Below are 57,338 nucleotides of genomic sequence, written 5' to 3' on the forward strand. Positions count from 1 at the left end.
CGCCGGTCCAGCGCGCAGTCTTCATTCTCGTCCAGGCGCGCGACCTTTGCGATGCCGAAGAGGTCGTCTCCGATCTCATGCACCGGCCGATCGCGCGCCAGGCAGCGGCGCCAATCCAGATCGAAAACGTCGGTCGTGTCGAACTGCAACGGGTTGGTTTTGCCGATCCGGATTCGCCCTCGCAGGGTTTCCACGGTCTCGACCTCACCCTTCAGCCCGGAGAGATGATCGCGCTCAGCGGCCCTTCGAAGCGCGCATCGACGGAGCTTCTGCGCATCATGGCCGGTCTTTCGCATCCTGCTGAAGGCAGTGTGAAGTTGAACGGGATACCGGCTGACCAATACCCGCTCGCGCAGCTTAACCGTGCTGTCGGCTATGTCGTCGGCAATCCTGTCCTCTTTGCGGGTACGATCAGGGACAACATCACGCGGTTCGGCGAGGTTGCGCTTGAGGAGGTGTGGAGCGTGGCCAACATGCTTGGCCTGCAAGGCTCTCTGAACGAGCTGCCGAGAGGTCTCGATACGCAGGTCACCGGCACGTCGAGCGAAAGTATTCCGACGAGCCTTTGTCAGCAGATATCAATTTTGCGCTCCATCGTACTTCGCCCGCGCATCCTTCTCCTGGACGATGTCGATCGCGGCCTGGATCGGCAAGGCTATGGCAATCTGCAGAGGTTTATCGCCACGATACGCGGACAGGCGACCATCGTGATCGTATCCGATGACCGCAATCTGATGGCTGGTGCCGAACGCCGCCTGATTATCACCCCAACCGGACTGCACGCGGATGACACCGCCGTTCAGCGCGGGCTGTCGACCTACAGGAGCCTCAAGCTGTGAATGTCGCCCTTGATATGCGCAGGCGTTTGCAAGCTGCCTTTGGCGATCTGCCGGTCGGGTCTCCCGTTGTGGCCGAAGGGGGGCATCTATCGGACCTCTCGTCCACGCCACCTGCCGATGAACCTCAGTCGTCGATGTCGAAAACTGCGGAGGTTTTCGTTCTGCAGGGTAGCTCGCCACGGGCCGCCGATCTCTTTTGCCGCCTTGTCCTCAGTTGCGGACAGCAGTTTCCGGTGAAGAGCCTGTTGAGTGCCATTCCCGCCGGTGGCCTGCGCGATGACACGGATACGATCATCGCAGCCATGGCCAATCTTGGCTTCTACGTCAGCGAGCACCGCTTCAATGCGGATCGCTGGATTCGTGCACGGCTACCTGTCCTCTTGACGGACCATCGTGGTCTGCTGCTCCTTGTGCCTGGCGGCGATGGAGAACCCTGTCTTGCACATGTGTTCGACGGCAAAAATTCCTCGGAAGTGAAAACAGATCTTGAGCAGTTGGAAGGCCAGGCCTGCTGGATCTTCCGCTTCGAAAGTGCGCAAAATCCTCTGTCTTCGGCAACCCGGACGCATACGACGTATAGCTGGGCGCGCGCGCTGCTAGACCGGTTTCCGCGAGTACCGCTCGTCATCCTGATGCTCAGTCTGGCGCTGGCGGTCACCGGAATTCTCTTCCCGCTTTCCATCGCGGTCTTCTTCGGCGAAGTCATCCGGCTATCAACCTTTCAGACAATGCCGCAACTGGTGGCCGGATTGCTGCTCCTGGCCGGCTTTGAAATGGTGTTCGTGCTGCAGCGGGCAAAGATTGCATCCTGGCTTGCCAGCCGTCTGGAGTTTCTGGTCAATACGTCATCCTTCGCGCAGATTCTCAGGCTGTCGCCGATGATCTCGGAAAGGGCGTCGCCGACCACCCAAGCGGCACGCCTACGCTCGTTTGAAAGCATTCGCGATTTCTGCAGCGGGCCAACCTTTTCAGCCCTGCTGGATCTGCCGATTGCGCTCCTGTCATTGATATTCGTCGGTTTTCTGTCGCTTTCGGCGCTTGGCATCCTTGTTGCCTCGATCATCCTCCTTCTGGTCGTTTTCGGACTGACATGGCGAAAGGCTGCGGTGTTGACGAGCATTGCTGCTGACGAAGCGACGGAGATGCAGAGGCTCGCCATCGAAACACTCGACAAGCTCGACGTCATTCGCAATGCGGGTATGCAGGACATCTGGTGTCAGCGCATAGACAGGATTGCTGATCGCGAGCAGAACGCGCAGATGCGGCTGCGCTTCGCGGGGCAGGTTGCCGATAGCATTGCCGCTGCCATCTACACCTTCTCGATCATCGCGGTCATGAGCATCAGCGCAACAGAAGTATGGGCCGGCAGCATCACGGGTCCATCGCTTCTGGCGCTCGTGATCATCAGTCTCAGGATCCTCTTGCCTTTCCAGACAATGTGCATGTCGGTGTTGCGCTTTGAGCAGATCCGTCGGAGCCTGGTGCAGATCAATGCGCTGATGGATTTGCCCACCGAGCGTCAGGCCGAACGGGAAAAAAACCGCCTGCAGCCGCTGACAGGACGGGTGAGCCTCGTCAATGTCGGCTTCAAGGCCGCCGATACCCGTCCGGTTTTTGTAGGGCTCGATCTGGAGGTCGAACCCGGGGAGGTCGTCGGCATCTATGGTGCCAATGGCACTGGAAAATCGACGATCTTCAAAATGATCCTGGGAATGGTCGATACCAGTCTTGGCGCCGTGCGTATCGATGGTGTCGATATAAGGCAATTGCCCCTGCATGAGCTGCGACGACGGGTTTCCTATGTGCCGCAGCAACCGAAGCTTTTTCCCGGCACGCTCAGGCAAAATCTGCTCACGGCCAATCCGCTGGCCAGCGATCAGCATTTGCGGCGCGTGCTCGAGACTGTCGGGCTTTTGTCGACCATTCAAGGGTTTCCCAATGGGCTCGATGAGCGCGTAACGATCAACGACGAGGAGCGCTATTCGGAGAGCTTCCGCTATCGTTTCGCCTTTGCCCGGGCGCTTCTGATCAACAGCAAGATCTTCCTTATCGACGAAATCTCGAACGCGCTCCTGGATGCGGAGGTCGGCCAGCTGCTCATGCGGCTTCTCAAGGATTTCAAAGGCAAGCGGACGGTCATCTTCATCTCGCATCGGTCCGATTTTCTGCAACAGGCAGACCGGGTGGTGGCGCTCCGCTATGGCAAGGTCCCCCTCGTCAACAAGCCACAATCAATTATGGAGCGAGCATCGTGAAAAGCGTGCGAGAAATCGTCAAGCTTCTGTCCTCCAGCATCCTGCCGCATTCGGGAGAGCTGTCGCAGACAATGGGCCAGCCCATCATGGTGCGCGAAACCGTGCCCCGGCGCTATGCGCGCATTGTTGGTCTGAGCGTCTCCACTGCAGTCTTCTGCGGGGTAGCCTGGACCACGGTTGCCCGGGTGAGCGAGGTCGCCGTCGCCACCGGTTCGCTGCTGCCGGTGGGTTTCGAGCAGTCCGTCCAGCATCTCGAAGGCGGGATCGTCCGGTCCATCGATGTGGAGGAAGGACAGATCGTCGAGGCAGGCCAAAGGATCATGACGCTCAAGGATGCCTCCACATTCGAGGATGGCGAGACGATGGAGCGGCAAAAGGGCGATCTGCTCGCGCAGCTGGAAACGCAAAAGGCGATGGCCGAAGACCGTCAGCCTGATTTTTCCTTCCTTCCGACCAGCTTCGTGGCGGAGCGCCAGAACAATCTCAATGCCTTCGAGGCAGAACGCGCCAATCTGAGCTCACAGCTCCAGGAAGTCGATCGACAGATCAGCCAGGCGCGATTGTCCTATGACGTGGCAAAGAGCGAGTTGGCCAATGCCGAGGCGGAACTTGACGATGCCGAATTCGAGCTCGATCGCTTCAATGCCCTCTTGAAGAAGGGGGTCGCAACAAAGCTGCAGGTGAGTGAGAGAAGCCGGATTGTTGGGCGGGCCCGCACAAACGTTGCAACCGCGGCAAGCCGGGAGGCCGCGGCGGCCGAAAGACTGGCAGAGGTCGAACAGCAGAAGGCAAGCGTGGTGGCGCGGGCAAGATCGACCAGCAACCAGCGGATCCTCGAGCTTGAGGGAGCGTTGACCGCACTTGAGGGAAATATCAGAAAGAAGGATGGTCGACGCGAGCGCCTGGATGTGCAGGCACCGATTGCGGGGATCGTGAAATACCTTGCGGTCCGCGGTCCGGGAGAGGTGGTCACGCCAGGGGAGCAGATTGCAATCATCGTTCCCACCACCGGTCCACTTGTCGCCCAGACAAGGGTTCCAGCAAGCCAGGTTGGATACCTGACGGAAGGCCAGAAGGCCAATGTCAAGCTCACGGCCTATGACTTCACGCGGTTCGGCTGGCTGACCGGGCAGGTCGCGTCCATATCGCCTTCCGCCTTCCAGGAAGAGGGCCGCGGTTCCTACTACATGGTCAAGCTGCGGCTTGATGGCAATCACCTGCCACGACTGCCCGATGCGCCGATCCTGCCCGGAATGGAACTCACCGCAGACATCATCACGGGCGACAAGACCGTCTTTCAATATCTGCTCACGCCGCTGCAACGCAGCTTCGGCACCGCATTTGGAGAGCGCTGATGCTTGCACGAGATCCCAATCATGTTTTAGCCGACAAGGCGGCGCAGCCCGCTTCGGCAGGTCGTGTTCTGATTGTCGATGACGACCGGATGGGCCTGACCGTTTTGTCGTCCATGGTCGAAGAGCTTGGCTATCGTGTCGAAACGGCGGTGAACGGCGCGGAAGCCTATGCCATGCTTCGCGAAGATCCCGGCCGGGCCGATCTTGTGGTGACGGACCGCATGATGCCGGTGATGGATGGACTGGCGCTGACGCGACGGCTAAAGCGCGACCCAGAGACCGCCGGGATCCCCGTCGTCATGCTGACGGGTGCGACGGAGACAAGCGACATTGCAGCCGGGCTGGAGGCGGGCGCTTTCTACTACCTCGTCAAGCCGGCAGCAGAAGAGTTGGTGACGTCGGTCCTGAACTCGGCCATGCAGGACGTCCGCCGTCGCGAAAGCTTCAATGCGCAGGTGGGCGCGCATCAGTCTGCGTTTGCAAATGTGCGCATCCTGCGCATGGTGCTGACGACGCCGCGGGAGGTGGAGCCCGTGTGCAGCCTGCTTGCCAGTGTTCATCCGCAGCCTGACAAGGTGGTGCAGGGAATTTTCGAACTCGTTCAGAATGCGATCGAGCACGGGCTGTTGCGTTTCGGCCTGCAAGAAAAGCAGCGGCTCGTCGGTCTTGGAAAGTGGCAGGACGCGCTTGCCGAACGATCGCTCGATCCGGCGTATCGCGGGGAGGTCGAGGCAACCATCGTGCGCAAGGATGAGGCGCTTGTCCTGACGGTCAAGGATCCTGGCCCCGGTTTCGCCTGGCGCAATCACCTTACGGTCGATCCCTCGCGCTCGTCAGCAGCATGTGGGCGTGGTGTGGCGCGCGCCAACACGCTGATTTTCGACAGGCTCGTCTACAACGAGGCCGGAAACGAGGCCACGGCCTTGATGCGGTTGCAGCAACGCGCAAAATGGTAGCTTCCTATGTCACGAACCGTCATCAACGTCGGCAACAAGCTTATCGTCATTAGCCTGATCCTTGGGCTGGCGATTTCCATGGTCACCTGGTTTCTGATCTCGGCATCACGGCAAAATAAGACGGATTTCGAGGTTGAGATCAACAATGTCGGCAAGAATGTCCAGCAGCAATTCGATGCCGTGGTGGTCAGGGTCAAGGATCTTGCTGGCTTTGTGTCCGCTGGAATGGAGGCTGATGTCGACACCAAGCTGCGACAGGCAAGCAGGGTGTCTAACAATCTGATCGAGCTTGGGTATTTCTATTCGGACGATCCTTCCAAATCGCGGGTTTACTACGCAAAGAATACCACGCTCGACTTTAACACCGCTGATTTTGGCCAGATTTTGGGGCGATTGAACGCGCAGCCGGGGTTGGTGATATCATTTGCCGCAGGCGGCAAGGGTGCCTTCAAGTCCATTGATCCCAACCACCTTGTCTTGATGCAGAGCTTGTACGCAAAAGACCCGCTCGGCTTGAAAACCAATAGGAGCAGGTTTCTGATCACCTACGCCGTGGTCGATCTCGATGGCATTCTCTACGATACGACCTTTGACCTGCGGAATTCCCGCTTTCTGGAAAGCCGCTTCCTTGTCGAAGGTCAGGCAAGACGAGTTAGGGCCCAGGGCGCTCCAGTCGATCAGGATTGGAATGGAGACCGTCGCCAGATCTCACTTGTCGTGACACGTAACCTGAGCCTGACGCTGGAATTCGTGCGAACGCTGGCTTCGAGTGTACACGTCGTCGTCTTCTCCTTTGGCATACTCATCCTCGCCAGTATCGCTGCGGGCCTGTTTTTCCTTTCGGAGAGCCGGCACAGGGACGCACGCCTTCAACTGAAGCTGGCGGCGGATGCGGAACGGCAGGCCAACTCGGCAAAATCGGACTTCCTCGCGACGATGAGTCATGAAATCCGAACTCCTCTGAACGGGGTTCTCGGCATGGCAGAACTCCTGACGCGGTCAGAGCTGACGCCGACCCAGCGTCGCTATGCCGAACAGATCAGACAGTCGGGGTCAATGCTGCTCGGAATTCTCAACGATGTCCTCGACATGTCCAAGCTTGAGAGCGGTAAGCTCGCTGTCGATTTGGTCCGGATGGACCTGCATGCGGTCATGCAGGAGACGGTGCGGTTCTTTGTCCCGAATGCCCAGGAGAAGGGGCTGAACCTCCTCCTCGACATCGAGCCCGACGTCCCCCGCGCCATCGAAATGGATCCGATGCGTTTCCGCCAGATATTGTCCAACCTCGTCTCGAACGCGATCAAGTTCACCGACCGCGGCGAGATCCTTGTCTCTGCAATGTTTAAACCTGGATCGGGCGCGGATGGTGAACTGACGGTCGCTGTCACCGACCAAGGCATCGGCATGACAGCGGATGAGCGGGCACGTCTGTTTACCCGATTCAATCAGGCCAATACCGGGACAACCCGCAAATATGGTGGCACGGGCCTGGGACTTGCGATCTGCAAACAGCTTTGCGAGACGCTCGGCGGGTCGATCGATGTGCAGAGCGAAATCAACCGCGGAAGCAGATTCACGTTCCGTCTGCCGATTGAGATCAGCAAGACCGCTGAAGTCACTGCCCGGCTTAGCTGCAGTGTTGCGCTCGTATGCGATTCTCCGATCGTCTCAGACATTGTTCGAAAGACCTTCAGGACGAAGGGGATCGACCTTGTCGTGTTTCCATACACGGATGATCTTGCAAGCCGCCTCGTCCTTGGCGATGCCTATGGCACGCCCTTTGGTCTCGTCATCTTCAATGAAGAGCGCGATATTCATGCTGCAAAGGATCTGTGGCAATCAATCGCCACCAAGATCATTCCCTCGGCCAAGTCCATCATCCTTGGTCACCAAGAGGCCAATCGCAGTTATCTCGCATTCGATGGCGCGGTGCCAAAGCCATTTCTGCCAAGCCAGTTGCTGGATCTTGCCGCCGAACTGCTGGAGGAGCGCCGCAGCCTACCTGTCGAACCTGCGGTCGAACAGGCCGAGAAAAAGGAGGCCAGGCTTCTGTTCCAGGACCGACGCCTGCTGCTCGTCGATGACAACCATGTCAATCTGCTGATCGCCGAGGAGTATCTGTCTCGCTATGGGTTCGCAATTTCCACTGCGACCAACGGCATAAAAGCGGTCAAGGCGGCGGAGGATGGCGACTTCGACATCATCTTCATGGACTGCCAGATGCCCGAGATGGATGGGTACGAAGCCACGGGGATCATTCGTCGCAAGATGGCCGACGGCACCATTCGTCGGGCACCGATTCTCGCTCTCACCGCAAATGCGCTCAAGGGCGACCGGGAGCGTTGCCTTGAGGCTGGCATGGACGATTTTCTATCCAAGCCTCTGCAGGACGCAGCCCTGATGGGCGTCTTCGACCGGTTGATCGAGATGCCGGAATTCGAATGGCTGGGACTGCCCATTCAAGATGCAGGAAAACCACGAGCGAATGCCGCGCCACAGATGGTCGAGCTGGCGTCTCCTGGACGCGCTCGACCCGAGGCCGGCGCGGCGCAAGTGGTGAAGGCGAGCACGGCTGCACAAGGTTCTGTTGATAGAAATTCCCTCCAATCCGGTGATCAGACAATGCCATCTACGCCCCACCAACCACCAGCCGGTGCGCCGGAGGCTTCTCCTGTCATCCGCAAGCAGGCACCGGCGACAACATCGACACCCGTGGCGATGCCTTCACCTGCCGCACAGGCTGGCGGTGTCCCGTCGCCGCGACCGGTCGACGCCGCTGCCGTTGCAAGCAGAGAGGCTGAGGCCAAGTCAGCGGCAACAGCCAGGGTTCCGCTCATGGATGTTGCCGAATTTGAGCGCACGCGATCGGCAATGAAGAAATTCGATCTGCTGCTATCGCTCTACCGCAATGACACCTCCGAATACCTCAAGGTGATCCGCCTGGAACTGGGGATGAACAACCTCCAGGAGGCTATCCTGCCGGCGCATACGATCAAGAGTGCCAGCCGCATGATTGGCGCTTCGGGTCTGTCTGCCCTGGCGGAAAACATGGAGAAGCGACTGCGGTTGGGACAGGGTACAAGTCCAGCAGAACTGCAGGCTCTTTCAGACAAGATGGACAAGGTGTTTGAAGCGACCCTGGCTGCGATCGACAGGCTGATGGAAAAGCAAATCCAGGCGGCAGCGGAATAGGTCTCAGCCGCCCGCCTTTGTCGGGGTTGCGATCTTGGCATGTGTTGCCAGTTTCGCTGCCGGCGCGGCGTTTGGGGATGGCGCCGGCGCGGGCAGTTCCACGGCCGATCCGCTGCCGATTGCCACGTGCAGGCGGATCGCCGCAATGGCATTGGCGCGCACGCTTTCGGCCAAGTCCAGCCGGGCCTCGCCAAGGGATCTTTCCGCCTCAAGGATATCGAGGATCAGGCCGGTGCCGCCGATATAGCTCTCACGCGCGAGGTCGCGCGCTGTGCCGTAGGAAGCCACCTTGCGACGATGGGCTTCCGTTTCCGCCTGGCCACGATTGAGGGCGACGAGCGCGTTCTCGACTTCCTCGACCGCGCGGAAGACCGTGTCTTTCCAGCGCAGATATTGGATGCGCGTTTCCGCCGTCTGGATGTCGACCTGCCGGCGCAAGCGCCCACCCTCGAATATCGGCGCCAGAAGCGAAGGGCCGAAGCCCCAGGATGTCGTGCTGGCAGTCAGGCCCGAGGCGATCAGCCGTGCAACATCGATCGTACCATTGAGGCTGAGCGCTGGATAAAGCTGAGATCTGGCTACATCTATCCGTGCCGCCGCCGCCGCGAGCAATCGCTCCTCGCGGCGGATATCCGGACGATTGCGCAAGAGATCTGCCGGGAAGCCGGTTTCGACACGATGGGTCAGGCGCGGCTGCTTGCTCTTGCCTTGCGTCAGTCGCGCGATTTCCACATTGGTGGTGCCGAGCAGTGTGGCAAGATGGTTGATGGCCTGCTGACGGTTGCGCTCATAGGGTGGGATTTGCGCCTTGGCATCGTCAACAAGCGCTTGCGCCTGCGCAGTATCAAGATTGCTGGCCGTTCCCGTTTCAAGCATATCTTCCGTCAGGCTTCTCGTCTTCTCGCTCGATGCGAGATTGGCCCTGCTGATGCTGATTGCCTGTTCGTTGAACCGGAGGTCGATATAGGTCGCCGCGAGGTCGGCGAGGAAGGCAAGGCGCACCAGTTCGACATCGGTAGCGGCAGCGGAGGTGTTGGCCAGGCTTTCACGACGCGCTGCCCGCCCGCCGCCGAAGAGGTCGACCAGCATGGAGAAGGTGGCGGAAGCACCGTAGCTTGACTGCGGCGCTCCCTGGCCGTCGACGCGATCAAGCGCGCGGCTTGCCGAGGCGCCCGCCTGGATCTGCGGGAGATAGGTCGATGTGGCCAGAACCTCACGGAGGCGCGCGATGTCCAGCCGATGACGCGCCTGCTGGATGGATACGTTTTCGACCATACCCCGCCGGATCAGCGCATCGAGGACCGGATCATCGAAGGCGCGCCACCAGACCAGCAGTGTGATATCCTCGCGCATGGGCTGCACGGATCCGGTCGTGAACCTGTCCGTCAGGTTGGTCGTTGGTCGCGGAGGGTTCCTCGTCTCGGCACAGGCAGCCAGAACGGCAGATATGGACAGAAGTGACGCCAAAAGCACGGGAGATTTCATGAGGCCGACACCGGTTGTTTTCTAACGGTTAACCATAAGGCCTCATGGTTTAGTAATTCTTAATTCAAGTCATGGCTGTAGTCGGGCAATTTCTCACGCGTGCGTCAGCTGGTCGCCCATGGGTCGCATGGATACGCTTTCGCTTACATAGCCGGTATCGATGACAAGCTGACCTCCGCGGGCGCGGGAGACGCAGGCGCAGATCCTCGGATCGTGCTGCCGTTCTTCTTCGGAAAAGAACACGTCGCGATGATCGAGCGGAGCGGTGGCGGAGACGATCTTGACCGCACAGAGCCCGCATTCGCCGCGGCGGCAATCATGGATCATCGGCACGCCAGCTTCTTCCAAAGCTTCCAGCATGGTCTGATCGGGTCGGACATCGACCGAAAGATCGAGGCCCTGCACTGAAACCGTGAAACTTTCCTCCGGGAACAGGCCGCTATCGCCAAAAACCTCGTATCGGAAGCGGCTGATGGGGCGACCAGACGCGATCCAGGCAGCCTTTGCGGCGTCCAGAAGAGCCAAGGGGCCGCAGACATACGCTTCCGTGTCCGAAGGGAGGTCGGCGAAGGCTTCTTGAAGATTGAGTGTCTGCCCCTCGTCCTGGGCAAAGGTTGCAAGCCTCTCTCCGAGCAGTGATTGCAGATCGGAGGCGAAGGCCATCGCGTCCCGCCGCCGGGCGGCGTAGAGGAGCTTGAGCGGGCGCCCCCTTGCTGCCAGGGCTTTCGCCATGCCGTAGATTGGCGTGATGCCGATGCCGCCGGCAATCAACAGGTAGTGCTCCGCCCGCCAGGAGAGTTCGAAGCGGTTCTCCGGTTCGGTCATTTCGGTTCTGTCTCCCACCTGAAGCTGCCAGATGAAAGCCGATCCGCCACGGCTGTTGGGATGCAGCTTGACGGCAATCGCAAGAGTGCCTGCTGCGCTCGGCACAACCGTATAGGTTCGAATGGCCGGAACTCCCTTGATCGATACCTTGATATTGGTGTGCGACCCGGGGTCGAAGGCGCCATGAAAGCCGTCCACCGCAAAAGTGATCTGTCTGATGTCCTCGGCGATCTCCTCTGCCGCGATCACCCGTGCCGGCCGCCAAATCTGTTGTGAGCGCATTTTTCCTCCTCCACCTTGCCCGGCCTTGTTGCTGGCGTCAGGCATGTCCCTGGCTCAGCTCGCCAGCATGGCCAGCGCCAGAACCCGATCCTTCAAATCCGGCTGCTCCTCCAGCACAAAGTGCAGATTCTGGCGGGCAAGCCGGGCGTGTTCGCGCGCAACTGCTTCCGCGCGCGCGCCCTCTCTGGCTTCAATCGCCTGCAGGATCGCCTTGTGCTGCGCCTGACCGATGATCAGGCTCTGGCGAAAGGCCATCGCCCCTGGTTCTGCCCCGACAAAGGCATTGGGACTTGCGAACGGTAGGCGGCATGCGCGTGCCAGTTCGTCCGCAATCACCCGGCTGCCGGACAGGTTTGCCAGACCCTGGTGAAATCCGTCGTTCAAAGCCGCATATCGCTCGAGATCGATCTCCCCGGGCGCCAGCGCCAGAGTGACGTCCAGATCTGCAACAATCGTCTGCAAGGCCATCATCGCATCCGCGGAATACCCTCGCTCGGCGGCAAGCCGTGCGGCTGTCCCTTCCAGGACGCCGCGCAACTCGATCGCGTCAAAGACATCCTCGCGGCTGAAGCGGCGGACCTGATACCCGCCGGAGGGGATGAGTGTCACCAGCCCCTCAAGCTCCAGTTTCTGCAGGGCACTGCGCAAGGGGGTGCGCGAGACGGAAAGGCGCGCCGACAGGGCGACTTCCGACAGGCGCTCGCCCGGTTCGATCGCGCCCTTCAGAACCAGATCTCGCAGTTCCGACAGTGCGCGTTCCGTCTGCTGACGACCGCCGCCATGTTCTGTTGCCATGAGCCTATTCCGCCGCAGCCGGAAGGCCGCGACCCGGCTTTTGCTCTGCCTCGATCATCTGATCGATCAGCCGACGGGCCCACATCGAGCCCGCATCAATGTTGAGGTTGTAGAATTTGTGATCGGGATTGGCGTCGATCGCCCGTTGCTGGGCTTCCAGCACCGCCTCGTCTTCGCGAAAGACGCCCGCCACCCCCTCGCGCAACTCGTGAGTGCGTGCCTGGTTCTTGAGGTCATAGTTGCGGGCAAAGGCCCAGAAATAGAGGCAGGTTTTGTCGGTTGCCGGTGTGATCGTGTTCAGCACATAGCCGTTGACGCCGCGCGATCGGTCTCCGGATTTGGCGCCGGTCCCGGCTTCGGCAACGCCGACATCAATGGAGATGGTGCAAGGCGCCTCGAAGCGAATGATCTGCCAACGGTCTACCTTGCCGGCCTTGCCATACTGTTTGCGCCAGAAGGGCGGGGGATCGATATCCTCCATCCAGCGGGTGATATAGGCGAAGCGATCGGAATGGGTGGCCTCGAACGGGGCTTCGGCCACGGCGCGATTGCCGATCGAGGAGCCGTGCACGAAGGTTTCGTGGGTCAGATCCATCAGATTGTCGACGACGAGACGATAGTCGCAGGCGACCTCGATTAGCTTGCCATCCGAAGCCCAGTCCGGATCGTCGTTCCAGTGCAGGTCCGGGATGAGGGCAGGGTCTGCGCGTGCCGGGTCGCCGGGCCAGATCCAGATGAGACGGTGTTTCTCGGCAATCGGATAGGACTTGACGCAGGCCGAAGGATTGATGGTGTCTTGTGACGGCATGTATACACATCGACCGGTGTCATCGAATTCCAGTCCGTGATAACCGCAGACGACATTGTCGCCCTCCAGACGTCCCAGGGACAGCGGAACAAGGCGGTGCCAGCAGGCATCTGCCAGCGCCACGGCCTGGCCGTTCTCCTTGCGGTAAAGCACGATCTGCTTGTTGCATATGGTGCGCGGCAAGAGGGCGCGCTTCAGCTCGACGTCATAAGCCGCCGCATACCAGGCATTCAGCGGAAAGGTCTGTGTAGTCATCATCTGTCCTCCTCAGATCAGAGGATTAGGGCAGCATGTATACAATCTGTCAAGCGATCAGGCAGCGGCACACCGATCCGCCGCCTGCTGCTTTCCTGGTCAAGGCTGCTGGGCGCCGGTCGTTGCCGTGTAAATCGCGTAGAGCGAGGTTGAGGCTGTAATGAACAGCCGGTTGCGGCGCGGGCCGCCGAAGGTCAGGTTCGAGACGGCCTGGGGCACGAGGATCTTGCCGAGAAGCCGACCATCGGGCGCAAAGCAATGCACACCGTCGGCAGCACTCGACCAGAGATTTCCATGGAGGTCGACGCGCATGCCATCGGGAATGCCCTTGTCGATTTCGGCAAACACCCGGCCGTTCTGAAGCCGTTTACCGTCAACCACGTCGAAGACGCGAATGTGGCGTGGTGCCTCCGGCGCATGACTTGCGCCGGAATCCGCGACGTAGAGCAAGGTTTCATCCGGCGAGAAGGCAAGACCATTCGGCTGCAGGAAGTCATCCACCATGACGTCAAGAGCGCCGGAGTCCGGGTCAAGACGATAGACGTTGCGGCTCGGTTGTTCCTGCTCGGATCTGTAGCCTTCATAGTCTGAGAGTATGCCGTAGGATGGATCGGTGAACCAGACCGAGCTATCGGAGCGCACGATGACGTCATTGGGCGAGTTCAGCCGTTTGCCGTTATAAGTGTCGGCCAAGACAGTGATCGTACCATCCACCTCGGTTCGGATGACCCGCCGTCCGCCGTGCTCGCAGGAGACCAGGCGCCCTTTCCGGTCGCGGGTGTTGCCGTTGATGAAATGTGATGGCGCACGGAAGACCGACACGCCACCGCCTTCGACCCAGCGCAGAACCCGCTGGTTGGGGATATCGCTGAAGAGCAGATGCTGCGCGTCGTCGAACCAGACCGGGCCTTCGGTCCAGCGGCATCCGGTGTGCAGTTCGTCGAGTTGGGCACTCGGAACAGTAAGGTCGCGAAAGCTGGGATCGCTGATCTTGTAAACGGGATTGTCCGACATGGTGCGTGTCCTGGTTCTTCTATCGTTTGCCGAGGGCGCGGGCGCCCGGCAGCATGATGACCGCGATGATGATGAGTCCGGTGAGGATCAGCCGGATGCCTGCGCCGAAGCCATAGGTGTTGAGCATCGAGACGACAAGGAACATGAAGAGCGAGGCGCCCCAGATGCCCGGCACATTGGAATTGCCGCCGGCAACCGCAGTGCCGCCGATCACGACGACAGCAATCGACATCAAGAGGTATTCGCTTCCCATGTTGAGTGCGGCACCGCCTGAGAAGCTGGCGAGCAGATAGCCGCAGATGGCAGCAAGGAGCGCGCAGAGCACGTAGGTGATGAGGCGCGTGCCGTCGACGGGGATACCCGCCATCCTCGCGGCCTGCAGGCTTTGCCCGATGGCGGAGATCCAGCGACCGTAAACCGTTCGATTGAGCACGAACCAGACCAGCAGGGACAGGATCAGGGCGACGATCGCGACGTTCGGCAGGCCCGCAGTCGACCCGGTGGTAAATTCCGCAAGCCCGCTCGGCGGCTTGATCCTGAGGCCGCGATTGGTCCAGATCGCCGTGGACTGGATGATGAAGCTCATCGACAGCGTCGCGATGATCGGCGGGATGCGCAAGAGCTTGATCAGGGCGTAGTTGCCAAGGCCGATTGCGATGCCAATGACGATGGCGACCAGAAACCCGATTGCGATCATGCCGTTCTCGACATTCATTACCTTGAGCGCCACGGTTCCCGCAAGTGTCATCGTGGCGGGGACCGAGAGGTCGATATTGCCGGGGCCAAGGGTGATGACCAGCATCTGGCCGAGGCCGACAAGAATGGAGAAGGCGGCGAAGGTGAATGCCGCCTGGGCGAGGCCGAGCGTGCTTGCGCCACCGGTAAAGACAACGGTGGTGATGAAGACGAGGGCGGCCGCGGCGAAGGACCAGATCCACGGTCTGCGCAGAAGGGATGTGCTCATTTCGACCTCCGGCCTTCGAAGCGGTTGAGCGCCAGGCGCAGCGTCAGCACGAGGATGAGGATGCCGCCCTGCGCGCCGATCTGCCAATCCGGCGAAATCCGCAGAAACGAAAGGAAGGAACCGGCAAGTGTCAGGGTCAGAGCACCGATTACGGCGCCGATTGGCGAAACGCGACCGCCGACGAATTCACCGCCGCCGAGGATGACGCCTGCGATCGACAGAAGCGTGTAGCGCAGGGCGATGTTGGCATCTGCCGAGGTTGTGAGCCCGACAAGCGCCATGCCGGAGAGCACGGCGAAGACGCCGGCGAGCGCATAGATGGCAGCCCTTGCGCGGATGATCGACCAGCCGGCACGCTCGACGGAGCGGGCATTGCCGCCAACGCCGCGCAGCACGACCCCGAAAGAAGAACGCATGATGACAAAATGGCTGATTGCGGCGATCAGGACGCTCGCGACGATTGCCATCGGCACAAGCGGCGGTTTGGAGGTCATTATGGCCCTGAGATATGCTGGCGCCTCGCCACCCGGAGCGGGCAGGATCAGCACGGCAAGTCCGCCCCAAACGAAGCTCATCCCGAGTGTCACGACAATGGACGGCAGGTCGCGGATGTGGATGAGGACGCCGATCACCGCGTATACCCCGATCGCACCGGCAAGGATCAGGAGACCCAGCAGCGGCGCGCTGTTCAAAAAGGTGGCTGTTACGCAGGCGACGAAGCTGACGAAGGTGCCCATCGATAGATCGAGATCGTTCACCGTCATGATCAGCATCTGCGCGATGGTGGCGAGCGCGATCGGCACCGCAAGATTGAACAGCAGGTTGAGGCCGGTATAGCTCATGGCGCGTGGCTGCAGATAAAAGACGGCTGCCAGCAGAGCGGTCAGGGACAGAACGGGGATTAGGAGGCGAAGCGTGTCTGCGGAAATATGCCTGCTCATGCCGCCTCCCTGAAGGATGCGGCCAGGATGTTTTCCTCGGTCACGGCATCGCCGGTCAATTCGGCGACGATGGCGCCGTTGTTGAACACATAGACACGGTCGCACAGGCAAACCTCGTCCATCTCCGTCGAGTACCAGACGAAGGTCCGGCCCGCTGTCGCCTCCTCGCGCAGGATGCCGTAGACCTCCTGCTTGGTGCCGAAGTCGACGCCGCGCATGGGATCGTCCATCAGGACAACCGGGGCGCGGCTGGCGAGGGCGCGGGCAAAGAGGACCTTTTGCTGGTTGCCGCCCGACAGTGAGAGAATGCCGTTGTCCATGTCGGGCGTGCGGATGCCGATCCGGGACTTCCAGCTTTCCCCCAGATCGACCTCCCGCCGCTCGTCGAGTGTGCCGAGACGGGAGAGGTCGGGGAGAACGCCGACGGTCAGGTTGCGCAGGATGCTCCACAGGGAAAAGGTGCCGTTGACCGCCCTGTCGCCGGCAACAAAGGCCACTTCAGGGGTGGAAGGCTGGCGCCAATTGCCGCTTCTGTCGTTGAAAAGTCTGATCAGCATGTCGGTCTGTCCATGGCCGCCAAGCCCGGCGAAGCCGACGATTTCGCCGCGGAAGGCCTGAAATCCCAGCCCGCGGTCGCGGGCCGGGGGCAATGCGATCAAGGGCGCACCGTCACGGGCGCTTGCGGCCTGCCGCGCCTGGCGGGCCTTCACCACGCTGCCCATGGCCTCGATCAGTCTGTGTTCGGTGAAGGCCAGGGCGGCCCGCTCGGCGACGATCCTTCCATCCTTCATCACCACGATGCGATCGGCAATGGAGAGGATTTCGCTCAGAATATGCGAGATGAACAGAACCGAGCCGCCCGAGGCGATAAAATGCCGGACATAGGCAAGAAGCTGTTCGGCAAGGCGCGCGTCGAGCGATGATGTCGGTTCATCAAGGATGACCAGGCGCACCCGGTTGCCGACCGCGCAGAAGGTTGTGGCGATTTCCACCATCTGCCGCTCAGCAATGGTCAGTGTGCCGACCTGGTCTTCGCTGTCGATGCCGTGGCCCGGAAAGATCTCGTCGAGCTTTCCGGTTATGATCTCCGCTCCCCGCTTGCGCCAGCCCCAGCCATTGAGGTCCGGATGCATGACGCGGGTGTTTTCGACGACCGTCAGGTTCGGGCAGAGCGAGAGTTCCTGGAAGACGCAGCGAATGCCGGCTTCACGGGCAGCGCGGATGCCACGGCCCGTCTTCGGCAGGGCATAACGAACTTCGCCCTGATGTGGGCTCAGACCGCCATTGATGACGTTGACGATGGTGGACTTGCCGGCGCCATTGTGGCCGACAAGGCCGACGCATTCGCCGGGGCGGATCGAAAGCGTCACGCCGTCAAGCGCCTTCACAGCGCCGAAGCTGACCCTCGCATCGGTCACGCTCACGACCGGTGGGCTCTCGCCGTTCATCATCATGCCTTCACCTGTGCGATCTTGCTGCCTGCCTCGCCGATGCTTCCCGTCCCGCCCGGCAGGGTGCCGGACGGATCGGGGAGGGGTTTCGGGCTTTTGTCATTTTGCCGAGGCAATGACCTTCTGGGCGTCTTCGAGGGAGTACTCGACATTGGCGACGCCACCGGCCTGCGTGTTGGCGAGGTTGGCTTCGAGATTGTCCTGGTCGATGCGCAGGAAAGGTACGACGAGGTCCTTCTTCACTTCCTTGCCGTCCAGGATCTGTTGGGCGACCCAGAAGGCGAGGGTGGAGACGCCGGGCGCGATCGAGACCGACATGGTCTCATAGCCGTTGGCGTCCTTCTGTTCCTTCCACCACTTCAACTCGTCTTCACGGTTGCCCATGACGATGACCGGCATCGGACGCTTGGCGGCGGCAATCGCCTGTGCCGCACCATAACCGTCACCGCCCTGGGTGACGACACCGACGATGTCCGGCAGGCTCGGCAGGATGCCGGCCACGGCCTTCTGCGCCACGTCCTGCGCCCAGTCGCCATGCACGGAGCCGACGATCTTGAACTGCGGGAACTGCTCGACACCGGCATGAATGCCGGCCGAGATCTCGTCATCGACGAAGACGCCGGCCAGACCGCGGATCTCCAGCAGGTTGCCGCCCTGCGGCAGCTTCTTGGAGAGATATTCGACCTGACTGCGACCCATTTCCTTGAAGTCGACGGCGATCCGCCAGGCGCAGGGTTCGGTGACGATGCCGTCGAAGGAGACGACGGTGATGCCGGCGTCACAGGCTTCCTTGACGGCGCCGTTCAGCGCGGTCGGCGAGGCGGCATTGACGACGATGGCGTCATAGCCCTGCAGGATCATGTTCTGGATCTGGGCGGCCTGTTCGGTGGCCTGGTTTTCCGCCGTGGTGAACGGGTCGGCGGCGGCAACCTGGCCAGCCTTCACGGCTTCGCCGGTCACCTTCTCCCAGCTCGTCAGCATGGCCTGGCGCCAGGAATTGCCGGCATAGTTGTTGGAAAGGGCAATCTTCTTGCCCGACGTATCTGCGAGCGCGGTCATCGGCGTCGCGGCAAGGCACAAGGCCGCCGTCGCCAGAAGCAATCTGCTCATTTTCATTGTCTCACTCCCTGTTGTCCAGCCATCGGGTGGCCGGTTCCTCCTGTCCCGTCGAGCCGCAGGGCTCCGGGATCTCCCCACCGGGTTCCTCCTCCCGGTATATGGAAGATGGAATAGATTGCCGGAGCTGTATAGGTTCAGGGCAGCATCGCGTTTGCGTAAACTACCGAATATGATGCGGGATCCCGCAAGACGTTCAAGGTGACCGCCTTATGCTGGGGCTGCGGTGGAGGCCGCGGGAGGACATCATGCTCAAGGTCGCGCCATCGGCGCTGCTCGATCACTATCTCGGAATTTCACGGCTCCTGGCCGGCCAGCTCGATTTCCGCTCGGCGATCAAGGCTGTTGGCGCGGAAGTGGCGCACATCATTCCGCACGATCATCTCGACGTCTGCATGACCATGGATAACGGTCACTATCATACGGCCTATGAGAGCGGGCTCGACACGGCCTGGGGCGAGCTCGCGCCGGCCCCCGTCGGCAACAGTCCGATCCGTGCGCTGCTCTGGGGCGAGGTGGAGGTCATGCTGACCGAGGACGCTCAGGTCGACCCGCAGTTCCATTTTGAGAATGCCTTTACCCGGCCAATCTTCGAGCAGAACCTCAGAAGCCGTATACACGTGCCGCTGAAGGTCAGCGGAGAAATCATCGGTGCGCTCAGCTGCTCGTCGCATCGCGTCGGCTTCTATACAAATGAGGATGTGGCCAATGCCCTGTCCATCGCCGATCTCCTGTCGCCCTATTTCTTCGCCTTGCGATCGGCCGATCAGGCGAAACAGTCTGCCATTGTCGAGGCGGAAGCGCGGGCGCGCGAGGAAGGCCTGCGCCTCGGCGCGTTGAACCTGACCGAGGCGCTGGAGTGGGAGCGTCAGCGGATCGGCATGGATCTGCACGATCAGACGCTTGCGGATCTAACACGGCTTTCAAGACGGCTCGACCGGTTGATGCAGGAAAAGGATCTGCATGCCGAGATGCTGGAGCCGGTGAGCCGAAGCCTGCAGCATTGCATGCAGGATCTGCGCGAGATCATCGAGGAGGCAAAGCCCTCGGTGCTGCAGTTGTTCGGCTTCGCGCATGCGGTGGAGAATCATCTGGAACGCGCGGTGCGCGATCAGGGGGCGACGGCGCTCCGGGCCTTCGCCGACGAGACGGAGGGTCTGATCGACCAGCTCGACCAGACCGAGCGCATCGCGCTGTTCCGCATTGCCCAGGAGGCGATCAACAATGCCGTGCGTCACGCCCAGGCGGATCTCGTCGAGGTTAAGCTGCGCAGAAGCGCGCAGGCCGTGGTCATCGAGGTCACGGATGACGGGCAGGGCCTGCCGGCGGACGTGCGCCACCGCGGCGGTATCGACAACATGATGACACGAGCAAGGCTGATCTCGGCGAAGTTCATGCTTGGTGCTGGACGTGGAGGGCACGGCACCACGGTTCGGGTGCAGTTGCCACTGAAGACGCTGCAGAAGCGGGTTGGGGGAATTGAAGCATGAAGGTCCTGATCGTCGAGGATGATCCGCTGCATCGATCCTATCTGCTGGAGGCGGTCTATGCGGCGCTGCCCGAATGCCAGACGGTGCTCGAGGCTGAAAACGGAGCGGAGGGCGAGCGGCTGGCGCGCGACAACAAGTCGGCGCATGTGGTGATGGATCTGCAGATGAATGCGCGCAACGGCATCGAGGCGGCTCGCACGATCTGGAAGGAGCGGCCCGATACGCGCATCCTCTTCTGGTCGAACTATTCCGACGAGGCCTATGTGCGCGGGGTCTCGCGTATCGTGCCGGATGGGGCGGCCTATGGCTATGTGCTGAAATCGGCGTCGGATGAACGTCTGCGGCTGGCGCTGCGCAGCATCTTCGTCGAGGCGCAATGCGTCATCGACCGCGAAGTGCGCGGCATGCAGCAGAAGAGCCTCGGCCAGGTCCGCGGGTTCAGCGACAGCGAATACGAGATCCTGATCGACATCGCGCTTGGGCTGACCGATCGCGCCATTGCCCGGCGGCGCGGCCTGTCTATTCGCAGCGTGCAGAACCGGCTGCAGCAGCTCTACGAGAAGCTCGATGTCTATCAGTCGAGTGCAGAGGATAGCGACGAGGGCCGTTTTAACCTCAGAGCGCGGGCGGTGACAGTCGCCCTCTTGCGCAAGCTGTTGAACTACAGCGCGCTGGAGCGCGCCGAGGCGGAACTCGCCGATTGGCTTCGGACCCACTGACCTCCACCGCGCCGGGTGGAGGTCAGTATTTGCGTCAGGTCCGAAGCACCCTGTAGATCGCCGGGATGACGAGCACCGTGAGCAGCGTTGAAGAAATCAGGCCGAACAGCAGCGAGATCGCCAACCCCTGGAAGATCGGGTCGGTCAGGATCACGGCGGCGCCGATGATGGCGGCGAGCGCCGTCAGAAGGATCGGCTTGAAGCGGATCGAGCCGGCTTCGATCAGCACATCCGTCAGCGGGCGATCGCCGTGGTCGGCGTGGCGAATGAAATCGACCAGCAGGATCGAGTTGCGTACGATGATGCCGGCCAGCGCGATGAAACCGATCATCGATGTCGCCGAAAACGGCGCGCCGAACAGCCAGTGTCCGCCGAGAATGCCGATGAAGGTCAGCGGCACGGGGGTCAGGATCACCAGCGGCACCTTGAACGAGCCGAACTGGGCGACGACGAGGATATAGATGCCGAGCAGGGCAATCATGAAGGCGGCGCCCATGTCACGGAAGGTCACCCAGGTCACTTCCCATTCGCCATCCCAGAGAAGGGTGGAGACTTCCTCGTCATGCGGCTGGCCGTGCAAGGCGATCACAGGTTTAGGCAGGCCAGCCCAGTCCTGTGCATCGATTGCCTCCTGGACTGCCAGCATACCATAGAGCGGCGCCTCAAAGTCGCCCGCCAGTTCGGCAGTCACCATTTCGGCATTGATGCCATTGTGCCGGAAAATCGGCTGCGATGTTTTTTCGTCCGATACGCGAACGACATCGCCGAGTTCCACCACACCACGGTCGCCGGGCAGAGAATTGGCCGGGATTGGCGTGGTCATGTACATTTCGTCGATGACCTTTTCAGCCTTATCCCGCTCCAGGCGGATCGGAACGGGCGGACGGCCCTCGCCGCGATGCGAATAGCCGATCGTGCGACCGTTCGACAGGATTGCGATCGTGTCGAAGACGTCGCCTTCCTGTACGCGGTAGAACTCTGCGTCATCGGTGGAGATCAAGAGCCGTTTGCGATTGGCCTCGACACCATAGGAATTGTCGACATCGACAATGAAGGGCACCGAGCGGAAGGCTGCCTCCACCTTGGCGGCAACGGTACGACGGATCTCAGGCGTCGGTCCGTAGATCTCGGCGAGCAGTGTTGCCATGACGGGCGGGCCCGGCGGCGGTTCGACAACCTTCAGGCTGGTGCCGGCGGGCGTGTCGATGGCCGCGATCCGCTGCCTGAGGTCAAGCGCAATGTCGTGGCTTGAGCGGTCGCGGTCTGCCTTGGGGCTGAGGTTGATCGCCACATCGCCCTGATAGGGGGCGCTGCGCATATAGGCGTGGCGCACCAACCCATTGAAATTGAAAGGGGCGGCAGTGCCAGCATGGCTCTGGACGCTGACGACCTCCGGGAGCTCGAGCGTCAGACGTCCGACCGTCTGGGCAATCGCGTCCGTTGCCTCGACCGAGGATCCTTCCGGCAGGTCGATTGTGACCTGCAGCTCGGATTTGTTGTCGAAGGGCAAGAGCTTCACCGTCACGTGCTGCGTGTAGAAAAGCGTCAGGGAGCCAAGGGTCAGCAGGCCGACCAGCAGGAGGAAGATCCAGCTGCGTGCCTTGCTTTCAAGGATGGGTCGGGCAACGGCTGCATAGGCACGGCCCAGCATTCCGCCGGCTTCGTGGTCATGGCTGCTCTGCGCATGGACGGGTGCATTGCCGGAAACTTTAAGCATCAGCCAGGGCGTGACGATAACGGCAACGAAGAAGGAGAAGATCATCGCAGCCGACGCGTTCGCCGGGATAGGGCTCATATAGGGGCCCATCATGCCGGAGACGAAGAGCATCGGCAGGAGCGCTGCGACCACGGTCAGTGTTGCAACGATGGTCGGATTGCCGACTTCGGCGACGGCCTCAATGGCGCTGCGACGCCGGCTGCGTTGGTCACCCATGCCCCAGTGGCGCGCGATGTTCTCGATCACGACGATGGCGTCGTCGACGAGAATGCCGATGGAGAAGATCAGCGCAAACAGCGAGACCCGATTCAGCGTGTAGCCCATGAGCCAGGAGGCAAACAGGGTCAGCAGAATCGTGATCGGAATGACGATGGCAACGACCAGGGCCTCGCGCCTGCCAATGGCGAGCCAGACGAGTGCAATGATCGAGACCGTGGCGAGGCCAAGGTGGTAAAGAAGCTCGTTGGCTTTCTCGTTTGCGGTTTCGCCATAATCGCGCGTGACTTCAACCGTGACGTCGTCGGGAATAAGCTTGCCCTTCAGCGCCTCGACGCGCTCAAGCACCGCTTCGGCCACGATGACGGCATTGGAACCTGCGCGTTTGGCGACGGCAAGGGTAACGGCGGCTACCCGCTCGATCTGGTCACCGTTGCGGCGAAGCGTGGCAACCCGCTGTTCGCTGGCATCGCTGCCAAAGGCGATCGTTGCAACATCGCGCACATAGACCGGCCGACCGTCACGGGTGGTCAGCAGCAGATTGCCGATGTCTGCTGGCGTAGACAGTGTCTCACCGGCAATGACGTCGATCTGTGCGCCATTGTCGCGGACCATGCCCGCCGGCATTGCCGTGTTTGCCCCGCCGACCTTGCCTGCAAGTTGTTGCAGGGTCACGCCATAAAGCGCCAGTTTGTCCGGCTGCGGAGAGACCCGAATGATCTCGTTGACCTCGCCGACGACATAGGTGAGGCCAACATTGTCGGTCTTTGCGATTTCGTTTCTCACCTCCCGCACAATGCGGGTCAGATCGTTGGCGCTGATGCGCGCTGCAGCCTCGGGACGGGGCGCAAATGTAAGCGTGGTGATGGCCACATCGTCAATGCCGCGTCCGACGACCTTGGGTTCGGGAATACCAACGGGGATGCGGTCGAGATTGGCCCTGACCTTGTCATGAACGCGCAAGACGGCCGCATCGGCGGAGGTGCCGACGAGGAACCGTGCCGTCACCATCACCTGGTTGTCCATGGATTGCGAGTAGATGTGCTCGATGTCGTTGATGCTCTTCACGACGGTTTCGAGGGGCTCGGTGATCAGCTTCTCGGCATCTGCTGCCCTCAGGCCGGGTGCCTGGACAATGATGTCGACCATGGGCACGGAAATCTGCGGCTCCTCCTCGCGCGGAAGCGAGAACAGGGCAACAAGACCAAAGGCAAAGGCGGCGATCAGAAACAGCGGCGTAAGCGGCGATTTGATGAATGCGCGCGTCAGCTCGCCGGCAATGCCAAGGCTGCCATGCGGGGCGTCGTTTTCATCGCTCCTGATATCGTCGCTGGGGGACTGTCTGGTCATTGGGTCACCACGATATCGCCGGGCTGCAGCCCGCTTATGATTTCGGTCAGATCCTCGCCGTCGATCCTCTGCGTATCGCCAGCCACGACCACACGTTCAACAAGCGCCTCATTGACGCGGACCCTGACGAAGTCGACACCCACGCGGGTGGTGAGGGTTTCCGAGGGAACAAAAAGCCCCTGTCTCGTCCCGACGGGAACGTCGACGGGCAGGCGTGCACCGATATAGCGCATGTCCAACCCGTCAATCTCGACATCAGCCGTCACGCGGCCGCCTTCGATAGCAGGATAGATCTTGGCGAGGCGACCGACCGCCGGCCCCTCGCTCAGGGCGATGTTTATGCCAGCACCTTGCCTCAGGTCGCTCGCGTGGCGTTCCGGAATTGAGAGGCGGAGGAAAAGCCCGCCGCCGGCCACCGTTGCAATGGTTTCGCCAGGCATGACAACCGACTGCTCCGTAACCGGTACGGTAACGATCATCCCATCGGCCGGCGCAAGGATTGCGCCTTCTGCCGCTTGCTGTTCAAGCAGGGAGCGCTGGGCTTCCGCTGCGAGGATCTGGTTCTTGGTGACATCACGCTGGGTCGTCAGCTGATCCAGTCGCTGGGCCGTCGTCGTGCCGCTGCGCAACAGGCGTTCGGCGCGTTCCAGCTCGACATTGACGTCGCGCAGCGTTGCCTCAAGGGCTGACAACTGCGCGTTCACGGCATCGATCTGGAAGCCGATCTTGTCGTCCTTAACCCGGGCGAGCACATCGCCTGTCTCTACCTGATCGCCTTCGGTGACCGAGAGTTCCACCACGGTTCCCCCGATTCTGGCCCGTGCGGGGATGCTGTTGCGCGGCTGAACCTGCCCATAGACCGCTTTCGTCTCAACGATCTCTCTGGGCTCCAGTGTCAAATCGGCGGCAAGCACGGTGCCGGAGCCGCTGGCGACCGACGACAACAGCAATGCAATCAGGGTCAAGCGCATGGCGATGGTCTCCCTCAAAAGGCCGGCCCGCTGCGCAGTCCAAGCTTACGAAAAACGGAGGCTGCCGGGCAAAATCCGGTGAATGCGGATTGTATCATATTCAGTCCGATGAAGGCGGTGAACCATACGAATGCAGGGTGCACGAAATGGGTCAGTAGCAGCGAAACAAAGATCATCATTCCAGCAAAAACCAGCACGGCGCGATCCACAGACATGACCTTCTCCTTAATATTCATATCTACGATGTTATGTATATATTGGATGCAAAAGTGTCAAGCCCGTCGTGTTGCGGCTCGCTATGGGGGGGCGGATTTGAACTGAGGCTGTCAGCCCGCGCAATTTTCCGCGGGACAGAAATTGGCGTAGAGCACGGCGATCAAGGCCCGTGCCGGCTCGCTTTCAATGCGGTACCAGATTGTCTGGCCATCCCGTCGCCCGGCAATGATTTTTTCTCGGCGCAGGAGCGCCAGATGCTGGGAAACGGTGCTGTCGCGGATGCCGAGGAACTCGGCGAGCTGGCCGACGGAATATTCGCCATCGGAAAGGCGGCAGAGAATCAGGAGCCGGTAGCGGTTAGACAGCGACTTCAAAAGTTCGCTGGCCATGTCGGCTCCGGCTTTCATTGCTTCAGGATCTATCTTCATAGATACGAATATAAATTGCGGGTGGAGAATTGCAAGCCGCAGGTCTCTTCCATTTCTTGGTAGATTCGAATATATGTATATATATGTGTGTGTTTTGCCTGCGTGCCTGTCGAATAGGAGCAAAAATGAGCATTCGCAAAATCGATTCACGGCTTCATGTCACCGGCCAGTTGTTGCCCGAGCACATGAAGCAGGTCGCCGATTTGGGGTACAAGACGATCATCTGCATGCGTCCGGATCGGGAGGGACCGGGTCAACCGGATTTTGCCGCCGTCGAAAAGGCTGCCGTCGGTTGTGGTCTGACCATCCACCATATTCCCGTGGTTCCAGGTCGAGTGAACCTGGATTAGGCGCAACAACTGAAAGCGGTTCTGAACCAGGAAGCCGGTCCTGTTCTTGCCTTCTGCGCGTCAGGTCAACGCTGTGCGGCTCTTTACCAATTGACGGATCTTGCCTGACGCTGGCTGATTTTTTGCTCGACACACGGTGTATTTTCAACTCTCATGCGCCAAGGGGTTGTAGAGGAGATTGGGATGCAGGATGGAGGAGGTGCAAATTTTCGGTCGCCGCAAAATCTTCATCCCTTCGTCCGTGACCACGCCAGTCATCCCGTATGGACACGCGCTGAGCGCTATCTCAATCACGAGGATTTTGAGCGGGGCGTGCTGCGTTACTGTGGTCTCGTGACGGCGGCGGCGCCGGTCATGTGGCCGAGCAGCAAGATCTTCGCACAGACATCGCGCTACACCACGTGTTTCACGCTCGTCGCGCTCGATGCCCGCTATCGCGCCGGGGAGGGGCCGGCGCCGAATCTGAAAATGTTGCAGGCATCTGTGCCAAGCAGCCCGCGTCAGGTCAGTTCTCTGATTTCGGGACTGCGTGCCGGGGGGTATATCCGGGTTGAGACGAATGCGCGCGACCTCCGCTCCATTCATCTGCGCCCCTCTGCCTCCCTCGTGCAGGCAGTCGCGCGATCGCCGGTTGCTTTTCTTGAGGCTGCGGATAGCCTGGAAATCGAGAGTATTCTCCCCAGACTGGCGAACAATTTCGAAATCGTCGCCGATTGCATGGCGCTTGCCGAGATGAGCTATTCGGCGCGTGACGTTTTCTTCAGACCCTTTCGCGACGTCGTTTCGTTTGCCGAGCGAGATTGTGGGTACTCCCTGCTTTGCGCCATTCTCGGCCGTCATTTGGCCGATCGTCGGGGAGAGCCCTGGGAACTGCCGTTGAGTTATGATGCTTTGGCGAAACGTTTCGGTGTCTCGCGCCAGCATATCGGCAACCTTCTGACGGGGGCTGCGGATCAAGGCTTGATCGACATTCGGCATGGCCAGATCAGCCGGATCGAAGCAACGCTGGTCTGGCAATTCATGTCATGGTGTGCAGGTCAAATGGCGCTCTACCGCAGCGCGGCAGAACGGGTTTTGGCCAAATCGCAGGAAATAGCCTGACCGTAGCTTCAAAGTCTTCATGTGTTTTAGAGATTCGTTAATTGGCGTCGGTTAGCCTAGAGGCTCGAATCAACAGAAGGCGGGCGATGCATCTGGCATCGGTCGCCGCAGAGGGTGGGTGGATACCCACGGGAGAGACTGCGGATGAATGCCATTGCAAATGCTGCAGACGCACTCGAGATCATTGCATTCCGGCTTCACCAGCAAGAATTCTGCGTCAAGACCACGTCGATCCGCGAGATCCGTGGATGGGCACCGGTGACGCCGATCCCGCATTCCCCTTATGAGGTGCTGGGTGTGATGAACCTGCGCGGCACCGTCATCCCGATCGTCGACCTTGCCGTGAAGCTGGGCATGCCGGCTGCTCAGGCAACCGAGCGGAGTGCCGTCGTTGTGACCGAAGTCAGCGGCATGACCGTGGGGCTTCTGGTGGATGGCGTTTCCGACATTCTCACCGTTTCGGCCAGCACCCTCCAGCCGCTGCCGGCGGCCACCGGGTCGAGCGCCGCCTTCTCGGATGGTATCATTGCCCATGACAAGAGCATGATCTGCTTCCTCAGCCTGGAACGCATGTTCGGCGAGGACGATCCGGCCTCCTGGGGCATGGCTGCCTGATCGAGATTTGAGGCGCATCTTTGGACCGCGGCAGTTCGCTCTGCCGCGGTTTTGCTTTTTGACGACCTTCAATGTTCCCCAAGATTGCTTTGCGAACGACAAAGGCGCGCGTTGCCGCGCGCCTTGCGCACCCCAGGGGATTTCTAAAGGTCAAGCCGCGATTTCAAGTCCAGGCATGCGGCGGCTCTGCATCAGTGCGGGCTCAAGTCTCTGGCTGGCGGGCGCCAGCGCCATGATCTCTTCGGCGTAGCGAGAGGCGTTCTCAATCGCCTTGTCGAGGTTGCTCACCTTCTGCGGATCGAGACGGCGCAAAAGGCAGTGGAAATCGAACATTTCGCGATAGGCGGAGCGCTCCACAATCGGCGTATTCAGGACACGGATCGATTGATCGGCGAGCAGTTTCTTCACCACCTGCATGGAGCGTGTGGTGACGCAGGGGTTGACGCGCGACAGGAGCACGGAGTGCGGCACGGAGATGCCGGCGCTGCGATCGAGATAGCGGATCAGGTCGAGCACCTGCGCGCCGCCCTGCGCATCCATCTGGGAGCCTTGGATCGGTACGATGACATGGTTGGAGAAACCGACAGCCGAGGCGAGCAGAGAGGACTGGATGCCCGGCATGTCGACCACCACATATTCGAACATCTTGCGCTTTTCGGCGACTGTGCGTTGCAGGGTGGCGGCCGTGATGTAGGAATCGACGCTGAGACCCGGAAGGCCACCCATCTGCTCCACCCAACGCGCCAGCCAGCGCTGCGGATCGGCATCGAGGATGCAGACCCGATAGCCGCGGTGCAGAAGTTCGCTGGTGAAAAGGACCGCAGCCGTCGTCTTACCGGCGCCGCCTTTGGTATTGGCAAATGTGATGACAGTCATAATGAACCCCCTCAGCAATCGAGTTCATCTCGCTCCGGCGGCACTGTCATCGTGCCCAAATAGAATTAACAAATATGGTTAACTTTAAATTAGTTTTCTGAACGCTTCGCTGGTCTCGTCGCAGTCTCTGTGATCGAATACAGCGCAAATTCAGCTTTTTTGCAATGGGAGCATGTGTGTGTAGACGCCCGGCGACGATCCCTCGATCTCGATAGCGCCGACGCTTCTCTGATAGAAGGCGACGGGGCCTGCGCCACCGATGATTGCATAGGCATATCCCTGGGCGCGCATGTCGAGCAGCGTGTGCAGAAGCAGCGCCATGCCGACGCCTTTGCCACGCGCAGTCTCATCGACGCCGGTTGGGCCGAAAAAGCCCTTCATCGTCGCCTCGTGGCAGGCAAAACCGAGCATGTCTTCGCCGCGATGCGCGATGAAGCAGCTGACCGGCTGCCGCAGGATGGCCGTCTGTGCCTCCGACGCCCAGCCGCTGCCGAAACGTTGCCGGATCCAGTCGACGATCACCTCAAGCTCTGGCACCATCGCCTTGCGGATGATGATGCCTTGCTCCGCCATCCGCCGATCCAGGGCCGGATCGGGCTTGAGCGTGTAGAGCTTGACGAGCATGTCGCTTGCCATTGGGTCAGTCCCCCGAGCCGTTGGCGGTCGTGAGGCCGAGGACAGCCGCGCCGATCAGGCCCGGCTCGACACGGCATTCGGCGGGCACGACGAGCGGCCGGTCGAACTTGCGCAGGATCCGCCGACGCACGGCGCGATCAATCTCGCTCAGCAATTCTGGGACGTTTGACAGGCCGCCGCCGACGGGCACGATCGTCGTGCCGGTCACGTTGACCACGAGTGCCAGCGGATCGGCGACGATGTCGAGATAGACGTTGATCGTGCGGGCAGCACTCGTCTCGCCTGCCTGCCAGGCAGTGATGATCGCCTCGCTGGTCAGGGTTTCCCGATGCAGTTCGAAATGCAGCTTTTCCAGGCCGCGCGCGCTGCCGATCGCATCGATGCAGCCGGTCTGGCCGCAGCCGCAGGCAAATCGCGGCACACGGACCGGCGGCGTGCCGGCCTCCTGCGGCTGGATCGGGCCATGGCCCCATTCGCCGGCAAAGCCGCCGGCGCTGTTGATCAGCCTGCCGTCGATGACGAGGCCGCCGCCGACGCCGGTGCCGAGGATGACGCCGAAGACGACGCGATGTCCGCGACCGGCACCGATGCCGTCCTCCGCGAGCACGAAGCAATCCGCATCATTGGCGATGATGACGCGAAGTCCAAGGGCTGCTTCCAGTTCCGCCTGCAGCCGACGTCCATGAATGCAGGGGATGTTGGCGACGACCGCCTTCGCAGTGTCGGGGTCGATGACGCCGGCAATGGAGATGGCGACGCAGTCGGGCGTGCCGTCTGCGGCCGCAATCACTTCGGCAAGCGTCGCAACAAAGGCGTCGAAATCATGAATGGGCGTCGGCTTGCGTGGAAAGGGCCTGATGTCCTCGGCGCTGAAGGCCACAGCACCCTTGATGGCGGTGCCGCCAATGTCGAAACAGACGATCATGCGCTCATCCTGCCGATCTGCTGGTCCGCCTGATGCACGCATTCGCCGGCAATCCAGGTGGAGCACAGCGACAGGTCCGGTGCGATGACGACGAAATCCGCGTCAGATCCTGCGGTAAGCTGCCCCTTGGTGGTGGCGCCGATGGCATCGGCGGCGTAGAGCGAGGCCATGCGAAGGCTCTCCTCAAGCGGCAGATCCAGCTCGTCATGCACGAACCGGACGCAGGAATGCATGTCGATATCGGCGCCTGCCAGCGTGCCGTCGGCTAGCGTCAACCGGCCGCCGCTGCGATAGACCGAACGGCCGTTGAGATTGAAACCGGTCGCTTCGGTGCCGATCGTCGACATCGCGTCGGTGACAAGAAAGATACGGGCAGGCCCGCGTTTGGCGGCGAGCGCGATCCGCATCGTCACCGGGTCGACGTGAAAGCCGTCGGCGATCAGTCCGCAATGCAGCGCGGGGGAGGCAAGGGCAGCGCCGACCAGTCCCGGCTCGCGATTGCCAAGTTGGCTCATGGCGTTGAACAGATGGGTAACCATGCTAGCGCCGGCTTCGACATAGGCTGCGACCGCGGCGCAGGGCGTGTCGGTGTGTCCAAGGCTGACGTGATAGCCGGCGGCGACGAGCCTTGCTACCTGCCCGGCCGAGACGCTTTCCGGTGCGATGGTGATCATCTGCCGGCCGAAGCGTCCCGCCTCGGCCTCAAGAAAGGCGAGGTCCTGCTCGGTCATCTCCCGGATCAGGGCGGGGTCATGCGTGCCCTTGCGCGCCAGCGACAGATGCGGTCCCTCAAGGTGCAAACCGAGATAACCGGGAAGGGCGGCCTCGGACGCACGGGCTCCGGCCTCGATTGCCGTTTTCTTCAGGTCCGGCGTATCGGTGATCAGGGTGACCATCAGCGCCGTGGTGCCGAAGCGCGCATGCGCACGGCAGATCGTTTCGATGCCGTGCACGCTGGGGTCATTGTTGAAAAGCACGCCGCCGCCGCCATTGACCTGCAGGTCGACATAGCCCGGGGCAATCAGTGCGTCACCCGCCTCATGCACCTCCATGTCCGTCGGCAGCGCTGACCTCGGAAGGACCTCAATGATCCTGCCCGCCTCGACGAGCACGGCCGCATTCTCATGCGTGATGTGACCATCGAAGACGCGGGTTGCGGCCAGGGCAAAGCGGGGGTTCATTGTGTCTCGGTGACCTTTTTCAGCGCAACGGGCTTGTCCGGATTGAAGCCGCGGGCGCGCGACAGGGACTCGATGAACCCATAATAGGGAACGATGAGGGCAAGCGCATCGGTGATCGGGTGACCGGTGGCGATAAAGGGCAGCTTTTCCCCACCCGTCGCCTGATCCGAGGTGATGAAGCAGGCGGCATTGCCCGAGGCCAACCCGGCAATCGTCTGGGCAACGGAGGCCTCGGCGCGATCGCGGGCGGTAAAGGCGACAACCGGAAAATTGCGTCCGACGATCGATACCGGACCATGGAGCACCTCAGCGGACGAATAGGCCTCGGCGTGCAACTCGCAGGTCTCCTTGCATTTCAAGGCTGCTTCGGCGGCAATGGCCAGCGATGGACCGCGGCCCAGCATGTAGAGGGATTCGGCAGGCCGGAGCGGTTCCAGAAGGGTCGACCAGTCGAGCGACAGCGCCTGATCGAGGTGCTCCGGCAGGCTCGCGACTGCGGCCTGGAGCTTTTTGTCGTCGCCCCATTCGGCAATGATCGCCAACCCGGCGACAATCGAGTTCACAAAGGATTTGGTTGCCGCAACCGCGATCTCGGGTCCTGCCTTGATGTCGATGGCAAAATCGGCTGCTTCGGCCAGCGGTGAGCCGATGGTGTTGACGAGGCTGATCGTGGTGGCGCCACCGGTTCGAGCACCGCGGGCCATGGCGACGATGTCAGGGCTGGCGCCGGATTGCGATACGGCAAACGCCGCGGCATGACCAAGCTTCAGTGGCGCCTCATAGATCGAGGCGAGTGACGGGCCGAGCGAGGCGACAGGCAAGCCGAGCTGCAGTTCGATTGCATATTTCAGAAAATGGGCCGCGTGATCGGAAGAGCCGCGGGCAATCGTGACGACGGTGTTCGGGGACGCCGCCTTCAGGGCATCCGCGCAGTCTCGGATCACGGCGGACTGGGTTTCGAGCAGACGGGCCGCGGCGGCCGGAATCTCGTCGATCTCCTCGCGCATTTTGGTGGTCATGGCAGGGCTTTCAGGTTTCAGGCTTCATCGGAGAGCCGACGGAAAGTTCGGCCACGAGGTCATAGGCGTCGCTGCGGTAGAGCGCGCGCGACATTTCCATCACGCGACCGCTTTCGAGATAGGCGATCCGCTGGACCGAAAGGGCCGCGGATCCCGGCGGCACGCCGAGCAGTTTGGTTTCGTCGTCCTTGAGAAGAACGGCCGATATGCGCTGATTAGCGCGCACGGGGCGGATCCCGGCCTTGAGCAGGCAGAGATAGAGCGAATCCTCGATGGCCTCCGGGTCGGGCAACAGGTCCTCAGGCAGACTGGTGCGCTCGAGCGCAATCGGCATATCGTCAGCGGTGCGCAGCCGGTCGATCCGGGCAACGCGGGCGCCGCCGTTGAGGCCGAGCATCATGGTTTCCTCGGCATTCGGGTAGAACAGGCCACGGCCGATCCATCGGGAGCCGGCAGTCATGCCGCGCCGGCGCATGTCCTCGGTAAAAGAGGTCAGCTGGCTGAGCGGCTGCTGCATGCGGGCAACGGGCTTGACGACGAAAGTGCCGGAACCACGGCGGCGCACCAGCAGCCCCTCGTTGACCAGTTCGTCGATGGCCTTGCGCACGGTCACGCGGCTGATATTGGCGGCTTCGGCGATGTCGCGCTCGGCGGGCAGGGCATCGCCATGCTTCAGCCGACCTGTCGCCACGGCATCCTCGATCATCATCCGCAGCTTTACATAGAGCGGTCCGCCGGAGGCGGATTGAAGTTGGGCAAGCGGAAGGGCTTGGCTCATTACCGTTATGGCTCCCGATCACGAGGGGGAGGGCGTCTGCTGGCCGCCGTCCCGAACCTGCTCATCCCAAATTTACACGTCCAAAACAATACCAACGAAAGACCTATTTGCAAACGGTTTTCGATTTCCGGGAAAAATTCACATATTGTGAAGAAATTCCCTCATGAAACCATGGCTTTGACGCTGTTTTGTCACAAAGGGAAAATTTTGGCTTTACGATTGGACTGTATTTGGTATCGTCCATTAACGAATGGGTGCAGGCATCGTCCGCTCAGCATCATCGGAGACGAGAGGAAACGTCTGCGAGGGACAGGTCGGTGGCAACCATAAAATATCAGACTGCGTTGAAAACATTTTTCATGAGCTTGCGATCAGTGACGCTCTATGTTGACGATGTCGGTGTTTTGACGCAGTCTGAGAAAAAAAATTACGAATGCAGGGGAATGCAGAATGAAGGTGGCCGTTATCGGACTCGGATTCCGCCTGGGTTATCTCGGGCGTGTGTTCAGGGAGATCGATCCAAGCTTTGAGATCGTCGGGTATGTCGATCCGGCTCCCGCCGGCATGGCGACGCTTCAGGAAAACGGCATCTCTCCCGGCCGGGTCTACGAGACGCCGGAGGCTCTGCTTGCAGGCGAGACCTTCGATCTCCTGATGATCGGTTCGCCGAACCACATGCATCTCGACCATATTCGTCTGGGCCTGGAAGCGGGGCTGACGGTCTTCACCGAAAAGCCGATCGTCACCACGGTCGAGGAAAGCTACGCGCTGGCTACCCTTCTGAACAAATACGGCCACGACCAGCTGCTGGTCGGTCTGGTGCTGCGCTATTCGCCACTCTACCGCGACCTGCGCAAGGCGCAGGACGAAGGGCTGCTCGGCAATATTGTTTCCATCGAGGCCTCGGAACACATCCAGCCCTATCACGGCGCCTTCTTCATGCGTGACTGGCGCCGCTATGGTCATTATGCCGGCGGTTTCATGCTGGAGAAGTGCTGCCACGATCTCGACCTCTACAATGGCGTGGTCGGCGCGCGGCCGCGCTTCGTCGCAAGCTTCGGCGGCCGGAAAAGCTTCACGCCGGAAAATTCGCCCGAGCATGACGGCATCAACGATCTTGAGGTCTATCACCGCAAGCCGAGCGGCTGGCAGGGCTCCGACAAGGTCTTCGATAGCGACGGCGATATCATCGATTACCAGACCGCCATCGTCGAATACGAGAATGGCGTGTCGATGACCTTCCACACCAACCTCAACGTCCCGGACGAGTTTCGGCGGTTCTGCGTCATCGGCTCCAAGGGCATGGCGGAGGGCGATTTCGTCCGCGGCTTCATGGATGTGCACAATGCGCGGACCAACGAGAAGGTCGTGGCGAACACGTACCAGACGCCATCGGCGACCTCTCATCACTATGGTGCCGACGAGCAGATGGCAGAGGATGTGATCGCCTTCGTCAAGACGGGCGCCAAGCAGCCGGTTTCCGCGATCAATGCGCTCGAGGCCGGCATCCTGGCGCTGACGATGGACGAGGCGCGGCTGACACGCAAGGTCGTCGATCTGAAGCCGGTCTGGGAAAAGTTCGACGATTGCCTCCATGGCCCGGCAGATTCGTCTGCCCGCGTCCGGTCGGCTTAGGAGGGATCGCCATGCAAGCCCGCAGCAGTGCCGTCACCTTCGCCTGGCTGCTCGTTGCGCCGGCGATCCTCTACATCGCCGTCATCGTCGCCTATCCGCTGGTCGATACCTTCATCCTGTCCTTCACCGACGCTTCGTTAAAGAAGACGACCAATTGGGTCGGTTGGGTGAACTACGAGAAGATCTTCAACGATACCTTCGCCACGGTCATCGTGCGGACCTTCGTCTGGACCTTCTTTTCGGTCTCGATCAAGATGATCATCGGCACCTTCGGCGCGGCCATGCTGAACACGGCCGTTCCAGGGCGCACGCTGTTTCGCATCCTGACCATGCCGCCATGGATCGTGCCAATGGCCATCGGCATCTTCATGTGGGGCTGGATGTATAACGGCCAGTTCGGCATGATCTCCGGCGTCCTGCAGCGCGCTGGCGTGGTCGATGGTCCGGTCGCCTTCCTCGCCTATGGCTCGACCGCCTTTTGGGCGACGATCTTCACCGATGTCTGGATCGGCGTGCCGATGGTGACGCTCTATATGCTGGCCGCCATGCAGGCGATTCCGCAGGATCTCTACGAGGCCGCATGGACCGACGGAGCCGGGCGTTTCTACCGCTTCCGCCGCATCACGCTGCCGCTGATCCTGCCCGCCATGATCACCATGTCGATGCTGTCGCTGATCGCCACGTTCAACTCCTTCGACATTATCTGGATCCTGACGCGAGGCGGCCCGAGCGGCGAGACCACGACGATGATCATCGACACCTATCACACCGCCATCGGCTCGAAGAAGTACGGAGAGGGTGCTGCTCGCGCCGTGCTGATCTGCATCTTCCTGTCGATCTTCTGCGTCGCCTATTTCCGTGTGACGAGCCGTCTTTCGCAGGAGCCTGCCCGATGAGCTACGACAAGACAGCCCTGATCAACCGCTATCGCTGGTATGAACTCATCGGGATCTATGCAGGCATTGCGCTTTTCCTCACCTTCGTGCTGGCTCCCTTCGTCGAGGGCTTCCTGGTCTCCCTCAAGCCGCTCAGCCAGCTCTTCTCGTCGCCCTACCGCTTCTGGCCGGAAAACGGTTCCTTCGAGGCCTACAGGACGATGTGGGTCAGCGTTCCAGGCTTTGCCCGCTACATCTTCAACTCGTTCCTGATCTCGACCATCGCCACCGTCGTGGTGCTGATCCTGATCGTTCCGGCGGCCTATGCCTTTGCCCGTTTCGAGTTCAAGGGACGGGGCCAGCTGCTCGGCGCCTTCCTTGCCGTGAACATGTTCTCAGGCGCCGTACTGCTCATCCCGCTTTTCCGGCTGATGCGGTCGATGGGCGTGCTCAACACCTATTTCGCCATGATCGTTCCGGGGGTGGCCTTCCTCATTCCCTCCGCCATCTGGCTGCTGCGCACCTACATGGCGCGCATCCCGCGGGAACTGGAAGAGGCGGCTTATGTCGACGGTGCCGGCTATTTCTATACCTTCCGCCGGGTCATCCTGCCGTTGGCGACCCCAGGCATTGCCGTTGTCGCCATCACCACCTTCATCGGCGCCTATGCCCAGCAGTTCATCTTCGCGCTCACCTTCAACTCCAAGACCGAATACATGCCGCTGCCGATAGGGCTGTTTGCCTATTTCGGCCGCCAGGAAGTGATCTGGAACGAGTTGATGGCGGCAAGCTTTGTCGGCATCGCGCCGGCCATGATCGTGATCTTCTTCCTGCAACGCTACCTCGTCAGCGGGCTTACCGCCGGCGCCATCAAATGAGTGTTGCCAACAGAATTCGGGCGAACCGGACGTTTCAACCAGTCAACAAAGGGGAATTATCGATGACCAAGTCTCTTACCATGCTGGCAGGCTCTTTTGTCCTGCTGGCGAGTTCGGCACTGACCACCCTGGCCGCCGACCAGGAAATCAGCTGGATCTATTGCGGCGACAAGATCGACCCGATCCACGAGAAATACATCAAGGAATGGGAAGGCAAGAACGAGGGCTGGAAGGTCAAGGCCGAAGTCGTCGGCTGGGAGCAGTGCCAGGACAAGGCGACCACGCTCGCCGTTGCCGGTACCCCCGTTGCCATGGCCTATGTCGGCTCGCGCACGCTGAAGGAATTCGCGCAGAACGAGCTGATCGTCCAGGTTCCGATGACCGACGAGGAAAAGGCCTCCTACTATCCCAACATCGTCGATACCGTGACCTTCGACGGCACCCAGTGGGGCGTTCCAGTCGCGTTTTCGACCAAGGCGCTCTACTGGAACAAGGCGCTGTTCAAGGAAGCCGGTCTCGATCCGGAAACCCCGCCGAAGACCTGGGAAGAAGAGATCGCTTTTGCCAAGCAGATCAAGGAAAAGACGGGTATCGCCGGTTACGGCCTGCCGGCCAAGACCTTTGACAACACCATGCACCAGTTCATGCACTGGGTTTACACCAACAACGGCAAGGTCATCGACGGCGACAAGATCGTCATCGACAGCCCGGAAGTGCTGGCAGCGCTTCAGGCCTACAAGGACATCACCCCTTACTCTGTCGAAGGTGCGACTGCTTACGAGCAGAACGAAATCCGCGCCATCTTCCTCGATGGTAAGGTCGGCATGATCCAGGCCGGTTCCGGTGCTGCTTACCGCCTGAAGGACACCAAGGTCGAATGGGGTGTCGCGCCGCTGCCGAAGGGCCCGTCTGCGAAGGGCGAGGGCACGCTGCTGATCACCGACAGCCTGGCGATCTTCTCCGGCTCGGGCGTTGAAGAAAAGGCGATCGAATTCGCCAAGTACATCACCTCGACCGATATCCAGCATGAGTACGAACTGCAGGGCGGCGCCGGCCTCACCCCGCTGCGTCCGGGCGCCGTCGTCGACCAGTTCGTCGCCAACGAGCCCTTCTGGAAGCCGTTCATCGACGGCATCGCCTATGGTGGGCCTGAGCCGCTGTTCACCGACTACAAGGGCTTCCAGAACGTGATGATCGAGATGGTCCAGTCCGTCGTCACCGGCAAGGCTGAACCGGCCGACGCGCTGAAGAAGGCCGCTGCCGATCTCGAGCAGTACAAGTAAGCGTCAGTTGCAATCCGCGGGCCGGTCCACCGGCCCGCGGTCACCACCAAAGACAGTAGATTGACCGGTCCACGGATCGGTATTGGAGACGTGAGCGCGTGGGTCAGCTATTTCTCAACAAGGTGCGCAAGTCCTACGGACATTTCGAGGTGATCAAGGGCGTCAGCCTTGAGGTCAGGGACGGCGAATTCGTCGTCTTCGTCGGACCGTCGGGCTGTGGCAAGTCCACCCTTTTGCGCATGATCGCGGGCCTGGACGACACCACAGACGGTGACATCCTGATCGACGGAGAGCGTGTGAACGACAAGCCTCCGGTCGAGCGCGGCATTGCCATGGTGTTCCAGTCTTACGCGCTCTATCCCCACATGTCGGTTTTCGAAAACATAGCCTTTCCCTTGCGCGTCGAGAAGCTGCCGGAAGAGCAGATCCGCGAGAAGGTCGGCGCCGTTGCCAAAATCCTGCAGCTTGATCAACGCCTTGAGCAGCGCCCGGGCCAGCTTTCCGGCGGTCAGCGTCAGCGCGTGGCAATCGGGCGGGCCATCGTTCGCGAGCCAAAGATCTTCCTGTTCGACGAGCCCTTGTCCAACCTGGACGCAGCCCTTCGCGCCGATATGCGCATCGAGCTTACCAATCTCCACCGCGATCTCGCCGCCACCATGATCTACGTCACGCATGACCAGATCGAGGCGATGACGATGGCCGACCGTATCGTCGTGCTGAATGCCGGCGACATCGCCCAGGTCGGCGCGCCGCTTGAGCTCTACCACAAGCCGCAGAATACCTTTGTCGCGAGCTTCATTGGCAATCCCAAGATGAACTTCCTGCCCGTGACCTGCGTGGGAGTCGATCCGACCGGTGTCCGGATCAATTACGAGGGTCAGACGACGATCATCCCGGTCAAACCGCGCGAGGGGCTTGTCGGTCACGTCCTGACCCTTGGTATCCGGCCAGAGCATACGCGTCTGGGCGAGGGCGATCTCAATGTGCTCGCCACACCCAATGTCATCGAGCGGCTTGGCATCAATACGATCGCCTATGCCACCTTGCCGAATGACGCGGCCTATTGCTCCCTCCTGCCGGGCTCTGCGCCGGTCCGCGTCGGCGAAGCCATGAGCACGGCCATCATGGCAGCCGATTGCCATCTTTTTGATGCCAAGGGCGAGGCGCTGGAGCGCTTAATCGACTGGCACTCGCTCGACCTGCCGGCCTCGGTCACAGCGGCGAGCTGAACCAATCCTCCCAGCCACTGACGGCTGAACTGATCCGCCTCCGGGCGGATCTTTTTTGCGTGGAGTCATTGCGCATTGCTGGCAAATCCGGCGCTGGTCAGTTGCGCGATATGAGTGTACAGGCTCGCAAGGATTGCAACTATTCTTAGGCGGCTCCCTCACGGTTTTGAGGGACTTGCGCTTTCAAGTGTTCAGATGGATTGGGATCGGTGTTTAGAGTATCCAAGAGGGATGAGCTGGCTCGCCAAGGCTATGTGCTGCTGATTTTTATCGTGTTTTTCCTGGTGATCTTCCTCACGAGCAGCCCGTATAAGCCGGGCGACGACTACGCGGCAGCGCAACTTCAGCAAGCCCTCGATTACGTGCAGGCCATTGGGCCGGATACTCAGATTTTCCTCTATCCAGATGGTCAACCGACCACCAAGATTTACGCGAGTACGACATTTAAACGCGAAATCGCGGACAGTCTTGTCCATGAAAGACCAGGGCGTTATCGGCAGGCCTGGGGTAGGGAGGATATAGCAATCGTCGCCGTCGATAATTTCTTCACGGCCGATCAGGAAGCACGGGAAGCGCAACTGAGAGACCTTCCGCTGCCGCAATTCATCAAGGAGGACATGCTCGCTTTGCCTCAGTCCGACCTTGGTTGCCATGCCGCAAATTTCCAAAATTTCGGTTGGGCCGGTGGCGGCTACGTCCTTGTCGATCTCGGTTATCACCGTGAGCATTCAAGATCGGGAATCGACTGTGTCTTGGCCGGCTTTGATGCTGTCGATGGATTGCCTTTGAAGAGCAATTCTTTTGATCAGACACTTTTACCCGATCACGGTGTTCGACTTGTTCTCGTGGACTACGTGCGCCTCTGCTCTCACAAGGGCGTGTCGGATGCAGAAGAGAAAAGGCGTTCAAGATCGGGCATTACGACGCTGCCGTCACTTGCGTGTGTCGCGCAAGAACTCGCAGCGGCACTCAACCAAGTTTTGAAGCCTTCGGCGAAATAGCGATTAATGGCGATGGCGAGCGGTGGCAGGCCTACCAAACCAATCCGCGTGCCTTGACCTCCTCGACCCGCGTGACGATGCCATTGCGTTGGAAGGTCATGCTGTCAAAGAGGTTCGAGACTACGCAGGTGTGGTTGGGGATGATCCGGACCTTTTCGCCGATCTCAGGTTTGCGTCCGGTCACCTTCGACAGGTCGACCGTGCCATGTTCTTCCGAAAGCCCCGTAATGACAGCCTCCGGATAGTCGAGGATCAGGCCGAAATCGGCAAAGCCGAGAAGGTCTGATGTCAGCGCCTTCGAGCCGGCGTCGAGGATGGCACGGTCTTCGGTCGGGCGAGAGACGACGGTGGCGAGAATGTGCATGGCGCAATCCTCGAAGCCGCAATGGCCTGCACGCACCATGGAACGGTCGTTATAGACATAGGTGCCCGAACGATGCTCGGTCGCAGACGGCACCTTATGGGCCGAAAAGAGGCTTGGTGATCCGCCATTCGAGACGATAGGGCAGGCGATGCCCCGCGCTTCAAGGGCCGAGAGCGTGGCGCTGAAGAAGGCTTCGACCTGCGCCTCGCTGTCCGGCTTGGGATAGGTGAGGAGACCGCCAAATGTCAGCCCCGGTGCCGAAACGATCGCCTCGGCAAGTTCGACTGCTGCTTCCGGTCCCCGCACGCCACACCGTCCGCCGCCTGTGTCACATTCCACGAGCACGGTCAGCGGTCTCCCGGCGGCAAAGCCTTGCGACAGTCCGTCGACGGTGGTCCGGCTGTCGGCGACGACCTTCAGGCCGCCGATCCTGTCGTTCAAGGCCTTCAAGCGTTCAAGCTTTTCCAGTCCTAGGATGTTGAAGGTAATCAGCAGATCATCAAAGCCGGCATCGGCAAAGACTTCTGCTTCGGTGATCTTCTGGCAGTTGATGCCTTTGGCTCCGGCTTCCACCTGGGCCTTCGCAATCGCCGGGATCTTGTGGGTCTTGATATGCGGGCGGAATTTCAGGCCATGTGCATCCATATAGGCCTGGACGCGAGCGATATTGGCAGAAAGCACATCCTCATCGATCAGCGGCAGAGGCGTCGACAGGTCCAGGATCGGCTGTCCTGCTTTCGGGCGGGGGAGGTCCATCATCGGATATGTCTCAGGCCTTATGCTTTTGTCTTCGGGTGTTGAGACGGCGCGGGGCGCCGCTTTCCAATCGGCTCAGTCCTTGCCCATCGGGTTGGGCAGATAACCGGTGAAGCCGGAAATCTTCCATCGTCCGTCGTGCAGGCGGCAGTAATAGAGCGTCTGCCAACGCATCACATCAAGCGTTCCGTCCGCCTTGCGGATGCCGCCGTCGAATTTCTTGCGCACCAGCGCCGTCTCGCCCTGTACCTCGATTTCTTCAAGCGTCGTCGTGGTGAAGATGGCTGTCCGGGGATCCTCACCATAACTCTGCGACTGGAAATCACGGGCCTGTTTCAGCCATTCGTCGCGGTAAGCGGCGAGGTTCGGAAAGGTGAGGGTCCATCGGTCGGGATCGGGGCTGCGGTTGCCGCTGATGCCGATAAATCCGTCCTCGACGAAATCACCGGCCACCATGCCCCAGTCTGCGGCGAGAAAGGCATCGATGTCGCGCGGCACCAGCATCTCCCAGATGCTGTGCCGGGCAGAGTCGGTCGCGGGAAATGGATTGATGAACGGATCGCGCATACACTGCTTCCCTAAATTCTTTTCATTCCTGACGAATTACTCTGGTCAAATTCAGTTTTTTGTGGTGGCTTGTCAACGATCGAAGAAAATAATTTGCATATGGGGAACTGATGTCGATCAACCGCGAGGCGACGGGAGGAATCCGTCTGCCTGTGCCTGCACGCATGGCCTGCCGGTCTGCCAAGGCGGCTGATATCGCCGATTGCATCCTTGCAGTCGAGCGCCTAGTTTCCCGGCCCTCGGAATAGTTGAGAGGGGTCGATATGGATATTTTCGCGCGCATTCAGGATGAGGCAGCCCAATTCTCGGCCTCCGAGCAGCGCATCAGCGAAATCCTGCTCAATGCCTTTGATTTCGCGGTCAATGCCTCGATCATCGAGCTTGCCGAGCGCGCCGAGGTCTCGCCGCCCACCGTCACCCGTTTCTGCCGCCGGCTGGGCTATCAGAGCTTTGCCGACTTCAAGGTCAACCTTGCCCGCACGGCCTATGTCGGCGTGCGTTACCTCAATCCGGAGGCGCAAAGCACCGAACCCGCCGATGTCGCGACGGACGTGATCACCAAGGCGCAGAACGCCATGTACATGGTGCACCGGGCGCTTGATCCGGCCATGCTGGACAAGGTGGCGGACAGGCTTGCCCGCGCCGAAATGGTCTATGCCTTCGGTTCCGGCGGCAACTCCTCGATGATCGCAGGCGAAATCCAGAACCGGCTTTTTCGCTTGGGATCACGCGTCACGGCATCGGCCGACAACAACATGCAGCTGATGCTGACGGCAGCGGCCCGCTCCAACGACGTGCTGATCGGATCGTCCTTTTCGGGCCGCAATGCCGAGCTGGTCAAGTGTTTCAAGCTCGCCCGCGACAACGGCATCACCACGATTGCCCTGACCCGCGCCGACAGCCCGGTGGCACAAGCGTCGGAACTGGTGGTCGGCATCGATCTGCCGGAGGGGGAAAACATCTTTCGGCCGACCTCGACGCGCTTTGCCTATCTTGCGGTTGTCGATGTCATCGCGAGCCTCGTCGCCTATCGCAACCGCAAGCAATCGCAGGTGACCCTGCGCCATATCAAGCAGCAACTGGTCGAGCACCGCGATGGCAGCGACGACCGTCAGCTTCTGGGAGACTAGTCCAATGCGCCCGATCCCGTTCCCGCGTCCTTGCAAGGCTCGGCTCCCATGAGCAGGATCGCCGTCGTCACCGGGGCCGCAGGCGATATCGGGCGGGCCATTGCCAAGCGCCTTGCAGAGAGCCACGACCGTGTCGCGCTGCTGGATCTCGACCCGCAGGCGCTCGACGCGGCGATGGTCGCACTCGGTGATAGCGGCACGTTCGACGCCTATGTCTGCGACGTCACGCGCGAAGCGGATCTGAGCGAGGCGGCTGTGACAATTGCCCGTCATGGTACCGTCCATACGCTCGTCAACAATGCCGGCGCTGCACGGGCAGTGTCGCTCGGTGATACCGATGGCGACATCTGGCGTCAGGACACCGCGCTCAATCTGGAGGCGCCTTATCTCTGCTTCCGCGCCTTCGAAAACGCCCTGAAGGAAAGTCGTGGCGCGGTGGTCAACATTGCCTCCGTCAACGGCCTCGCCGTCTTCGGTCATCCGGCCTACAGCGCTGCAAAGGCGGGCTTGATCCATCTGACACGGCTGATTGCGGTCGAATACGGCAAGCACGGGATCCGCGCCAATGCTGTGGCCCCAGGCACCGTGCGTACGCAGGCCTGGGAGGCGCGCGCCCGCGCCAATCCGCAAGTCTTCGAAGAGGCCAAGCGCTGGTATGCGCTGCAGCGCATCGCCACGGCGGAAGACGTGGCCAATGCGGTCTTCTTTCTTGCAAGCGAGCAGGCCGCTGCCATCACCGGCGTCTGCCTGCCGGTCGATTGCGGCCTGACGGCCGGTCAGGCCGAGCTTGCCCGCACTTTTTCGCAATCCGACAATTATTGATTTTCCAAAGCCGGGAGCATCACCATGGCCACAGCCGTCCAGTTTCGCCTCGAAAACACTTGGGTGCCCGTCGAGGGCGATCCGTGCGGCGCCTTCGTATTCACCCTCGTCAATTTGTCGGATGCCACGATCGAGAACTTCAAGCTGGCCTACACCTCCCTGACCCGCGTGAAGGATACCGAGGAGCCGATCTGCGAAAACGCCGTCTTCCTCAAGCGCAATGCCAATTTTCACCAGTTCGCGCCGCCGAGTGGTTTCGTATTGAGGCCCGGTGCATCCTGGCAGTTTCGAGTCGGTGGCCTGTGGCGCGCCGCCAAGCATCGCACCGACGGCGCCAAATCCGCCTATCTCACGCTTTCGTCCGGCCAACATGCCGCAGTCGCGGTCGCCGACCTGATGCTGGGCGGCGGTCACAGCGGGCCGCCGCCGGCGCTTCTGCCCGAAGGCAAGGTCACCGAGCCCTTCGCGATGTTGCCATGGCCGGCCGCTGCCAAGCTTGTTGCCGGCGAAACCGTTCCCGTCGCGCTATATCCTGCCGAGGGTGCCTCCCTGACGGAACTGCGCGCCGTCGAAAATGTGCTGCGCCTGTTCTGCCGGCTCTTTGCCGCCGGTCATGCGCCGCTGTCGCTTGCGCCGGTCCATGAGGGCAGGGCCTTGTCTTTCTCGCAGGACGAGACCCTCGGCGTCTCCGCTTATGCGCTCGCCTTTTCCGCCGAGACGGTCGCTGTCCGCTACGGCGATGTCTCGGGCCTGCAATATGCGTTGACGCTGCTGGCGCAGATGCTGCACGGCGCGCGCAGCGAGACTGCGACTTTCCGCTTCCCGGCTGGCGGTACGATCGACGATGCGCCGCGCTATGGCTGGCGTGGCTGCCATCTCGACGTGTCGCGGCAGTTCTATCCCGTCGACGACGTCAAGCGGTTGATCGACATCCTCGCCTGGTTCCGCATGAACACGTTCCATTGGCACCTTTCGGATGACGAGGCCTGGCGGCTCGAGATCAAGGCTTTCCCTGAGCTCACCACGACAGGCGTGCTTCGTGGTCCGGACGAGCCGCTTCTGCCGCAGCTCGGCAATGGCGTCGATCCCGTCGGCGGTTTCTACTCGCAGGAAGACGTGAAGGATATCGTTGCCCATGCGAGCGCCTTGCAGGTCGAGGTGGTGCCGGAAATCGACATTCCCGGTCACAGCACCGCCATGCTGGTGGCCCTGCCGGAACTGGTCGACGGCCAGGAGGCGCCGGACAGCTACCGCTCCGTCCAGGGCTACCCGAACAACGCGCTGAACCCGGCGATCGAATATACCTACGAGGTTCTCGGCAAGGTGTTCGACGAGATGGTCGAACTCTTCCCGTCAAAGCTTCTCCACATCGGTGGCGACGAGGTCGCGTCCAACACCTGGATGGCATCCCCGCTTGCCCGCAAGCTGATGGAGCAGGAGGGCATCGAGGGCACCTTCGGCTTGCAGAGCCACTTCATGAAGCGGGTCCAGGGCATGCTCGCCGAACGCGGCCGCAAGCTTGCCGGCTGGGATGAAGTGAGCCACGGCGGCGGTGTCGATCCCGAGGGCACCCTGCTGATGGCCTGGCAGAAGCCCGAGGTCGGGCTGGAACTGGCGCGCCAGGGCTACGACGTCGTCATGACGCCGGGGCAGGCGTATTACCTCGACATGGTGCAGGATGAAGCATTCCAGGAGCCGGGCGGAAGCTGGGCGGGCACAGTGCCGCCGCACCACACCTACACCTACGAAGCCGTCGCCGAATTCCCGGCCGAGCTTGCGGCACGCATGCGCGGCGTGCAGGCCTGCATCTGGTCGGAGCACTTCCTGACGCGGGACTACTTCAACCACCTCGTCTTCCCGCGCCTTCCTGCTATCGCCGAAGCGGCCTGGACGCCGAAAGCCAACAAAGACTGGCTGCGCTTTGCCGCCATTGTGCGCCTGAGCCCCCGCTATTGAGGCCCCCTTTTTGAGGATTGTCCGATGACCCTTCGCATTGCTGTTGGCGGAATACACACCGAGTGCTCGACCTCCTCGCCGGTTCTGATGCGGCCGGAAGATTTTCGCGTGCTGCGGGAAGGTGAGCTGCTGGGGGCGGCTTATTTCGACTTTCTCGATGCCGAAGACGTGCTGCACTTACCGCTCCTGCATGCCCGCGCCACGCCGGGCGGTCCCGTGGCACGCGCAACCTATGAAGGGTTCAAGGTCGAATTCCTCGACCGGCTGAAGGCGGCCTTGCCGATCGACGGCCTCTATCTCGCCATGCACGGCGCGATGAATGTCGAGGGAATGGACGATGCCGAAGGCGACTGGATTGCCGCGGCCCGGGCTGTGGTCGGCCCCGATGTCATCGTGGCGGCAAGCTACGACCTGCACGGCAATGTCAGCCAGAAAATCATCGACCAGCTCAATATCTTTTCCGGCTATCGCACGGCGCCGCACATCGATGTCCGTGAGACCATGGTGCGCGCCTGGTCGATGCTGGTCCGGGCCTTGCAGACCGATGAGCGGCCGGGCGTCGCCTGGGCGCCGGTGCCGGTCCTTCTGCCCGGCGAGCGGACGTCGACGGAGGACGAGCCGGCGAAAAGCCTTTACCTCAGGCTCCCCGAGCACGATGCCGTTTCCGGCATCTGGGACGCCAATCTGATGGTGGGCTATGTCTGGGCCGACGAACCCAGGGCAACAGCCTGTGCCGTCGTGACGGCAACCGACAGGCAGGCGGCCGAAACGGTCGCAGCGACGATCGCCCAGTCCTACTGGGATGCCCGCGAGGCGTTCCGCTTCGGTCCGGTCACCGGCCCGCTCGAGGAGATGCTGGAGATCGCTGCGAACACGGAGAGCCGGCCGATCACCCTCGCCGATTCCGGCGACAATCCGACCGGTGGCGGTGTCGGCGACCGGGCGGATGTGCTTGGAGCCCTGATCGCCCGGCAGACACAGGATGCGCTGATTGCCGGAATCACGGATCGTCCCGCGGTGGACGCCTGCTTTGCCGCGGGCGAGGGTGCTGTGATCTCGCTGAAGATCGGCGGCTCGCTTGATCCGGCAAGCCCGAGCGTGTTCGCCGATGCCTTGGTGTTGAAGCTCGACGCACCCGGCGATGCTGCGGATCGACAAGCGGTGGTGCGGATCGGTGGCATCACGCTTGTGCTTGCGGCCAAACGGCGCCCATATCACAACATCGCGGATTTCGTGGCGCTCGGCCTCGATCCGAAGGCGGTGCGGCTGCTGGTGGTCAAATCAGGCTACCTGTCGCCGGAACTGGCGCCAATTGCCAATCCCAACCTGATGGCGTTGACTGATGGCGTCATCAACCAGGACATCGAGAACCAGACGAGCCTCAGGCGGCATCAACCGACCTATCCTTTCGTCAAGGATTTCCCGTATAGCCCTGTCGTTCAGTTCTCCAGGCGTTTCCCGGTTTAAGATTTCGGGCAAGCGCGTGGCTGCCGTCAGGGGACGGCAGTCCTATTCCTTTCGAGTGCACCGATGTCGTCGACGCTTTCGCTGCTTTTGCGGCATCCGCCCATCCGGGTCAGTGCCCTGGCCATCTTCTTCTTCGGCTTCACCGGAGCGGCAACGTCGCCCTACATGTCGCTGATCGGCATTCGCGAGCTCGGACTGTCCGACGCCTTCTATTCGGCGATCACTTTCGTTGCGGCGCTGGTCAATGTCAGCGCCAGCGTCACCGCGGGCATCGTCGCCGATAGGCTTGGCCGTTTCCGCTCGTCGATGATCGCCGCCTCCCTGTTCGGCGTCGCCGGCTTCGGCATGGTCTATGCCTTCCCGACTGCGCCCACCTTCGTCCTTGCCGCACTGGTCTTCCTGCCGATCTTCGGAGCGCTCAATTCGTTGATATTCGCCAATATCCGTGCCAATGCCGGGCATATGCCGGCGCGCGAGCTGATGGCGGTCAACTCGGCCATTCGCGCTGTGCTGTCAGCGTCTTGGGTGCTGGTCCCCGGCCTCGTCGGCATTGCGCTCGCGGGCGCGCCGAGCATGTTGCCGGCCTTTCTCCTGGCAAGCCTTGCCTGTCTGGTTTGCGTGCTGCTCTTTTCGTTCGGCATGGGGCCGGAGGGGGCATCCGGCAGCGCCGTGCCGGTCAATCATTCGTTCCTGCGTTCGCTGGGGCAAATCGTGGCGGCACCTGTGCTGGTGCGGCTCCTCGCCATCGCGCTGATCTCGTCGATGCTGCATATCAACGGCACCATCCTGCCGCTGATCGTCACCGGTGCCGCCGGTGGTGCGCCGGCGGATGTCGGCGTCATCGTCGGTATCGTCGCCTTCCTCGAGATTATCTTCATCCTTTTCTGGGGGTGGGTTGAAGCGCGCACGTCCACCGTCTTTGCCGTCGGCGTCGGCGCGGCCATCTACTGCCTCTATCTGGTCTTTCTCGGCCTCGCCGACAGCCGGGTGGACGTCTATGTCCTGACGCTGATCAGCGGGCTCGGAGCGGCGGCGATCATCGCGGTGCCGATCAGCTATCTGCAGAACCTGATCTCCGATCGGGCCGGGCTTGGCAGTTCGCTGATCGCCGTCAACGTCTTCGTCAGCGGCGGACTGAGTTCCTTGTTGTTTGGTGTTGGCACGGGTATCAGCAATTATTCCGGAACGGCGCTGATCGGCGCGCTTGCTGGCGCGTGCGGTGTCGGGCTTCTCTGGCTGCTGGATGGGCCGCGGTTCTCGCGGCACCGGCGGGGATAACAGACGGGACTGGAGGTCATCGGTGAAGCCATTGCTTGAAGTCTGTGTCGACGATGCGGAGGGCCTGCGGCAAGCAGTGCTCGGCGGGGCTGACCGGATCGAGCTCTGCTCCAGCCTGGAGTCGGGTGGGCTCACCCCCTCGCGCGGGCTTATGGAGCTGGCCATAAGAGGGCCAATACCGGTGCATGCCCTGATACGCCCACGGGTCGGCAACTTCCGTTATGGAACCGAGGAGACGGCGGTGATGCTTGCGGATATCCGTTCGGCGCGCGAGGCGGGACTTGCGGGCGTGGTAATCGGCGCCTCACGGACCGATGGCAGCCTCGATGGCGACCTGCTGCGCGCACTTCTTTCAGCCGCCGATGGCATGGACGTGACGCTGCATCGCGCCTTCGATGTCGCTCCCGATCTTGCCGTCGCGCTCGATCATGCCATATCGCTCGGCTTCCGTCGCATCCTTACCTCGGGCGGCGCGCGGCATGCCGAAAGCGGTCGGGAGATGCTGCGAAAGCTCGCGGCTCAAGGGGCAGGGCGGGTGTCCATCATGCCGGGCGGCGGGATCCGGCCGGAGAATGCGGCAGACTTCCTGTCGCTTCCCGGCATTCACGAGCTGCATGCGTCATGCAGCGCACCTGTCGCCGTCGATGCAGGGCTTGTGGCATTCGGCTTCGAGGCGCCATCTCGGCGTCAGACGGATGGCGACACGGTCCGTCGGCTGAAACAGGTGATGGTGGCGGCTTCCGGTGCGTAGCCGTGCTTCAAGCCGTGTTCGCGCGCGGCGGTGCGAAGGCCGCTATCGTTTCATCGGCGCTCACGGGCTTGCTGATGTAATATCCCTGGACCGAGCCAACGCCGAGGGTCTGCAGAACCTGGAGTTCCTCCAGCGTTTCGACGCCTTCGGCAATCGCATCGAGCCCCATGTCGGCGCTGAGCGCGAGTACGGATTTGACGATCTTGAAACTCGTCTTACGCTGATGGATGTCGCGGACAAAGCTGCCGTCGATCTTGATCTTGGTGAGTGGCAGCTTGTGGACGTGGTTGAGGCTTGAAAAGCCGGTGCCGAAGTCATCGAGCGCAATGCCGGCGCCGAGTTCTCTCAGCATCTGGATCGAGTTGCTCGCCTGGTCGAAGTCGTGCAGGATGGCCGTCTCCGTGACTTCAAAATTGATCCTTGCCGGATCGAAGCCGCTTTTCAGCACGATCGCGACGATCTTCAGGCAGTTGTCCGGCGAACTCAGGTCATGGGCCGAGAGATTGAAGGATAGATAGACATCCTTCGGCCATTTCGACGCGACGGACAGCGCGCGCTCCAGCAACAGGCGGGTCATCAGGGTGATCCGGCCATTGTGTTCAGCAACGGGAATGAATTCAGCCGGCGACACGGGGCCGATCCTTGGGCTGTTCCACCGTGCCAGCGTTTCATAGCCGATGCATTTCAGATCGGTGGCGCGACTGATCGGCTGGTAGACAAGGTAAAGCTCATTTTCGAGATCGGCTGTGATCATCGCGTCTTCGACCACAGCCTGGCGCGAGAGTTCGTTCGCCTGGTCGGCACTGAAGATCACGGTACCAGCCCGGTGGCGTCTCTTTGCCGTATAGAGCGCGTAATCGGCGCGCTCATACACTTCCTGACCCGTTTGCCCCACATCCGGGTAGAGCGCAAATCCGACCGAAGCCGTGACCTGCACCAGACCACTGCCGATATTGATCCTTTGCGCAATGAGGTCGCAAATTGCTTGTCCGATGGTATTTGCCCTGGCTTCCGAGGCGTCTCCTTCAAGCAGGAGGGCGAATTCGTCTCCCCCCAGCCGGTAGATCGTCAGATCGCGCTCGGCCAGTTGCGAAAGCCGCTTGCCGATTTCGACCAGAACCTTGTCGCCGGCAGCATGACCATACATGTCATTGACCGGTTTGAAGCCGTCGAGATCGATGACGCCGACAGCGAGTGCGCCGGACTGTTCCTCAGCGCGCGCGAACGCCCGCTCCAGCATCTGGAAGAAGCTTCGCCTGTTGGCGAGCAAGGTCAGGGTGTCGAGATTGGCAAGTCGCAGGTTTTCATCCGAAAGCGATTGCATTGCCAGGTTTTGCTCGCGCATCGCATTCTGTTGTTGCAGCAAGGTCTGCCGCGATTCCATCAGCTGCCGGAAGTTCTGATAGTGGGTCAACAGGATCATGATCATCGGGATCGTGACCAGGATGACATTGGCCCCCGTGGCGATAAAGGTCGGCTCGCCTGTCAGGCACATCGCGATGAAGAAGGGGACCGTGACGGTGCCGGTGACGATGAGCGCCGCCGATCGCAGGTGCATCAGGCTGAAGATGCAGCCGATGACGGTAATGCCCATGAAGAAGACGACATGCGCCTTCTGATAGGCGTCGCCATACGGCAGGACCGAGAGCGCCCAGAGCGTGCACACAACGGCAATCGGGAAGGAAAGAAGATTGGTTGCCCGCAGCTGTTTGATTGCTTGTTGCGGGGTATATTCCCGCTGGCGTCCCTTCAGCCAGATGATGGATCGCAGGAAGAACAGGAGCACCAAGACACCGGGTACGACGGTCACCAGTGCGAAGGGTGCTGTACCCTGATGCGTCCATGCCAGCGACAGCATGTTCGTGGCCAGAATAAAATAGAGGATCGGCACCTGCTTTGAAAACGCCTGGAACTGCGCAAGCGTCAATTGCGGGTTCTCGTCGGGCACGCTCAAAATGCGCACCAGATCAGCGAGTTTCGCGCGCATGCTGGATGTCAAAGTCTGATCCGCCACTCGGTGCCCATTCCCGTCGCGTTAGTTTTCCAACTTCTACAACAGATGGTCTTAAGATATCGGAAAGCCGCACCTTGGAACCATCGCCGCCGGGTGTCGGCCAAGCTTGCCGAAGCCGAGCACTGCGTTTAAGTCTTGCCCGCACTATCGGAGGCGACGATTTGATCAGACGTGTTTGCATCGCTTTTTCCCTGAGCCTGACGCTTGCCGCCGGCACCGCAGAGGCCCAGTCCTGGGAGGCCATCGAGAGGGTCGAGCATTACAAGGTGAATGGCACGGAGCCGATCGAACTCTATCGGTCAATCGGCGAGCGCGGCCCCAAGATCAGCCTTGGCCGCACGATCGCCCATACGAGCTTCAAGCTCACCTGGCAGCGGGACTATCAGCAGCAGGGGCAGGCTTGCGTCTTGGCAACGGCAAAACCGAAGCTCATCATCACCTATACCCTGCCCAAGGCGGCGCAGTCGCTGCCGCCCGCCGTCGCCGCCAAATGGAAGGCCTTTTCAGACGGCATCGTCGAACACGAGAAGCTGCATGGCGAGTTCATGAAGGACCTGACCCAGCAGATCCAGGATGTCTCCATCGGTCTCAGGAATGAAAACGATCCGGGCTGCAAGAAGGTGCGCGCAGCCTTGCAGGCGCAGCTCAAGCCGATTTCGGACGCGCATGTGGCGCGCCACGGCGAGTACGACCGTGTCGAGATGTCACCGGGCGGTGCTGTGCATCAGCTGATCCTGACCTTCCTGAACCCTTGACGTTAACGGCGCCCGCAGGGAGGGCGCCTTTTTCGGCGTCAGACCCGCTCGAGCGCGATGGCGATGCCCTGCCCGACGCCGATGCACATGGTTGCGAGCGCGTAGCGTCCACCAGCTTCCTTTAGTTCCAAAGCTGCCGTTCCGGCGATGCGGGCGCCCGACATGCCGAGCGGATGGCCAAGGGCAATCGCGCCGCCATTGCGGTTGACGCGCGGGTCGTCGTCCGCGATGCCGAGATCGCGCAGCGTGGCGAGGCCCTGACTGGCGAATGCCTCGTTCAGTTCGATGACGTCGATCTGCTGCTGTATCAGTCCGAGCCGCGCGAGGAGCTTCTTCGAGGCCGGGGCCGGGCCGAAGCCCATGATGCGGGGGGGCACGCCCGCGGTCGCACCGCCCAGAATACGGGCGATGGGCGTCAAGCCGTAGGTCTTGACGGCCACGTCCGAGGCGATGATCAGGGCGGCGGCACCGTCATTGACGCCGGAGGCATTGCCGGCGGTGACGGTGGCACCGTCCTTCCGGTTGATCGGCTTCAGCTTGGCCAGCGCCTCGACGGAGGTGGTGCGCGGGTGCTCGTCGCGGTCGACGATCATGGGGTCGCCCTTGCGCTGCGGCACGCTGACGGCCACGATCTCTTTCGCCAGCCGGCCATTGGCTTGCGCTTCTGCTGCCTTGGCCTGACTGCGCACCGCAAAGGCGTCCTGGTCCTCGCGCGAGACCTTGAAGTCGATCGCCACGTTGTCACCGGTCTCCGGCATGGAATCGACGCCGTATTGCCGCTTCATCAGCGGGTTGACAAAGCGCCAGCCGATCGTGGTGTCGTAGATTTCGGCATTGCGCGAAAAGGCCGTGTCGGCCTTGGGCATGACGAAGGGCGCGCGGCTCATGCTTTCGACGCCGCCTGCGATCATCAGCCCTGCCTCGCCGGATTTGATGGCGCGGGCGGCGGTGATGACGGCATCCATGCCGGAGCCGCAGAGGCGGTTGATCGTGGTTCCGGTCACCGTGACCGGCAGGCCGGCAAGCAGCGCGGACATACGCGCGACATTGCGGTTGTCTTCGCCCGCCTGGTTGGCGCAACCGAAAATCACATCGTCGACGGCTTCCCAGTCGATGCCGGCATGGCGTTCCATCAGCGACTTCAGCGGCACGGCACCTAGGTCGTCGGCGCGCACAGAGGAGAGAGAGCCGCCGAAACGGCCGATGGGCGTGCGGATATAGTCGCAGATATAGGCTTCGGTCATGACGTCTCCTCCTTACAGTGCGGGCACGACGAGGTCGGCAACCGGACCGTCGGTGTGGAGCTTGGCGCCGGTCATGGCCTGGAGTTCGTCCATGGTCATCGCGGCAAGCTTCTCGCGCACCACGAACCTGCCGTCGACCACGTCGATCACGGCATGGCTCGTATAAATGCGGGTGATGCAGCCGACCCCGGTCAGCGGGAAGCTGCAGCGCTCGACCAGCTTCGGCTTGCCGTCCTTGGTCACATGTTCGGTGATCACGACCACCTGCTTTGCCCCATGCACCAGATCCATGGCGCCGCCGACAGCGGGAACGCCCTTGGAGCCGACGCGCCAGTTGGCGAGGTCGCCGTTTTCGGCGACCTGATAGGCCCCGAGGATCGCAACATCGAGATGGCCACCGCGGACCATGGCAAAGCTGTCGGCATGGTGGAAGAAGGCGGCACCCGGCTTCAGCGTGATGGCCTTCTTGCCGGCATTGATCAGGTCCCAGTCTTCTTCGCCGGCGGGTGGTGCCTCACCGAAGTTCAGCACGCCGTTTTCCGTGTGGAAGATGGCCTGACGCCCTTCCGGCTGGAATTTGGCGACCATTTCCGGAAAGCCGATGCCGAGGTTCACATAGGCGCCGTCGGCGATGTCCTGGGCGGCGCGCCAGGCGATCTGGGCGTTGGAGAGCTTGATGTCGTCGCGGGTGTCGATTGCTGGTGCGTCGGTCATGCGTGGGCCACTCCGGCTCGGATCAGCTCTTCTTCCTGTTGCGGATTGGCGACTTCCACCACGCCATCGACGAAGATGCCGGGTGTGATCACCTGCTCGGGATCGATTTCGCCGGGCTGCACGATCTTCGAGACCTGGGCGATGGTTTTGGCAGCCGCCATACACATCAGCGGATTGAAGTTGCGGCCGGCCATCCGGTAGGTCAGGTTGCCCATCGTGTCGCCGAGATGCGCCTTGACGATGGCGAAGTCTGCCTTCAACCAGCGTTCCTGCACGTATTTGCGGCCGTCGAATTCGGCGATCACCTTGCCCTCCGCCAGTTCAGTGCCGTAGCCGGTCGGGGTGTAGAAGGCCGGAATGCCTGCCCCCCCGGCCCGGATGCGCTCGGCCAGCGTACCCTGCGGTACAAGTTCCAGCTCGATCTCACCGGCAAGATAGCGGTCGGTGAAGGCGCGCGGATCGGAGGAGCGGGGGAAGGAGCAGATCATCTTCTTCACCATGCCCGCATCGATCATCGCGGCGATGCCGATCCGGCCATTGCCGGCATTGTTGTTGATGACCGTGAGGTTCTTCGGGCTGCTCGTCTGGCGGAACCTATCGATCAGGGCATGGATGAGTTCGATCGGTGCGCCGGAGCCGCCGAAGCCCCCGATCATCACCGTTGCGCCATCGCCGATCCTTGCGATCGCCTCGGCAATATGTGGGATTGTCTTGTCCATCGAACCTCCCGTTGCAGCTGCATGCCGCCCTTTCCTTCAGACATAAGGCGGGCCTTCTGTCGACAGCAAGCGATTTGTGCGTTATTCGATATTTGTTCGATAATCGCACAAAATGTAGGGCATACGATCATGGTGGACGCGCGCGATGTGATGGGCGGCTTTGTAAAAGGTTTGAGGGTCATGGAAGCCTTCGGGCCGGATCACCAGCGGTTGAGCATTGCCGAGGCCGCGGAGCGCAGCGGGCTCGATCGGGCGACGACCCGCCGCTGTTTGCTCACGCTCGCCGAGCATGGCTATGCGGATTACGATGGCAAGTTTTTCGCACTTACATCGAAGGTCCTGCGGCTCGGCCATGCCTGGCTGTCATCAACGCCGCTGCCGCTTCTTCTGCAACCGCACCTCGATCAGCTGTCGGAGCGTGTCGGGCACAGCGCTTCGGCCTCGGTTCTGGATGGAACGGAGATCGTCTATATCGCGCGCGCTGCACAAAAGCGGGTCATGTCGATCAATCTGATGCCGGGATCGCGGCTTCCCGCCTATAGCGCGTCAATGGGCCGGGTGCTGTTGTCGGGCCTTGCCGACGCCGAGGTGATGGCCATCCTTGCCGCTTCGGAGCTGAAGGCCAATACGCCGCATACGCTGGCCGATCCGCAGCAATTGCTGGCGGAGATCGCCATGGTTCGTGAGCAGGGCTATGCGGTCATCGATCAGGAACTGGAAATCGGTCTTTGCTCCATCGCCGTGCCGATCCGCAATGGGCGAGGGCGGATCGTGGCTGCCATCAATGTCGGGGCGTCGGCGGCAGTTCTTGCCGCGCGCGACTTGCCTTCATACTGCCTGACCGCAATGAGGGAGGTTCAAGACCGGCTTGCGCCGCTGCTCCCGTAACACGGGTTACGCCAGCGCATTTGCCACGTCGCGCAGTGTCTGCATCAGCAAGGCAAGTGGCATCGAGGGAATTGCATCCGATCGCACAGTCAGTCCAACAGGGCCTTTCGTCTCGCTCGTGTCGATGGGAAGGGCGACCAAAACCTGGTCCGCGAGATCCCTCGCCACGACGCCGGCTGAAATGATCCAGATCGCATCGGTTGACCGGACAAAGGCACGGCCAAAGCTGTCGGACACCGTTTCGATCTGTGTGGGCAGGGCAGAAATGCCGTTCGCAATGAGGAAACGCTCGACAAAGGGCCGAATGATGGAGGCGCGCGTCGGCATCAGCACGGGATAGCGCTCCAGTTCGGTAAACAGGTCCGAGCTGTCGGCCGTCAGCGGATGACCGTTTCGAACGCAAAAGATGACCTGCTCGGAATAAAGATGCTCAAAGGAGAATCCGACCATCTGTTCGGGTGCCGCAAGGCGGCCTACCACAAGGTCAAGATCGCCCACGCGGAGCTGCTCCAGGAGAACGGCGTTCTCGCCCGTGACGATCTTGATGCGCGCCGGAATACCTTCCGCGAGAAAGCGTGTCATCGCCTGCGGCATGATCCGGGTCGAGACGGTCGGCAAGGCGCCGATGCGAATAGGAGGGGCATCCGCATGCACGGCATGGGAGACGGAATCGAACCCCTGTCTGAGTGCCGTCAGCGCCGCGCCCGCATGTTTCAAAAAGGCTTCGCCATACCGCGTGATGCGGATGCCGCGTCCGTCGCGCTCGAAGACCGCCACTCCCAGGACTTCCTCGAGTTCCCGGATGGTCTTCGTCACCGCCGGCTGACTGACATGCAAAAGTTCTGCCGCCTTCATCACGCTTTTCTGGCGTGCGACTTCTACGAAGGTCTGGAGATGGCGAAACTTGACGCGGTTGTCGATCATAGCAATTTCATAACCTGACGGTTAAGGATTGAGCCTAAAACATCATTTTACCTAACCAAATCGCCTGCGCAATATGCCGGTCAGGGAGGATAGTCCGTGCAATTCGTTCAAATCGGCAAGGTCGCGCTTCACTACCAGACCATCAGCGGTCCTCCGGATCGCCCCGTCCTGGTCTTCATAAATTCGTTGGGAACCGATTTTCGCATCTGGCGCGATGTGCTGGTGAGGCTTGTCGGCTCGTGCCCGCTGCTGGTCTACGACAAGCGCGGCCATGGCCTCTCGGATGAAGATGCCGGCCATGCTTCAATCGACGACCATGTCGATGATCTCTTCGGACTGCTGACGCATCTTGATATCCGCAGCTGCGTCATCTGCGGCCTTTCGGTCGGCGGGCTGATTGCACAACGCCTCTATCAGCGCCATCCCGATCGCGTTCAGGCGCTTATTCTTTGTGACACTGCTGCCAAGATCGGAAGCGCCGAGAGCTGGAATATGCGCATTGAAGCCGTCCGGGACGGCGGCCTGTCGTCCATCGTCGATGGGGTCATGCAGCGGTGGTTTTCGCCGGCCTTCCGCGCCGAAGACAACCCGGGCTACGCCGGCTATCGCAACATGATGCAGCGCCAGTCGGCAGAAGGTTACATAGCGACCTGCGCTGCAATTCGCGATGCGGATTACACCGATGCCCTCGCGCAGATTGCCGTGCCGACGCTGTGTCTGGTGGGGGATCAGGATGGCGCGACACCCCCGGATCTGGTGCTCGATATGGCTAGGCGCATTCCAAAGGCGCGGTATGAAGTCATCAAGAATGCCGGTCACATTCCCTCAGTGGAGCAACCGGAGGCCATGACGCATGTCATCGAAGCCTTCCTCCAAACACTTGTCTCAGGAGATGCCATTCATGGCTGAGGCCGAAACTTCCTCCAAACGGTATTCGCAGGGCATGGCGACGCGCCGTTCGGTCCTG

General features: G+C 61.2%; 52 protein-coding genes (2 of these 52 running past the window's edge). 26 read left to right on the forward strand and 26 right to left on the reverse strand.

The genetic code is table 11. The features are described from left to right. The 5 genes in view from FAA97_RS18450 to FAA97_RS18470 are tightly spaced (at most 6 nt apart) and all read left to right on the forward strand, a layout consistent with a single transcriptional unit that may run on beyond the window. Positions 1-839, forward strand: the 3' end of a protein-coding gene (locus FAA97_RS18450; protein WP_136600041.1) for an ATP-binding cassette domain-containing protein. Its footprint begins 859 nt before the window's first position; the window shows 839 of its 1,698 coding nt (coding positions 860-1,698); its start codon lies off the left edge, out of view; the stop codon is at positions 837-839. Then, the gene (locus FAA97_RS18455) at positions 836-3,094 is read left to right on the forward strand and encodes a peptidase domain-containing ABC transporter (RefSeq protein WP_136600042.1); all 2,259 of its coding nucleotides are present in this window, start codon (positions 836-838) and stop codon (positions 3,092-3,094) included. Before FAA97_RS18450 ends, FAA97_RS18455 begins: the two co-directional genes overlap by 4 nt. Continuing rightward, entirely contained in the window at positions 3,091-4,449 is a 1,359-nt protein-coding gene (locus FAA97_RS18460; RefSeq protein ID WP_136600043.1) for an HlyD family type I secretion periplasmic adaptor subunit, read from the forward strand. Before FAA97_RS18455 ends, FAA97_RS18460 begins: the two co-directional genes overlap by 4 nt. Further along, positions 4,449-5,405: a response regulator gene (locus FAA97_RS18465; protein WP_136600044.1), complete on the forward strand. Its 957-nt coding sequence runs from the start codon at positions 4,449-4,451 to the stop codon at positions 5,403-5,405. Before FAA97_RS18460 ends, FAA97_RS18465 begins: the two co-directional genes overlap by 1 nt. A 6-nt stretch (positions 5,406-5,411) precedes the next feature. Then, entirely contained in the window at positions 5,412-8,597 is a 3,186-nt protein-coding gene (locus FAA97_RS18470) for a hybrid sensor histidine kinase/response regulator (RefSeq protein WP_136600045.1), read from the forward strand. Between the two features lie 3 nt (positions 8,598-8,600). Here the strand turns inward: FAA97_RS18470 and FAA97_RS18475 are convergent, their stop codons facing one another. The 9 genes from FAA97_RS18475 to FAA97_RS18515 all read right to left on the reverse strand — a co-directional run bounded on the left by FAA97_RS18475 (position 8,601) and on the right by FAA97_RS18515 (position 18,533). After that, on the reverse strand, positions 8,601-10,082 hold the full coding sequence (locus tag FAA97_RS18475) for an efflux transporter outer membrane subunit (RefSeq protein ID WP_136600046.1): 1,482 nt from the start codon (positions 10,080-10,082) through the stop codon (positions 8,601-8,603). Between the two features lie 93 nt (positions 10,083-10,175). After that, on the reverse strand, positions 10,176-11,189 hold the full coding sequence (locus FAA97_RS18480; protein WP_136600047.1) for a PDR/VanB family oxidoreductase: 1,014 nt from the start codon (positions 11,187-11,189) through the stop codon (positions 10,176-10,178). Positions 11,190-11,243: 54 nt separating this feature from the next. Then, positions 11,244-11,984 carry a GntR family transcriptional regulator gene (locus tag FAA97_RS18485; RefSeq protein WP_136600048.1) on the reverse strand — a complete coding sequence of 247 codons (741 nt, stop codon included), beginning with the start codon at positions 11,982-11,984 and terminating at the stop codon, positions 11,244-11,246. 4 nt (positions 11,985-11,988) lie between these two features. Continuing rightward, on the reverse strand, positions 11,989-13,047 hold the full coding sequence (locus FAA97_RS18490) for an aromatic ring-hydroxylating dioxygenase subunit alpha (RefSeq protein WP_136600177.1): 1,059 nt from the start codon (positions 13,045-13,047) through the stop codon (positions 11,989-11,991). Between the two features lie 99 nt (positions 13,048-13,146). Beyond that, positions 13,147-14,061: an SMP-30/gluconolactonase/LRE family protein gene (locus FAA97_RS18495; protein WP_136600049.1), complete on the reverse strand. Its 915-nt coding sequence runs from the start codon at positions 14,059-14,061 to the stop codon at positions 13,147-13,149. Positions 14,062-14,080: 19 nt separating this feature from the next. Further along, positions 14,081-15,025, reverse strand: coding sequence for an ABC transporter permease (locus FAA97_RS18500; protein ID WP_136600050.1), 945 nt, complete (start codon positions 15,023-15,025; stop codon positions 14,081-14,083). Next, positions 15,022-15,966: an ABC transporter permease gene (locus FAA97_RS18505; RefSeq protein WP_136600051.1), complete on the reverse strand. Its 945-nt coding sequence runs from the start codon at positions 15,964-15,966 to the stop codon at positions 15,022-15,024. Before FAA97_RS18505 ends, FAA97_RS18500 begins: the two co-directional genes overlap by 4 nt. Beyond that, complete coding sequence (locus FAA97_RS18510; RefSeq protein ID WP_136600052.1) at positions 15,963-17,420, reverse strand: ATP-binding cassette domain-containing protein; 1,458 nt, start codon at positions 17,418-17,420, stop codon at positions 15,963-15,965. The genes FAA97_RS18505 and FAA97_RS18510 overlap by 4 nt, the downstream gene beginning before the upstream one ends. A gap of 96 nt (positions 17,421-17,516) precedes the next feature. Further along, a complete protein-coding gene (locus tag FAA97_RS18515) occupies positions 17,517-18,533 on the reverse strand; it encodes an ABC transporter substrate-binding protein (RefSeq protein ID WP_136600053.1) in 1,017 nt (338 codons plus the stop codon). 248 nt (positions 18,534-18,781) lie between these two features. On the opposite strand from FAA97_RS18515, the gene FAA97_RS18520 reads away from it, so the two are divergent. After that, a complete protein-coding gene (locus tag FAA97_RS18520) occupies positions 18,782-20,023 on the forward strand; it encodes a GAF domain-containing sensor histidine kinase (RefSeq protein ID WP_136600054.1) in 1,242 nt (413 codons plus the stop codon). Beyond that, positions 20,020-20,742, forward strand: coding sequence for a response regulator transcription factor (locus FAA97_RS18525; RefSeq protein ID WP_136600055.1), 723 nt, complete (start codon positions 20,020-20,022; stop codon positions 20,740-20,742). Before FAA97_RS18520 ends, FAA97_RS18525 begins: the two co-directional genes overlap by 4 nt. A gap of 34 nt (positions 20,743-20,776) precedes the next feature. Here the strand turns inward: FAA97_RS18525 and FAA97_RS18530 are convergent, their stop codons facing one another. The 4 genes from FAA97_RS18530 to FAA97_RS18545 form a co-directional block, all read right to left on the reverse strand. Then, positions 20,777-24,025: an efflux RND transporter permease subunit gene (locus FAA97_RS18530; protein WP_136600056.1), complete on the reverse strand. Its 3,249-nt coding sequence runs from the start codon at positions 24,023-24,025 to the stop codon at positions 20,777-20,779. Then, positions 24,022-24,996: an efflux RND transporter periplasmic adaptor subunit gene (locus FAA97_RS18535; protein ID WP_136600057.1), complete on the reverse strand. Its 975-nt coding sequence runs from the start codon at positions 24,994-24,996 to the stop codon at positions 24,022-24,024. Before FAA97_RS18535 ends, FAA97_RS18530 begins: the two co-directional genes overlap by 4 nt. Before the next feature lie 14 nt (positions 24,997-25,010). Then, complete coding sequence (locus tag FAA97_RS18540; RefSeq protein ID WP_136600058.1) at positions 25,011-25,211, reverse strand: YgaP family membrane protein; 201 nt, start codon at positions 25,209-25,211, stop codon at positions 25,011-25,013. Between the two features lie 111 nt (positions 25,212-25,322). After that, positions 25,323-25,640 carry an ArsR/SmtB family transcription factor gene (locus FAA97_RS18545; RefSeq protein ID WP_136600059.1) on the reverse strand — a complete coding sequence of 106 codons (318 nt, stop codon included), beginning with the start codon at positions 25,638-25,640 and terminating at the stop codon, positions 25,323-25,325. Positions 25,641-25,765: 125 nt separating this feature from the next. Here FAA97_RS18545 and FAA97_RS18550 point away from each other — a divergent pair, with 125 nt between their 5' ends. The 3 genes from FAA97_RS18550 to FAA97_RS18565 all read left to right on the forward strand — a co-directional run bounded on the left by FAA97_RS18550 (position 25,766) and on the right by FAA97_RS18565 (position 27,706). Further along, positions 25,766-25,990, forward strand: coding sequence for a protein tyrosine phosphatase family protein (locus FAA97_RS18550; RefSeq protein WP_168801045.1), 225 nt, complete (start codon positions 25,766-25,768; stop codon positions 25,988-25,990). 183 nt (positions 25,991-26,173) lie between these two features. Next, entirely contained in the window at positions 26,174-27,091 is a 918-nt protein-coding gene (locus FAA97_RS18560) for a cyclic nucleotide-binding domain-containing protein (RefSeq protein ID WP_136600061.1), read from the forward strand. A 144-nt stretch (positions 27,092-27,235) separates the two neighbouring features. Next, entirely contained in the window at positions 27,236-27,706 is a 471-nt protein-coding gene (locus FAA97_RS18565; protein ID WP_136600062.1) for a chemotaxis protein CheW, read from the forward strand. A 150-nt stretch (positions 27,707-27,856) separates the two neighbouring features. On the opposite strand, the gene FAA97_RS18570 is transcribed toward FAA97_RS18565, so the two are convergent. The 6 genes from FAA97_RS18570 to FAA97_RS18595 all read right to left on the reverse strand — a co-directional run bounded on the left by FAA97_RS18570 (position 27,857) and on the right by FAA97_RS18595 (position 33,121). Continuing rightward, positions 27,857-28,582: a ParA family protein gene (locus FAA97_RS18570; protein ID WP_136600063.1), complete on the reverse strand. Its 726-nt coding sequence runs from the start codon at positions 28,580-28,582 to the stop codon at positions 27,857-27,859. 150 nt (positions 28,583-28,732) lie between these two features. Then, a complete protein-coding gene (locus FAA97_RS18575; RefSeq protein WP_136600064.1) occupies positions 28,733-29,218 on the reverse strand; it encodes a GNAT family N-acetyltransferase in 486 nt (161 codons plus the stop codon). A gap of 4 nt (positions 29,219-29,222) precedes the next feature. Then, positions 29,223-30,143, reverse strand: a complete 921-nt coding sequence (locus FAA97_RS18580; protein ID WP_136600065.1) for an ROK family protein — start codon at positions 30,141-30,143, stop codon at positions 29,223-29,225. After that, complete coding sequence (nagA, locus tag FAA97_RS18585; protein WP_136600066.1) at positions 30,140-31,324, reverse strand: N-acetylglucosamine-6-phosphate deacetylase; 1,185 nt, start codon at positions 31,322-31,324, stop codon at positions 30,140-30,142. The genes FAA97_RS18580 and nagA overlap by 4 nt, the downstream gene beginning before the upstream one ends. After that, complete coding sequence (locus FAA97_RS18590) at positions 31,321-32,343, reverse strand: SIS domain-containing protein (RefSeq protein ID WP_136600067.1); 1,023 nt, start codon at positions 32,341-32,343, stop codon at positions 31,321-31,323. The genes nagA and FAA97_RS18590 overlap by 4 nt, the downstream gene beginning before the upstream one ends. 10 nt (positions 32,344-32,353) lie before the next feature. Beyond that, positions 32,354-33,121: a GntR family transcriptional regulator gene (locus FAA97_RS18595; protein WP_136600068.1), complete on the reverse strand. Its 768-nt coding sequence runs from the start codon at positions 33,119-33,121 to the stop codon at positions 32,354-32,356. A 450-nt stretch (positions 33,122-33,571) separates the two neighbouring features. On the opposite strand from FAA97_RS18595, the gene FAA97_RS18600 reads away from it, so the two are divergent. The 6 genes from FAA97_RS18600 (at position 33,572) to FAA97_RS18625 (ending at position 40,022) form a co-directional block, all read left to right on the forward strand. Next, entirely contained in the window at positions 33,572-34,756 is a 1,185-nt protein-coding gene (locus FAA97_RS18600; RefSeq protein WP_136600069.1) for a Gfo/Idh/MocA family protein, read from the forward strand. Positions 34,757-34,767: 11 nt separating this feature from the next. Further along, positions 34,768-35,652, forward strand: coding sequence for a carbohydrate ABC transporter permease (locus FAA97_RS18605; RefSeq protein ID WP_136600070.1), 885 nt, complete (start codon positions 34,768-34,770; stop codon positions 35,650-35,652). Then, positions 35,649-36,509: a carbohydrate ABC transporter permease gene (locus FAA97_RS18610; protein WP_136600071.1), complete on the forward strand. Its 861-nt coding sequence runs from the start codon at positions 35,649-35,651 to the stop codon at positions 36,507-36,509. Before FAA97_RS18605 ends, FAA97_RS18610 begins: the two co-directional genes overlap by 4 nt. A gap of 62 nt (positions 36,510-36,571) precedes the next feature. Further along, positions 36,572-37,792 carry an ABC transporter substrate-binding protein gene (locus tag FAA97_RS18615; protein WP_136600072.1) on the forward strand — a complete coding sequence of 407 codons (1,221 nt, stop codon included), beginning with the start codon at positions 36,572-36,574 and terminating at the stop codon, positions 37,790-37,792. 98 nt (positions 37,793-37,890) lie between these two features. Next, positions 37,891-39,021 carry an ABC transporter ATP-binding protein gene (locus FAA97_RS18620; RefSeq protein WP_136600073.1) on the forward strand — a complete coding sequence of 377 codons (1,131 nt, stop codon included), beginning with the start codon at positions 37,891-37,893 and terminating at the stop codon, positions 39,019-39,021. A 209-nt stretch (positions 39,022-39,230) separates the two neighbouring features. Beyond that, entirely contained in the window at positions 39,231-40,022 is a 792-nt protein-coding gene (locus tag FAA97_RS18625) for a hypothetical protein (RefSeq protein ID WP_136600074.1), read from the forward strand. 31 nt (positions 40,023-40,053) lie between these two features. Here FAA97_RS18625 and FAA97_RS18630 read toward each other — a convergent pair whose 3' ends face one another. Together FAA97_RS18630 and FAA97_RS18635 are read right to left on the reverse strand one after the other, a co-directional pair. Then, a complete protein-coding gene (locus tag FAA97_RS18630) occupies positions 40,054-41,145 on the reverse strand; it encodes a D-TA family PLP-dependent enzyme (RefSeq protein WP_136600075.1) in 1,092 nt (363 codons plus the stop codon). Positions 41,146-41,217: 72 nt separating this feature from the next. Beyond that, positions 41,218-41,709, reverse strand: coding sequence for a hypothetical protein (locus FAA97_RS18635; protein ID WP_136600076.1), 492 nt, complete (start codon positions 41,707-41,709; stop codon positions 41,218-41,220). Positions 41,710-41,972: 263 nt separating this feature from the next. Here FAA97_RS18635 and FAA97_RS18640 point away from each other — a divergent pair, with 263 nt between their 5' ends. The 6 genes from FAA97_RS18640 (at position 41,973) to FAA97_RS18665 (ending at position 49,113) form a co-directional block, all read left to right on the forward strand. After that, complete coding sequence (locus FAA97_RS18640) at positions 41,973-42,839, forward strand: MurR/RpiR family transcriptional regulator (protein WP_136600077.1); 867 nt, start codon at positions 41,973-41,975, stop codon at positions 42,837-42,839. Between the two features lie 48 nt (positions 42,840-42,887). Further along, positions 42,888-43,661: an SDR family oxidoreductase gene (locus FAA97_RS18645; RefSeq protein WP_136600078.1), complete on the forward strand. Its 774-nt coding sequence runs from the start codon at positions 42,888-42,890 to the stop codon at positions 43,659-43,661. A gap of 24 nt (positions 43,662-43,685) precedes the next feature. Beyond that, positions 43,686-45,617 (forward strand): beta-N-acetylhexosaminidase, encoded by a 1,932-nt coding sequence (locus tag FAA97_RS18650; RefSeq protein ID WP_136600079.1) that lies wholly within the window; start codon positions 43,686-43,688, stop codon positions 45,615-45,617. 24 nt (positions 45,618-45,641) lie between these two features. Continuing rightward, entirely contained in the window at positions 45,642-47,084 is a 1,443-nt protein-coding gene (locus FAA97_RS18655; protein WP_136600080.1) for a M81 family metallopeptidase, read from the forward strand. 63 nt (positions 47,085-47,147) lie between these two features. Continuing rightward, positions 47,148-48,362, forward strand: coding sequence for an MFS transporter (locus tag FAA97_RS18660; RefSeq protein WP_136600081.1), 1,215 nt, complete (start codon positions 47,148-47,150; stop codon positions 48,360-48,362). Between the two features lie 22 nt (positions 48,363-48,384). After that, positions 48,385-49,113, forward strand: a complete 729-nt coding sequence (locus tag FAA97_RS18665) for a copper homeostasis protein CutC (protein WP_136600082.1) — start codon at positions 48,385-48,387, stop codon at positions 49,111-49,113. Positions 49,114-49,120: 7 nt separating this feature from the next. Here FAA97_RS18665 and FAA97_RS18670 read toward each other — a convergent pair whose 3' ends face one another. Next, complete coding sequence (locus FAA97_RS18670; protein ID WP_136600083.1) at positions 49,121-51,100, reverse strand: putative bifunctional diguanylate cyclase/phosphodiesterase; 1,980 nt, start codon at positions 51,098-51,100, stop codon at positions 49,121-49,123. Between the two features lie 188 nt (positions 51,101-51,288). On the opposite strand from FAA97_RS18670, the gene FAA97_RS18675 reads away from it, so the two are divergent. Further along, positions 51,289-51,882 carry a DUF922 domain-containing Zn-dependent protease gene (locus FAA97_RS18675; protein ID WP_206110061.1) on the forward strand — a complete coding sequence of 198 codons (594 nt, stop codon included), beginning with the start codon at positions 51,289-51,291 and terminating at the stop codon, positions 51,880-51,882. A 38-nt stretch (positions 51,883-51,920) separates the two neighbouring features. On the opposite strand, the gene pcaF is transcribed toward FAA97_RS18675, so the two are convergent. Genes pcaF through FAA97_RS18690 form a run of 3 tightly spaced genes read right to left on the reverse strand, consistent with a single transcriptional unit; the run spans position 51,921 to position 54,559 of the window. Continuing rightward, positions 51,921-53,126, reverse strand: coding sequence for a 3-oxoadipyl-CoA thiolase (gene pcaF, locus FAA97_RS18680; protein ID WP_136600084.1), 1,206 nt, complete (start codon positions 53,124-53,126; stop codon positions 51,921-51,923). Between the two features lie 12 nt (positions 53,127-53,138). Further along, positions 53,139-53,840, reverse strand: a complete 702-nt coding sequence (locus tag FAA97_RS18685) for a 3-oxoacid CoA-transferase subunit B (RefSeq protein ID WP_136600085.1) — start codon at positions 53,838-53,840, stop codon at positions 53,139-53,141. Then, complete coding sequence (locus FAA97_RS18690; protein ID WP_136600086.1) at positions 53,837-54,559, reverse strand: 3-oxoacid CoA-transferase subunit A; 723 nt, start codon at positions 54,557-54,559, stop codon at positions 53,837-53,839. Before FAA97_RS18690 ends, FAA97_RS18685 begins: the two co-directional genes overlap by 4 nt. Positions 54,560-54,691: 132 nt before the next feature. Here FAA97_RS18690 and FAA97_RS18695 point away from each other — a divergent pair, with 132 nt between their 5' ends. Continuing rightward, the gene (locus tag FAA97_RS18695) at positions 54,692-55,447 is read left to right on the forward strand and encodes an IclR family transcriptional regulator domain-containing protein (protein ID WP_136600180.1); all 756 of its coding nucleotides are present in this window, start codon (positions 54,692-54,694) and stop codon (positions 55,445-55,447) included. A 6-nt stretch (positions 55,448-55,453) separates the two neighbouring features. Here the strand turns inward: FAA97_RS18695 and pcaQ are convergent, their stop codons facing one another. Continuing rightward, positions 55,454-56,371, reverse strand: a complete 918-nt coding sequence (pcaQ, locus tag FAA97_RS18700; protein ID WP_136600087.1) for a pca operon transcription factor PcaQ — start codon at positions 56,369-56,371, stop codon at positions 55,454-55,456. A 96-nt stretch (positions 56,372-56,467) separates the two neighbouring features. Here pcaQ and pcaD point away from each other — a divergent pair, with 96 nt between their 5' ends. Continuing rightward, positions 56,468-57,280 carry a 3-oxoadipate enol-lactonase gene (gene pcaD / locus FAA97_RS18705; RefSeq protein ID WP_136600088.1) on the forward strand — a complete coding sequence of 271 codons (813 nt, stop codon included), beginning with the start codon at positions 56,468-56,470 and terminating at the stop codon, positions 57,278-57,280. Further along, on the forward strand, positions 57,273-57,338 hold the 5' end (the start) of the coding sequence (gene pcaC / locus FAA97_RS18710; RefSeq protein ID WP_136600089.1) for a 4-carboxymuconolactone decarboxylase. It continues 354 nt past the right edge of the window; the window shows 66 of its 420 coding nt (coding positions 1-66); its start codon is at positions 57,273-57,275; the stop codon falls past the right edge of the window. The genes pcaD and pcaC overlap by 8 nt, the downstream gene beginning before the upstream one ends.

It is taken from the genome of Peteryoungia ipomoeae, from assembly GCF_004912165.1.
Lineage (GTDB): Bacteria > Pseudomonadota > Alphaproteobacteria > Rhizobiales > Rhizobiaceae > Allorhizobium > Allorhizobium ipomoeae.

Bases quoted from the DNA above. Each gene is read 5' to 3' on its own strand.
- FAA97_RS18560 (WP_136600061.1), top strand. From the start codon at position 26,174: ATGCAGGATGGAGGAGGTGCAAATTTTCGGTCGCCGCAAAATCTTCAT.
- FAA97_RS18470 (WP_136600045.1), top strand. From the start codon at position 5,412: ATGTCACGAACCGTCATCAACGTCGGCAACAAGCTTATCGTCATTAGC.
- FAA97_RS18545 (WP_136600059.1), bottom strand. From the start codon at position 25,640: ATGAAGATAGATCCTGAAGCAATGAAAGCCGGAGCCGACATGGCCAGC.
- FAA97_RS18515 (WP_136600053.1), bottom strand. From the start codon at position 18,533: ATGAAAATGAGCAGATTGCTTCTGGCGACGGCGGCCTTGTGCCTTGCC.
- FAA97_RS18595 (WP_136600068.1), bottom strand. From the start codon at position 33,121: ATGAGCCAAGCCCTTCCGCTTGCCCAACTTCAATCCGCCTCCGGCGGA.
- FAA97_RS18655 (WP_136600080.1), top strand. From the start codon at position 45,642: ATGACCCTTCGCATTGCTGTTGGCGGAATACACACCGAGTGCTCGACC.
- FAA97_RS18670 (WP_136600083.1), bottom strand. From the start codon at position 51,100: ATGCGCGCGAAACTCGCTGATCTGGTGCGCATTTTGAGCGTGCCCGAC.
- FAA97_RS18660 (WP_136600081.1), top strand. From the start codon at position 47,148: ATGTCGTCGACGCTTTCGCTGCTTTTGCGGCATCCGCCCATCCGGGTC.
- FAA97_RS18530 (WP_136600056.1), bottom strand. From the start codon at position 24,025: ATGACCAGACAGTCCCCCAGCGACGATATCAGGAGCGATGAAAACGAC.
- FAA97_RS18520 (WP_136600054.1), top strand. From the start codon at position 18,782: ATGCTCAAGGTCGCGCCATCGGCGCTGCTCGATCACTATCTCGGAATT.
- FAA97_RS18525 (WP_136600055.1), top strand. From the start codon at position 20,020: ATGAAGGTCCTGATCGTCGAGGATGATCCGCTGCATCGATCCTATCTG.
- FAA97_RS18645 (WP_136600078.1), top strand. From the start codon at position 42,888: ATGAGCAGGATCGCCGTCGTCACCGGGGCCGCAGGCGATATCGGGCGG.
- FAA97_RS18610 (WP_136600071.1), top strand. From the start codon at position 35,649: ATGAGCTACGACAAGACAGCCCTGATCAACCGCTATCGCTGGTATGAA.
- FAA97_RS18590 (WP_136600067.1), bottom strand. From the start codon at position 32,343: ATGACCACCAAAATGCGCGAGGAGATCGACGAGATTCCGGCCGCCGCG.
- FAA97_RS18565 (WP_136600062.1), top strand. From the start codon at position 27,236: ATGAATGCCATTGCAAATGCTGCAGACGCACTCGAGATCATTGCATTC.
- FAA97_RS18500 (WP_136600050.1), bottom strand. From the start codon at position 15,025: ATGAGCACATCCCTTCTGCGCAGACCGTGGATCTGGTCCTTCGCCGCG.
- FAA97_RS18580 (WP_136600065.1), bottom strand. From the start codon at position 30,143: ATGATCGTCTGTTTCGACATTGGCGGCACCGCCATCAAGGGTGCTGTG.
- FAA97_RS18605 (WP_136600070.1), top strand. From the start codon at position 34,768: ATGCAAGCCCGCAGCAGTGCCGTCACCTTCGCCTGGCTGCTCGTTGCG.
- pcaF (WP_136600084.1), bottom strand. From the start codon at position 53,126: ATGACCGAAGCCTATATCTGCGACTATATCCGCACGCCCATCGGCCGT.
- FAA97_RS18485 (WP_136600048.1), bottom strand. From the start codon at position 11,984: ATGGCAACAGAACATGGCGGCGGTCGTCAGCAGACGGAACGCGCACTG.
- pcaQ (WP_136600087.1), bottom strand. From the start codon at position 56,371: ATGATCGACAACCGCGTCAAGTTTCGCCATCTCCAGACCTTCGTAGAA.
- FAA97_RS18570 (WP_136600063.1), bottom strand. From the start codon at position 28,582: ATGACTGTCATCACATTTGCCAATACCAAAGGCGGCGCCGGTAAGACG.
- FAA97_RS18480 (WP_136600047.1), bottom strand. From the start codon at position 11,189: ATGCGCTCACAACAGATTTGGCGGCCGGCACGGGTGATCGCGGCAGAG.
- FAA97_RS18495 (WP_136600049.1), bottom strand. From the start codon at position 14,061: ATGTCGGACAATCCCGTTTACAAGATCAGCGATCCCAGCTTTCGCGAC.
- FAA97_RS18640 (WP_136600077.1), top strand. From the start codon at position 41,973: ATGGATATTTTCGCGCGCATTCAGGATGAGGCAGCCCAATTCTCGGCC.
- FAA97_RS18650 (WP_136600079.1), top strand. From the start codon at position 43,686: ATGGCCACAGCCGTCCAGTTTCGCCTCGAAAACACTTGGGTGCCCGTC.
- FAA97_RS18540 (WP_136600058.1), bottom strand. From the start codon at position 25,211: ATGTCTGTGGATCGCGCCGTGCTGGTTTTTGCTGGAATGATGATCTTT.
- FAA97_RS18490 (WP_136600177.1), bottom strand. From the start codon at position 13,047: ATGACTACACAGACCTTTCCGCTGAATGCCTGGTATGCGGCGGCTTAT.
- FAA97_RS18465 (WP_136600044.1), top strand. From the start codon at position 4,449: ATGCTTGCACGAGATCCCAATCATGTTTTAGCCGACAAGGCGGCGCAG.
- FAA97_RS18600 (WP_136600069.1), top strand. From the start codon at position 33,572: ATGAAGGTGGCCGTTATCGGACTCGGATTCCGCCTGGGTTATCTCGGG.
- FAA97_RS18510 (WP_136600052.1), bottom strand. From the start codon at position 17,420: ATGATGATGAACGGCGAGAGCCCACCGGTCGTGAGCGTGACCGATGCG.
- FAA97_RS18685 (WP_136600085.1), bottom strand. From the start codon at position 53,840: ATGACCGACGCACCAGCAATCGACACCCGCGACGACATCAAGCTCTCC.
- FAA97_RS18635 (WP_136600076.1), bottom strand. From the start codon at position 41,709: ATGCGCGATCCGTTCATCAATCCATTTCCCGCGACCGACTCTGCCCGG.
- FAA97_RS18505 (WP_136600051.1), bottom strand. From the start codon at position 15,966: ATGAGCAGGCATATTTCCGCAGACACGCTTCGCCTCCTAATCCCCGTT.
- FAA97_RS18630 (WP_136600075.1), bottom strand. From the start codon at position 41,145: ATGATGGACCTCCCCCGCCCGAAAGCAGGACAGCCGATCCTGGACCTG.
- nagA (WP_136600066.1), bottom strand. From the start codon at position 31,324: ATGAACCCCCGCTTTGCCCTGGCCGCAACCCGCGTCTTCGATGGTCAC.
- FAA97_RS18615 (WP_136600072.1), top strand. From the start codon at position 36,572: ATGACCAAGTCTCTTACCATGCTGGCAGGCTCTTTTGTCCTGCTGGCG.
- FAA97_RS18690 (WP_136600086.1), bottom strand. From the start codon at position 54,559: ATGGACAAGACAATCCCACATATTGCCGAGGCGATCGCAAGGATCGGC.
- FAA97_RS18575 (WP_136600064.1), bottom strand. From the start codon at position 29,218: ATGGCAAGCGACATGCTCGTCAAGCTCTACACGCTCAAGCCCGATCCG.
- FAA97_RS18535 (WP_136600057.1), bottom strand. From the start codon at position 24,996: ATGCGCTTGACCCTGATTGCATTGCTGTTGTCGTCGGTCGCCAGCGGC.
- FAA97_RS18550 (WP_168801045.1), top strand. From the start codon at position 25,766: ATGAGCATTCGCAAAATCGATTCACGGCTTCATGTCACCGGCCAGTTG.
- FAA97_RS18475 (WP_136600046.1), bottom strand. From the start codon at position 10,082: ATGAAATCTCCCGTGCTTTTGGCGTCACTTCTGTCCATATCTGCCGTT.